The 57671-nt window shown below is 45.7% G+C and carries 53 protein-coding genes and 1 riboswitch (2 of these 54 cut by a window edge); of the genes, 33 read left to right on the top strand and 20 right to left on the bottom strand.

Translation table 11 applies throughout. The features are described 5' to 3' along the window. Positions 1 to 68 carry the 3' portion of a penicillin-binding protein 1B gene (mrcB, locus tag ACNKW2_RS04065; RefSeq protein ID WP_419147387.1) on the top strand. 2260 nt of this gene lie to the left of the window's left edge, so only the last 68 of its 2328 coding nucleotides appear in the window; its start codon lies beyond the left edge, outside the window; the stop codon is at positions 66 to 68. 82 nt (positions 69 to 150) lie between these two features. Here the strand turns inward: mrcB and hemL are convergent, their stop codons facing one another. The 4 genes from hemL to ACNKW2_RS04045 form a co-directional block, all read right to left on the bottom strand. Then, entirely contained in the window at positions 151 to 1431 is a 1281-nt protein-coding gene (gene hemL, locus ACNKW2_RS04060; protein WP_419147386.1) for a glutamate-1-semialdehyde 2,1-aminomutase, read from the bottom strand. 12 nt (positions 1432 to 1443) lie between these two features. Beyond that, entirely contained in the window at positions 1444 to 2460 is a 1017-nt protein-coding gene (locus ACNKW2_RS04055) for an aspartate carbamoyltransferase (RefSeq protein ID WP_336569051.1), read from the bottom strand. A gap of 104 nt (positions 2461 to 2564) precedes the next feature. Next, positions 2565 to 2999 (bottom strand): CopD family protein, encoded by a 435-nt coding sequence (locus tag ACNKW2_RS04050; RefSeq protein ID WP_419147385.1) that lies wholly within the window; start codon positions 2997 to 2999, stop codon positions 2565 to 2567. 61 nt (positions 3000 to 3060) lie between these two features. Continuing rightward, a complete protein-coding gene (locus tag ACNKW2_RS04045) occupies positions 3061 to 4743 on the bottom strand; it encodes a chloride channel protein (RefSeq protein WP_419147384.1) in 1683 nt (560 codons plus the stop codon). A 190-nt stretch (positions 4744 to 4933) separates the two neighbouring features. Here ACNKW2_RS04045 and erpA point away from each other — a divergent pair, with 190 nt between their 5' ends. Then, positions 4934 to 5272 carry an iron-sulfur cluster insertion protein ErpA gene (gene erpA / locus ACNKW2_RS04040; protein ID WP_336569056.1) on the top strand — a complete coding sequence of 113 codons (339 nt, stop codon included), beginning with the start codon at positions 4934 to 4936 and terminating at the stop codon, positions 5270 to 5272. Positions 5273 to 5332: 60 nt separating this feature from the next. Here erpA and ACNKW2_RS04035 read toward each other — a convergent pair whose 3' ends face one another. Next, positions 5333 to 5518, bottom strand: a complete 186-nt coding sequence (locus tag ACNKW2_RS04035) for a hypothetical protein (RefSeq protein ID WP_419147383.1) — start codon at positions 5516 to 5518, stop codon at positions 5333 to 5335. A gap of 396 nt (positions 5519 to 5914) precedes the next feature. Here ACNKW2_RS04035 and ACNKW2_RS04030 point away from each other — a divergent pair, with 396 nt between their 5' ends. Next, the gene (locus ACNKW2_RS04030; RefSeq protein ID WP_336569059.1) at positions 5915 to 6157 is read left to right on the top strand and encodes a helix-turn-helix domain-containing protein; all 243 of its coding nucleotides are present in this window, start codon (positions 5915 to 5917) and stop codon (positions 6155 to 6157) included. Positions 6158 to 6189: 32 nt separating this feature from the next. Here the strand turns inward: ACNKW2_RS04030 and ACNKW2_RS04025 are convergent, their stop codons facing one another. From ACNKW2_RS04025 to ACNKW2_RS04010, 4 genes are all read right to left on the bottom strand, one after another. Then, positions 6190 to 7572: an AmpG family muropeptide MFS transporter gene (locus ACNKW2_RS04025; protein ID WP_419147382.1), complete on the bottom strand. Its 1383-nt coding sequence runs from the start codon at positions 7570 to 7572 to the stop codon at positions 6190 to 6192. Positions 7573 to 7645: 73 nt separating this feature from the next. Continuing rightward, complete coding sequence (locus tag ACNKW2_RS04020; protein ID WP_419147381.1) at positions 7646 to 8266, bottom strand: peptidylprolyl isomerase; 621 nt, start codon at positions 8264 to 8266, stop codon at positions 7646 to 7648. Beyond that, positions 8266 to 8823 carry a YajG family lipoprotein gene (locus ACNKW2_RS04015; RefSeq protein WP_419147380.1) on the bottom strand — a complete coding sequence of 186 codons (558 nt, stop codon included), beginning with the start codon at positions 8821 to 8823 and terminating at the stop codon, positions 8266 to 8268. Before ACNKW2_RS04015 ends, ACNKW2_RS04020 begins: the two co-directional genes overlap by 1 nt. 3 nt (positions 8824 to 8826) lie before the next feature. Further along, positions 8827 to 9957: a methyltransferase gene (locus tag ACNKW2_RS04010; RefSeq protein WP_419147379.1), complete on the bottom strand. Its 1131-nt coding sequence runs from the start codon at positions 9955 to 9957 to the stop codon at positions 8827 to 8829. Positions 9958 to 9995: 38 nt separating this feature from the next. Here ACNKW2_RS04010 and ACNKW2_RS04005 point away from each other — a divergent pair, with 38 nt between their 5' ends. The 17 genes from ACNKW2_RS04005 (at position 9996) to ung (ending at position 25784) form a co-directional block, all read left to right on the top strand. Then, positions 9996 to 10592: an alpha-ketoglutarate-dependent dioxygenase AlkB family protein gene (locus ACNKW2_RS04005; RefSeq protein WP_419147378.1), complete on the top strand. Its 597-nt coding sequence runs from the start codon at positions 9996 to 9998 to the stop codon at positions 10590 to 10592. Positions 10593 to 10632: 40 nt separating this feature from the next. Then, a complete protein-coding gene (locus ACNKW2_RS04000) occupies positions 10633 to 10947 on the top strand; it encodes a BolA family protein (RefSeq protein WP_419147377.1) in 315 nt (104 codons plus the stop codon). Between the two features lie 152 nt (positions 10948 to 11099). Then, entirely contained in the window at positions 11100 to 12290 is a 1191-nt protein-coding gene (fabV, locus tag ACNKW2_RS03995) for an enoyl-ACP reductase FabV (protein ID WP_419147376.1), read from the top strand. Between the two features lie 422 nt (positions 12291 to 12712). Beyond that, positions 12713 to 14056: a Na(+)-translocating NADH-quinone reductase subunit A gene (locus tag ACNKW2_RS03990; protein WP_336569071.1), complete on the top strand. Its 1344-nt coding sequence runs from the start codon at positions 12713 to 12715 to the stop codon at positions 14054 to 14056. 2 nt (positions 14057 to 14058) lie between these two features. Next, on the top strand, positions 14059 to 15261 hold the full coding sequence (locus ACNKW2_RS03985) for an NADH:ubiquinone reductase (Na(+)-transporting) subunit B (RefSeq protein ID WP_336569072.1): 1203 nt from the start codon (positions 14059 to 14061) through the stop codon (positions 15259 to 15261). Next, entirely contained in the window at positions 15251 to 16000 is a 750-nt protein-coding gene (locus ACNKW2_RS03980; protein WP_419147375.1) for a Na(+)-translocating NADH-quinone reductase subunit C, read from the top strand. Before ACNKW2_RS03985 ends, ACNKW2_RS03980 begins: the two co-directional genes overlap by 11 nt. Further along, the gene (locus ACNKW2_RS03975) at positions 16000 to 16632 is read left to right on the top strand and encodes an NADH:ubiquinone reductase (Na(+)-transporting) subunit D (RefSeq protein WP_336569074.1); all 633 of its coding nucleotides are present in this window, start codon (positions 16000 to 16002) and stop codon (positions 16630 to 16632) included. Before ACNKW2_RS03980 ends, ACNKW2_RS03975 begins: the two co-directional genes overlap by 1 nt. A gap of 10 nt (positions 16633 to 16642) precedes the next feature. Then, positions 16643 to 17251, top strand: coding sequence for an NADH:ubiquinone reductase (Na(+)-transporting) subunit E (gene nqrE, locus ACNKW2_RS03970; RefSeq protein WP_336569075.1), 609 nt, complete (start codon positions 16643 to 16645; stop codon positions 17249 to 17251). A 20-nt stretch (positions 17252 to 17271) separates the two neighbouring features. Continuing rightward, positions 17272 to 18498, top strand: a complete 1227-nt coding sequence (gene nqrF, locus ACNKW2_RS03965) for an NADH:ubiquinone reductase (Na(+)-transporting) subunit F (protein WP_419147374.1) — start codon at positions 17272 to 17274, stop codon at positions 18496 to 18498. 90 nt (positions 18499 to 18588) lie between these two features. After that, the gene (locus ACNKW2_RS03960; RefSeq protein ID WP_419147373.1) at positions 18589 to 19620 is read left to right on the top strand and encodes an FAD:protein FMN transferase; all 1032 of its coding nucleotides are present in this window, start codon (positions 18589 to 18591) and stop codon (positions 19618 to 19620) included. A gap of 99 nt (positions 19621 to 19719) precedes the next feature. After that, positions 19720 to 19932, top strand: a complete 213-nt coding sequence (gene nqrM / locus ACNKW2_RS03955; protein WP_336569084.1) for a (Na+)-NQR maturation NqrM — start codon at positions 19720 to 19722, stop codon at positions 19930 to 19932. Between the two features lie 188 nt (positions 19933 to 20120). After that, a riboswitch (cobalamin riboswitch) is annotated at positions 20121 to 20247 on the top strand. Between the two features lie 73 nt (positions 20248 to 20320). Then, positions 20321 to 21118, top strand: a complete 798-nt coding sequence (locus ACNKW2_RS03950; protein ID WP_419147372.1) for an ABC transporter ATP-binding protein — start codon at positions 20321 to 20323, stop codon at positions 21116 to 21118. Further along, positions 21115 to 22110: a FecCD family ABC transporter permease gene (locus ACNKW2_RS03945; RefSeq protein WP_419147371.1), complete on the top strand. Its 996-nt coding sequence runs from the start codon at positions 21115 to 21117 to the stop codon at positions 22108 to 22110. The genes ACNKW2_RS03950 and ACNKW2_RS03945 overlap by 4 nt, the downstream gene beginning before the upstream one ends. A gap of 90 nt (positions 22111 to 22200) precedes the next feature. Further along, the gene (locus tag ACNKW2_RS03940; RefSeq protein ID WP_419147370.1) at positions 22201 to 23685 is read left to right on the top strand and encodes a cobyric acid synthase; all 1485 of its coding nucleotides are present in this window, start codon (positions 22201 to 22203) and stop codon (positions 23683 to 23685) included. Then, complete coding sequence (gene cobO, locus ACNKW2_RS03935; RefSeq protein ID WP_419147369.1) at positions 23675 to 24271, top strand: cob(I)yrinic acid a,c-diamide adenosyltransferase; 597 nt, start codon at positions 23675 to 23677, stop codon at positions 24269 to 24271. The genes ACNKW2_RS03940 and cobO overlap by 11 nt, the downstream gene beginning before the upstream one ends. Then, positions 24271 to 25119, top strand: coding sequence for a cobalamin-binding protein (locus tag ACNKW2_RS03930; protein ID WP_419147368.1), 849 nt, complete (start codon positions 24271 to 24273; stop codon positions 25117 to 25119). Before cobO ends, ACNKW2_RS03930 begins: the two co-directional genes overlap by 1 nt. After that, positions 25116 to 25784, top strand: a complete 669-nt coding sequence (gene ung, locus ACNKW2_RS03925; protein WP_336569091.1) for a uracil-DNA glycosylase — start codon at positions 25116 to 25118, stop codon at positions 25782 to 25784. The genes ACNKW2_RS03930 and ung overlap by 4 nt, the downstream gene beginning before the upstream one ends. Before the next feature lie 46 nt (positions 25785 to 25830). Here ung and ACNKW2_RS03920 read toward each other — a convergent pair whose 3' ends face one another. Next, on the bottom strand, positions 25831 to 26019 hold the full coding sequence (locus ACNKW2_RS03920) for a DUF3545 family protein (RefSeq protein WP_336569093.1): 189 nt from the start codon (positions 26017 to 26019) through the stop codon (positions 25831 to 25833). A gap of 458 nt (positions 26020 to 26477) precedes the next feature. On the opposite strand from ACNKW2_RS03920, the gene ACNKW2_RS03915 reads away from it, so the two are divergent. Next, on the top strand, positions 26478 to 27815 hold the full coding sequence (locus ACNKW2_RS03915) for a DUF4910 domain-containing protein (RefSeq protein ID WP_419147367.1): 1338 nt from the start codon (positions 26478 to 26480) through the stop codon (positions 27813 to 27815). Next, positions 27812 to 28609 (top strand): formyltransferase family protein, encoded by a 798-nt coding sequence (locus ACNKW2_RS03910; RefSeq protein WP_419147366.1) that lies wholly within the window; start codon positions 27812 to 27814, stop codon positions 28607 to 28609. Before ACNKW2_RS03915 ends, ACNKW2_RS03910 begins: the two co-directional genes overlap by 4 nt. 128 nt (positions 28610 to 28737) lie before the next feature. On the opposite strand, the gene tal is transcribed toward ACNKW2_RS03910, so the two are convergent. Then, entirely contained in the window at positions 28738 to 29688 is a 951-nt protein-coding gene (gene tal, locus ACNKW2_RS03905) for a transaldolase (RefSeq protein ID WP_419147365.1), read from the bottom strand. Positions 29689 to 29945: 257 nt separating this feature from the next. Here tal and yaaA point away from each other — a divergent pair, with 257 nt between their 5' ends. Continuing rightward, entirely contained in the window at positions 29946 to 30722 is a 777-nt protein-coding gene (gene yaaA / locus ACNKW2_RS03900) for a peroxide stress protein YaaA (protein WP_419147364.1), read from the top strand. Positions 30723 to 30978: 256 nt separating this feature from the next. Here yaaA and ACNKW2_RS03895 read toward each other — a convergent pair whose 3' ends face one another. The 3 genes from ACNKW2_RS03895 to gshB form a co-directional block, all read right to left on the bottom strand. Next, a complete protein-coding gene (locus ACNKW2_RS03895; protein WP_419147363.1) occupies positions 30979 to 31764 on the bottom strand; it encodes a hypothetical protein in 786 nt (261 codons plus the stop codon). Between the two features lie 89 nt (positions 31765 to 31853). Next, entirely contained in the window at positions 31854 to 33827 is a 1974-nt protein-coding gene (locus tag ACNKW2_RS03890) for a flavohemoglobin expression-modulating QEGLA motif protein (RefSeq protein ID WP_419147362.1), read from the bottom strand. Then, the gene (gshB, locus tag ACNKW2_RS03885) at positions 33817 to 34863 is read right to left on the bottom strand and encodes a glutathione synthase (RefSeq protein WP_419147408.1); all 1047 of its coding nucleotides are present in this window, start codon (positions 34861 to 34863) and stop codon (positions 33817 to 33819) included. Before gshB ends, ACNKW2_RS03890 begins: the two co-directional genes overlap by 11 nt. A 474-nt stretch (positions 34864 to 35337) precedes the next feature. Between gshB and ACNKW2_RS03880 the strand changes: the two genes are divergently transcribed. Beyond that, entirely contained in the window at positions 35338 to 35589 is a 252-nt protein-coding gene (locus ACNKW2_RS03880; protein WP_419147361.1) for a hypothetical protein, read from the top strand. A gap of 313 nt (positions 35590 to 35902) precedes the next feature. Here ACNKW2_RS03880 and ACNKW2_RS03875 read toward each other — a convergent pair whose 3' ends face one another. Together ACNKW2_RS03875 and ACNKW2_RS03870 are read right to left on the bottom strand one after the other, a co-directional pair. Further along, positions 35903 to 37543, bottom strand: coding sequence for a methyl-accepting chemotaxis protein (locus tag ACNKW2_RS03875; protein ID WP_419147360.1), 1641 nt, complete (start codon positions 37541 to 37543; stop codon positions 35903 to 35905). 203 nt (positions 37544 to 37746) lie between these two features. Further along, the gene (locus ACNKW2_RS03870) at positions 37747 to 39978 is read right to left on the bottom strand and encodes a S9 family peptidase (RefSeq protein ID WP_419147359.1); all 2232 of its coding nucleotides are present in this window, start codon (positions 39976 to 39978) and stop codon (positions 37747 to 37749) included. Between the two features lie 110 nt (positions 39979 to 40088). Between ACNKW2_RS03870 and ACNKW2_RS03865 the strand changes: the two genes are divergently transcribed. Next, positions 40089 to 40487: an HIT domain-containing protein gene (locus ACNKW2_RS03865; RefSeq protein ID WP_336569103.1), complete on the top strand. Its 399-nt coding sequence runs from the start codon at positions 40089 to 40091 to the stop codon at positions 40485 to 40487. A gap of 124 nt (positions 40488 to 40611) precedes the next feature. Further along, positions 40612 to 40893 carry a hypothetical protein gene (locus ACNKW2_RS03860; protein WP_419147358.1) on the top strand — a complete coding sequence of 94 codons (282 nt, stop codon included), beginning with the start codon at positions 40612 to 40614 and terminating at the stop codon, positions 40891 to 40893. 74 nt (positions 40894 to 40967) lie between these two features. On the opposite strand, the gene ACNKW2_RS03855 is transcribed toward ACNKW2_RS03860, so the two are convergent. Further along, entirely contained in the window at positions 40968 to 42662 is a 1695-nt protein-coding gene (locus ACNKW2_RS03855) for a dipeptidyl-peptidase 3 family protein (protein WP_419147357.1), read from the bottom strand. Positions 42663 to 43016: 354 nt separating this feature from the next. Between ACNKW2_RS03855 and ACNKW2_RS03850 the strand changes: the two genes are divergently transcribed. Beyond that, positions 43017 to 43856, top strand: coding sequence for an HDOD domain-containing protein (locus tag ACNKW2_RS03850; protein ID WP_336569106.1), 840 nt, complete (start codon positions 43017 to 43019; stop codon positions 43854 to 43856). 64 nt (positions 43857 to 43920) lie between these two features. Here the strand turns inward: ACNKW2_RS03850 and ACNKW2_RS03845 are convergent, their stop codons facing one another. Continuing rightward, entirely contained in the window at positions 43921 to 45762 is a 1842-nt protein-coding gene (locus tag ACNKW2_RS03845; protein WP_419147356.1) for a serine hydrolase domain-containing protein, read from the bottom strand. A 159-nt stretch (positions 45763 to 45921) separates the two neighbouring features. Between ACNKW2_RS03845 and ACNKW2_RS03840 the strand changes: the two genes are divergently transcribed. Continuing rightward, the gene (locus ACNKW2_RS03840; RefSeq protein WP_419147355.1) at positions 45922 to 47913 is read left to right on the top strand and encodes a winged helix-turn-helix domain-containing protein; all 1992 of its coding nucleotides are present in this window, start codon (positions 45922 to 45924) and stop codon (positions 47911 to 47913) included. 252 nt (positions 47914 to 48165) lie between these two features. Here the strand turns inward: ACNKW2_RS03840 and rdgC are convergent, their stop codons facing one another. Then, entirely contained in the window at positions 48166 to 49080 is a 915-nt protein-coding gene (rdgC, locus tag ACNKW2_RS03835; RefSeq protein ID WP_336569107.1) for a recombination-associated protein RdgC, read from the bottom strand. A gap of 164 nt (positions 49081 to 49244) precedes the next feature. After that, a complete protein-coding gene (locus tag ACNKW2_RS03830) occupies positions 49245 to 51005 on the bottom strand; it encodes an ATP-binding protein (RefSeq protein WP_419147354.1) in 1761 nt (586 codons plus the stop codon). Between the two features lie 199 nt (positions 51006 to 51204). On the opposite strand from ACNKW2_RS03830, the gene ACNKW2_RS03825 reads away from it, so the two are divergent. From ACNKW2_RS03825 to glyA, 5 genes are all read left to right on the top strand, one after another. Next, positions 51205 to 51570, top strand: a complete 366-nt coding sequence (locus tag ACNKW2_RS03825) for a response regulator (RefSeq protein WP_419147353.1) — start codon at positions 51205 to 51207, stop codon at positions 51568 to 51570. Positions 51571 to 51999: 429 nt separating this feature from the next. Beyond that, positions 52000 to 54414 (top strand): bifunctional aspartate kinase/homoserine dehydrogenase I, encoded by a 2415-nt coding sequence (gene thrA / locus ACNKW2_RS03820; RefSeq protein WP_419147352.1) that lies wholly within the window; start codon positions 52000 to 52002, stop codon positions 54412 to 54414. A gap of 8 nt (positions 54415 to 54422) precedes the next feature. Then, positions 54423 to 55361 (top strand): homoserine kinase, encoded by a 939-nt coding sequence (gene thrB, locus ACNKW2_RS03815; RefSeq protein ID WP_419147351.1) that lies wholly within the window; start codon positions 54423 to 54425, stop codon positions 55359 to 55361. Next, the gene (gene thrC, locus ACNKW2_RS03810; RefSeq protein ID WP_419147350.1) at positions 55361 to 56644 is read left to right on the top strand and encodes a threonine synthase; all 1284 of its coding nucleotides are present in this window, start codon (positions 55361 to 55363) and stop codon (positions 56642 to 56644) included. The genes thrB and thrC overlap by 1 nt, the downstream gene beginning before the upstream one ends. A gap of 253 nt (positions 56645 to 56897) precedes the next feature. Next, on the top strand, positions 56898 to 57671 hold the 5' portion of the coding sequence (glyA, locus tag ACNKW2_RS03805; protein WP_336569114.1) for a serine hydroxymethyltransferase. It continues 483 nt past the right edge of the window; 774 of the gene's 1257 nt are visible here — the first part of the coding sequence; it begins with the start codon at positions 56898 to 56900; the stop codon falls past the right edge of the window.

The following is a 57671-nucleotide window of genomic DNA, read 5'->3' as shown; positions in this document are numbered from 1 at the left end:
GTTGTGGCCCGGTGATCCAGCTGCCTATTCGAGCCAGCTTGTTTGAACCTAGGCCGCGTTGTAATTAATCTTTGTAGCAGTGGAGTATTCTTCACGGCAATAAAAAAGACCCATAACGGGTCTTTTTTAGCGTATAAGCGAGAAAAAAGCTTATAGTTTAGCGAAGGCGTTTTTAGCCGCTTCGATGGTCTTCGCTATTTCCTCATCACTGTGCATGGTGCTAATAAAGCCGGCTTCAAATGCTGAAGGTGCTAGATAAACGCCTTCATCTAGCATCAAGTGGAAGAACTTTTTAAAGCGCTCTAAATCACACTCCGTCGCTTGCTTGTAGCTGGTGACTTTTTCAGCATCGGTAAAGAAGAAACCAAACATGCCACCGGCGTAGTTGGTGGTTAAAGGAATGCCAGCGGCATCCGCTGCGGCTTGGAAGCCCTCACACAGCGCTTTACTCTTGGCTTCTAGCTCAGCATGAAGGCCTTCTTCAGATAATAACTCCAGTGCCGTCAGACCTGCTGCCATGGCAATGGGGTTACCCGATAGTGTACCGGCTTGATACACCGGGCCTGTAGGGGCAATGTGATCCATGATCTCGTTTTTACCACCAAAAGCGCCTACCGGCATGCCGCCGCCAATGACTTTACCTAAACAGGTAAGATCCGGAGTGATATTGTAGTATTGCTGTGCACCACCTAAGTCAACGCGGAAACCCGTCATCACCTCATCGAAGATCAGCACGCTTTGGTTGTCAGTACAGATCTCACGTAAGCCTTCTAAAAAGCCTGGAACGGGTGGAATACAGTTCATGTTGCCAGCAACCGGTTCGATGATGACACAGGCAATTTCATCTTTATATTGTTCGAAAATGGCTTTTACTTCATCCAGATCATTAAATGATACGGTTAAGGTGTGCTTAGCAAAGTCAGCCGGAATGCCCGGTGAGTTAGGAACCCCCATAGTGAGTGCCCCTGAGCCTGCTTTAACTAGCAGGGCGTCGGCATGGCCATGGTAACAGCCTTCGAATTTCAAGATTTTATCACGGCCAGTATAACCACGAGCCAGACGAATGGCGCTCATGGTGGCTTCTGTGCCGGAACTTACCATGCGGACTTTTTCAATGGATGGCACCAAGGCTTTGACTTTTTCGGCCATTAAAATTTCGGTCTCAGTGGGCGCACCATACGAAAGGCCATTTTCAACGGCCTCGAGAACGGCTTGCTTAATTTTAGGGTGGTTATGACCTAAGATCATCGGGCCCCACGAGCCAACATAGTCAATATAGGCTTTGCCGTCAGCGTCATAAGTGTGTACGCCCTCGGCTTTAGTGATAAACAGTGGCGTGCCACCAACACCATTAAAAGCGCGGACAGGTGAGTTAACACCACCAGGAATAGAGTCTTGAGCTCGTTTGAATAGGTCTTGACTGATAGTCATTGTTGGTCCTTTTTAGCTGTCACGTTTGCGGCTAAACCAAGGTACATCGACCTCGTATTTTTCCACTTGGTTTTCAACACCTAGCGTTAAGGCAAATAATGCCATACGGATCAGAACGCCATTTTGGACTTGGCGGAAAATCGCTAGGTTGTCATTGTTATTAAGATCGTTATCCAGTTCATTGGCATCACTACGGCTGTCGCGAGGTAGCGGGTGCATCAGCACTGAGCTGGGCTTACAGTGGGCGTCATAAATCGCTTGGCTGATACGAAAGCCACCACGGTAGCGGTTTGCTTCCTCTTGCGATGGAAAGCGCTCTTCTTGGATCCGAGTTTGATAGACAATGTCGGCAGCAAGATTGCCTTCCATTTTTGACACCACCTCGATTTGGTGCCCTGCGTTAGCCACCACATCAAGAATGGATTGTGGCATTTGTAGGCCGTCCGGCGCCACCATGGTAAAACGGATGTTGTTGTAGTGACTGAGTAACTTCGACAAAGAGTGCACAGTGCGGCCATACTTTAAGTCGCCGACTAGAGCAATGTGCATGCCGTCGATGCCAGAGCCATAGCGGCCAAGCTCTCTATCAATGGTAAGTAAATCGAGTAATGCTTGGGTCGGGTGTTCGTTGGGGCCGTCACCACCGTTGATAACCGGCACATCTGAACCGGTTGCAAACTCAGCGACGGAGCCGGCGTCTGGGTGGCGCATGGCAACGGCGTCAGCATAGGCTGAAATCACGCGAGCGGTATCATAAAGCGACTCGCCCTTTGCCAGTGCCGAACTTTGCATGCCGGTGGTTTCACGCACTAGGCCGCCTAGTAAATTAAAAGCGGTGCCAAAACTTACTCGTGTTCTGGTGCTTGGTTCAAAAAATAAATTGGCTAAAATCGCCCCCTCTAATACGCGAGTGCGCTTTTGCTTCTTGGCGTAGGGTTCCATTTTTTTAGCGATGGAGAAGATGTGTTCAATGGAATCTCTGTCGAGTTGGTTAACAGAGAGAATGTTTTCACCTTGGAAACTGAACATGTGGCGATTCCTAAAGACAAATTGATAACCGGGTTGCGCAGTCGCTCACCCAACCAGATAACACGCAGATAGTGAGCGGTTATTGGAGCGACATTATAGCACGGTTACAGCGCAGGTTTTAAGACTGCAAGAAAGACTATTGCTAAAAGAATCAGCACCGGGAATTCATTAAAAAAGCGGTAGAACTTATCACTACGACGGTTACGGTCATGTTTAAAGTCGGCCAGTAACTTGAAGCAATAGCCGTGGTAGAGGTAGAGCAAGATCACTAACACCAATTTATAGTGAAGCCACATGCTATGGCGAAACCATTCGCGACCATATTCGGTAATCATTAACACACCAAACACCGCTGTTAAAATGGCAAATGGTGTAACAAAGTAAAGTAAGCGCCGCTCCATGATTTTCAGCATGGAACTACACGACTTTTCTTCCGTCATGGCATGGTAAACAAATAATCGTGGTAGATAAAAAATGCCGGCAAACCAGGCAATCATAAAAAATAAATGTAAGGCTTTATAGGTCAGCAAAAGGCTCATGATGTTTTCCAATGGTTATTAGGGTGCACACACCGGGCACCTTGTTATATATGGTTCTTGGTTACAGTAAACTATTACGAATAGTGAGAATATGACGGATCTGATCCCACCGTAACAATCCTAAAATTTGTTGCTCATCTTTTTGGTTGTAAATATACACCGCCCCAGAGCGTTTATCTTTTAAGATATCAAACGCATCGGCTAAGGTGGCTTGAGTGCTCAAGCCTTGTAACTCAATATAAGAAACAGAAACACTGCCTTCGGAAACCAAGTTTAAGTCGTACTCTGCCAGTCGATAGCCTTGTTGTTCATCAAATACGATGAGTGGCGTTTGACTGTCGACGGCAGCCAGGGTTTCTTTGATTTGCTCTTTGTCATCGGAGTAGAGCAGTTTAAAGTGCTCATCCATTTCATCCATGATGCCGACTTTTTGTAACGCTTCTTTGGCTGGCGAAACTTGATAGGGGAGACCCTGAAAATCGAGCTGCTGCAAAAAGATAGAGCGATTACCAAAGACCTGCAAGGCGGTGACATAGGCACTGGTGATCACCAGCATGGCCGGAACAATAATGGTAGGATTAGAGGTTAATTCCATTACCGCGGTTAACGCCGCCAAGGGGGCGTGCAGGGTTGCTGCCAGTAAACCGGCCATACCTAGTACACCATAGGTCCCGGCAACGTCGGTGGCGGGAGTAATATAATGAGCAAAAAACGACATTAACGTGCCCATAATAACCCCGAGGCCGATAACCGGGCCAATTAGTCCACCTGGGATACCAAGCCCGATGGCAAAAATCGTCGCCAGTAATTTGGCAATTAAAATGGTAGTAAGCAGTTGAATGTCATCAGGAGATTCTACCGCTTGGGTAATGGCACTCATGCCCGAGCCCATGGCTTCTGGTGCGGCATAACCAATTAAACCGGCGATCAGTCCTGCTAACAGTAAGCGTGGAAACATGCTAATGGGCTTAAAGGTTTTGATGATCATCATCAAATTTTGATTAAAGGCATAGGCCACCGCCCCAAGCGCTGCGCCACACACAACCAGATAAGGATAATGCCAAAAGCTCAGTGGGGTAATATCTATCAGGGCAAGCTCAGAGCTGTTGCCAAACACATATTGGGTGCTGAGCGCTCCTATCACCGAGGCCAACATAATGGGCACAAAAATATGCACCTTATATTCACGTAACACCACCTCCATAACAAAAATGACGGCGGCCAGCGGGGTGTTGAAAGAGGCTGAGATACCGGCGGCAACACCGCAACCTGCAAGTGTTCTGGCGGCATTTAATGGTAAATGAAGGCGCTCCGAGAGTACGCTGGCTGCCGTCGCACCCATATGCACGGAAGGACCTTCCCGACCAACCGAAAAACCACTGATTAATGCCACGGCACCACCAAAAAACTGGTTGGCGGAGTTCCAAATCGGCATATGGCCATAATGGTGTTTTATACGGTTAATAACATATGGGATGCCAAGGCGATAATGCTTAAAGCCTGTTAAAGCGGCAAAGGTGGCAATTAATAACGCGGCTAATACTGGCAGAAATAAACGGTGTAACTGAGATAATTCAGTAAAGTCATCGCCATGGCTTAAAAAGCTGGCTTGCACCAGTTCAATGGTGAGACGAAAAGCGATAATTAATAGCGCGGCAAGCAAGCCTGCGACTGCACCTAGGAGGCACAGTTGCACTGAGGTTTTAGGTTTTGCGAGACTGCGTCTGAGCGCATCCAATGACATGAGCCGCCTTCCATAACTATCAACCACTTAAGAATAACAAATTTTTTTAATTAAATCCTTGTGCTAAACCAAGTTACTGTTATCAAAACACAGCAATACAGGAATAAAGCACAAACTCGCTTTGCTATACTTGATTAAAATACTCAGGTATTAGATAATTTAGCCATTACAGGATTAGGGGTTTAAATCTATGTCTGAACAGTTACCAATACAGTTTTCCGATGCCGCGGCAAGCCGCGTGAAAGAGCTTATCGAAGAAGAAGAGAACAACGATCTTAAGCTTCGAGTGTATGTCACCGGTGGTGGTTGCTCAGGCTTTCAATATGGTTTTACTTTTGATGAAAAAGTTAATCCAGGTGATTTAGAAATCGTAAAGAACGGTGTCACTATGGTGGTTGATCCAATGAGTATTCAGTATCTTATCGACGGTGTTGTGGATTACACTGAAGGACTTGAAGGCGCGCGTTTCTTTATTGATAACCCCAATGCCACCACCACCTGTGGTTGCGGTGCCAGCTTTAGCGTTTAACTCACGCTTTTAATGATTGAGCCACGATAACTATCGTGGCTTTTTTGTATCTACAACGTGTTACAGCGAGTCAAAGCTACCTGTTACGTACATCATCAACAAAAAGAAACCTAGCACCAAGGTTGAAAAAACCAGAATATAAATGAATCCTCGCTTTCCTTGCTTTAAGGGCACGCCGTTCGCCCGCAGGAAATAGAACCAGCCAAAACACAGCAAAACGGGTAGTAAGAACAGTAATCGCATCATTTCTAGGTCGCCTTATTTTTCACCAGTTAGTCAATGTTAGCCCTAAGTTTTTATTTTTTAAAGAAAAATAATTTATTTCAAATACTGGTACATTTTTTAAAAAATTTGTTAAAGTGTTACAGTGTAATACAGCAAAGTAAAGCGCTTACAGAGACCGAAAAAAAGCAAAAATAAATTAGGTAGTTTAATGGTTTTAGGCTATACCTTATTGGGTACATAGGTACAAGTTAACATTTTATTTTCTTGTAACTATCTCTGTCATCAGTATTGCTGGACAATGAGTACTATACGCTCAGGTTCACAATAGTGATTGCTGTAATGTCTAGAAACTAAATGAGACGGGCATATTTCATTTAGTATTTTTTAAGTTGTTCATCTAGTAGGAGATGTTTAATTATGATGGGTAAAACGGTTTCTTCGGAAGAAAACGGTAAACTAACTAAGTGGCTAAAATCGAAGCGCCATGAAAAAGGCCATACAATGCGTAGTCTGGCGCAAGTGTTAGGCACACCACATTCATTCATCGGTAAAATTGAAAACCAAGAGCGCCGTTTAGATGTGATTGAGTTCTTACGTTACTGCGAAGCTTTAGAAGTAGACCCATATGAAGGCCTACAACTGTTAAAAGAAGAGCAATAAGCGTAAGCTTACAGGTGCAAGGATAGGCACCTCTAGTTTTTATTAGCGTGATACGATTTTTCAATGGCATACAGTTTATGCCGGATCAGATACAAAAACACCAAAGACGGTAACACCATCACCGCAGTCAACGCGAAGAACAGCGCCCAATCTCCTTTTAGCAAGTCATCTATTACAAAGCCACTGTATCCCGATAGTACCGTCCGGCTTAAACTGCCCAGTGAGGCAAGTAGGGCATAGTGGGTTGCGCTAAAGGCGCGATCACAAAGCATAGAAATAAACGCCACCATAGCTACCAATGACCAAGCTTGAGTAAAGCCATCGACCACAATTGCTAACATGTATAGCTCTTCAACAGGGCCTGCAAGCGCAATCCATGAGAACATTAAATTTGAGCCCGCCATGGCCACACCGCTGATAAATAAGCCTTTAACAATACCGTATTTGTGGTTAAACATACTGCCCAAGAAGGCAAAAATAATGGTGATGATACCGGTACCGAGTTTCGAGTATTGGCCTATTTGGGTGTTACTAAAACCGATTTCTTTATAAAACACGATGGACATTCGGGCCAAGAATGCTTCACCAATTTTAAACAAAAAGATAAACGCCAACAGCGCACAAGCGGTTTTCACCCCATTGTTTGCAAAGAAACGCCGAAACGGCTCAACCAAAGTGACCGCCAACCAGGCAAGGGCTTTTTTTATTCTACTATTGGAACCAGATTGGCGTAGCTTTTCTTCGTAACTTGCCTGCAGCTGTGCTTGCACTTGTTCACGGTGTGAGCTGGGCTCTGTGGCCAGCAGAGTCACCAACAGTAGCACTAGCATCATGAGCGCTAAAAGTTGATAAATCAATGGCCAAGTAAAGTCAGGTAAATCCGCAATAAAAAATGGGAGCGCGCCTAATAAGGCGTAGCCAGACCACCACCCTGAAGTAGCCATGGCCGCGGCTGCGGTGGCTTTATCGCTTTCTGATTCAGGGATAATGTCGATGCGATAGGCATCTATAGCAATATCTTGAGTTGCTGAAAATAACGCAATGATGAAGCACAACAAGGCGGCATAGAAGAGGTTGTCTTTGATAGCCAAGCCGGAAAGAAAAAAGGTGGTTATGACAATGGCCAACTGGCAGGTTGCTATCCAGCTGCGGCGCTGACCTAAAAGCCGATACAGGGGTAATTTGACTCTATCTACTAAGGGAGACCAAAGAAAGTTGATGGTATACGCACCATAAACCAGGCCAAACAGCCCAATTGTACTGCGACTTAGGCCTTCGTCTTTGAGCCATGCTGACATCACCGAGCCAATTAATACCCAGGGAAAGCCACTACTCATGCCAAAAGCAAAAATAGTCAATAAGCGTTTGTCTTTGTAATAACTTAAATATTGTGAAAAGCTTGATGATATAAGCATTGAAAGCCAAGGTCCTTGACGGTGAGTAACAGCTTACTCACCATACTATTTTTTTATTGTTGTCACCGAGAGTTTAGTACTCTGGTTGTTTAAGTACATCCACAGAAAGAATAATAATGGGTTCTTTGGGGATAAAGGTATAACCTAGCTTTTCATTGTAACCGGTTTCTACGCGCATGATTTTGTCTAAGGTTTCATACCCTTCAATGACGTTACCAAATACCGCAAACCCCCAATCTTTGCCTGGGTTTAAATGCTCGTTATCGTCCATATTAAAGAAAAACTGACGTGTGGCGGAGTGCGGCTTGTTGTCTTGGTAGGCCATGGCGACGGAGTACATGTCATTTTCTAAGCCATTGCCGCTTTCGTTAAAGATGGCTTCACGCTCGAACATGCCATCGTATTCGCGGTCGTAACCGCCACCTTGAATAACAAAATCTTGGTCGTTGACTTCGTCACGCTCAACACGATGAAAAACCGAGCCATTGTAGTCTTTGTTTACCACATAGGTTAAGAAATTATTGACCGTAATGGGGGCTCGAGAGCGGTCTAGCTCCAGTACGATGGGGCCTTTACTGGTATTAATCTGTACTCGAGGAAATAAATTATTTTTTTGTACAAACTTGCCGCTCATTTCAGCAATGGCGCTACTACTCAGTAATAAGACTGTTAAGCAGAATATTATTTTTTTCATTAGCTTCCTCTTACAAATTTAATTAATTCAGGATCTTGGACAATTCTAGACACCACGTGCTGGGCCAACTGGTTGAGTTGCTGCTCAACGCCAGCCTGGCTGTGTTGCAGAGGCCCTGTCAGGTTGGCGTTACCTTGATACTGCTTTTCAAAGCGGCGTGTGCCCTGAGTAACTCGTACGGTAACTTCGGCGTTGGCCTGACTTTGATGCTGCGATAAAGACTCCGTAATGAGGGCTTTAAAGCGCGTGATATCAACCTCTAGTTGTGTTGCGGCATTGCCTGAAACTTCTGCGCCGTGCGCGACCAGTGCTTGCTGCATAACGTCTTGAAAGTTTAGCGGCAGGTTGGCATCCGGCATATAGAGTGCGGGCTCCTGATCTTCAACCCGAATGGTGTACTTGGTGGTACGCAAGTCATTGACTTGTAGCGCAATTGACAGCGGCAATTGGTTTGAACTATTACCCTGATATTGCGGATGCAAAATAACGTTTCTGGGTGAGCTCGCGCACCCCACAAGTAACATAACAACCACAGCGATTAGTTGCTTTGCAGGCATTGATCAGTTCCTCTTTATTGCACTTAATACGGTAAATTTTTTATTATTCCCCAGCACCTTACAGTTTCCGAACAGACGCTTGAGTTTGTCATCATAGTCTAAGTGACGGTTACCAATAATTCTCAGCTCGCCACCAGAGCGAAGCGCTGCTTTGGCTTGGAGAAACATTTGCCACGCTATATGGTCGGTAATGGCGTTCGCTTGGTGAAAAGGTGGGTTACATAATACTAAATCCACGCCACGGTGCTCAAAGCCAGTTAAACAGTCGTTTTGCACAAACTCACAGTGTTGCAGTCGCTCTGGCAAGTTAGTCATGATGTTTTGCTTGGTGCTGTGTACTGCCATGGCCGACTCATCAATAAAGGTGACCTTGGCATTGGGCATTTTTGCTAGTGTCATTAAACCTATCACGCCATTGCCACAACCCAAATCAATGACATTCAATGGTTTTTTGCCCATTGGCAAGTAATTTAAGAAAAACCGTGCGCCAATATCTAAGGAGTCGCGCGAAAATACATTGGCTTCATTGCTGATAGTGAAGTTGCTTTTCTCTAACGGCCAAGTCACCGGGAACTTACTATCTAACTGTTTGGCTGAAGTTCGACTGAATATAAGCCGCGACTTTTTTACCGCCAAGCTGGTTTTGGGTTCGCTTAAGAAGTGACTGAAACTTTTGAGCGTAGAAGTGTGAATTTCTTTTACTTTACCGCCGGCCAGTACCGGAATATCGGCTTTTAACTGACTCAGGCGTGCCAGTTGTGACTGCAATAGCCCCGCATTTTTAGGCACCTTGAGCAGCACCAAATCAACATCTTGAGGGTAGTCTTGTAAGCTGTCTAATATGTTAAGTTGGTCATCATCAAGACCATTACTGGCAAGGTTGTGACGATAGGCCAAGGTGCTAACATAAGAGTCGGTCACGGCGACGGCCACCTGTGGCGCCAGGGCGCAACAGAGGGCACCAAAACTGTCATTAATAATGAGTATCTTGGTTGCATCGCGATGATGTTCGAAGACATAATCCAACAAATACTCATCGGCAGAATCCCAAGCTTGTAAGCTTCGGTTTTTTTGATCAAGAGGGAAGCGCTCTAGCGTATAAGGTTTCCCTGCAAGAATAGCATCAGTGGTCATAGTCATTATCTATAATAAAAAGCAGCGAGTAGTCTAACATGAGAGCAGCTGGCAACGCACCAGTCTTACCGCCTGGATTTAGTTACCAACCGCAGGCGCTAAGTTTTGACAAAAGCATAGCGCTTTACCAGGCGTTATCGCAATCCCTAGCCTGGCAGCAAAATAGCATTCGTTTATTTGGTAAAAGCCATACTCTGCCGCGCTTAGAGCTGTTTATTGCCGACCCAGACGTGCGCTATAGCTATTCTGGTAAAGTGTTAAACAACGCACCTTGGCCACCGATGTTACTGGGAATTCGTAACACCTTAGAACAGCGCTTTGGGCAGTTATTTAATGCGGTACTGGCAAATTATTATCGCGATGGCCAAGACACCATGGGGTGGCACAGCGATGATGAGCCGGAGCTTGGGGCGCAACCGCTGATTGTGTCACTCTCTTTAGGCGCCAGTCGCAAGTTTAAAATTCGCGATAAACACAGCAAAGCGGTGACCGACCTGATGTTAGAAACAGGCAGTTTGCTGGTGATGCAGGGCAACAGCCAAAGAGATTATCAGCATGCCTTACCGAAACAAGCCAAAGTACATCAAGGTCGTATTAACCTAACATTCCGAAGTGTTGGAAATACATCAGCTTAGGCGTATAGTAACGCCAAGATTGACCAGAGGAGACCTGACAATGTCAATGCAGTCACAGATTTATGACAAGCTTGCAGCGGCGATTGAGTGCAAGCATCTTAACGTAATTAACGAAAGCCACATGCACAGTCGTGGTGAAGAGTCTCACTTTAAGGTCATTGTGGTCAGTGAGTCATTTTTAGGACAACGTTTGTTGCAACGTCACCGTGCCATTAATGAGGCGTTAAAAGAAGAGCTGAGCAATCACATTCATGCTTTAGCGATCCACGCCTATACCCCAGATGAATTTTCTGAAAACCAAGGCCAAGCACCACAGTCGCCGACTTGTATGGGCGGCTCCAAGTTTGACAGTTAAGCCCAGCTAGCTGATCAGATGTGTATTTTTGGCATCTCGCAGTAAACTAGGCGGCAAATTATCGTGACTCGCATAATAAAGCGAGTTGCTACTGTGAAAGGCGGCACGAGTACCACCTTTAACAATATCAAAATCAATGGATAGGATCTCATATGGTCATTAAGCCAAAAATTCGTGGATTTATCTGCACTAACGCGCACCCAGTTGGGTGTGCTGAGCACGTACAAGAGCAAATTAATTATGTAAAACAACAGGGCAAAATTGAAAATGGCCCAAAAAATGTTTTAGTTATTGGTGCTTCAACCGGCTATGGTCTTGCTTCTCGCATTACCGCTGCTTTTGGCGCAGGCGCCAAGACTCTAGGGGTGTTTTTTGAAAAAGAAGGCACAGAAAAGCGCACCGGGTCAGCTGGTTGGTACAACACAGCCGCATTCCAACAGGCGGCAGACGAAGCCGGCCTTTGGTCGAAAAACATCAATGGCGATGCCTTTTCTGACGAACTAAAGCAGCAAGCTATTGAGGTCATTAAGTCAGAGCTTGGTAAAGTGGACCTGGTGATCTATAGCCTAGCTTCACCGCGTCGTAAAGACCCAAAAAGCGAAGAAGTATTTTCATCAACGCTAAAACCGATTGGTTCGAGCATCACCACCAAAAACCTCAATACTTCTAAGCGAGTGATTGATGAAGTGACGGTCGAAGCCGCTAACCAAGAAGAAATCGACAACACCATTAAAGTCATGGGTGGCGAAGATTGGGAGCTGTGGATTGACGCGTTAAAACAAGCCGATGTGCTTGCTGAGGGTTTTAAAACCACGGCCTATACTTATATTGGTAAAGAGCTAACTTGGCCAATTTACGGCCACGCCACGATTGGTAAAGCCAAAGAAGATTTAGACCGCGCTACTCAGGCCATTCGTGCAACCACTGAAAATATTAACGGTGAAGCGTATGTGTCATCGCTTAATGCGGTGGTTACACAGGCAAGCTCTGCGATTCCAATTATGCCATTGTATATTTCTGCACTGTTCAAAGTCATGAAAGGCGATGGCACTTATGAGGGCACTATTGAGCAGATCCACGGTTTATTTACCGAGAATCTCTACGGTGAGTCTCCGCGTTTTGACGAGGGTGGCCACTTATTCCAAAACTACAAAGAGCTCGAAGACGGTGTTCAAGCCCGGGTGCAAACCATTTGGGATACAGTGGATACCGATACCATTGATGAGCTGACCGATTATATTGGCTATCACAATGAGTTTCTAAAACTGTTTGGTTTTGGCGTTGATGGTGTTGACTACGACGCTGACGTTAATCCAGAAGTAAAAATTAATCACTTACTTTAGGCCTAAGCTGTCGCTATGATGAGCGACTCATTAGCCTAAAAAATAGGATGCCGAGTGAACGTGCCGAGGTACTTTTCTCGGCATTTTTGCTTTATTTGGTAATTAATACTTTATCTATCCAACTTTGGTCTATACTGCCAGCAGTGGTTGATTTTTCAACTAATCTAAATCCACGTTAAAGTCGTATTAATTTCATAATTCCACTCGCATACTCAGTACGATTAATGTTAAAATCAGAGAAATATGTGAGGACTTTTATCACGACGCTACTTTTTGTACGCGTTAGGCGGTAATCCGAAGGGGAAAGTTTGGGACCCTAAGCAGGACTCATAACATTGCTCTTTAAACCTAGTACAAATGAGGTGGCGCGTGGTGACAAAAGATAATTTCAGTTTCTTTCCGTTAATGTAATGCAAGTGCGTATGATCAACATAAAAAAAGGTCTGGACTTACCAATCGAGGGCGCACCTCAGCAAGTTATTCATGATGGCCCTGCCGTCAAACGAGTAGCTGTGCTAGGTGAAGAATTCATCGGTATGCGTCCTACCATGCATGTTCGTGTGGATGACCAAGTCAAAAAAGGCCAAGTTCTTTTTGAAGACAAAAAGAACCCAGGCGTCAAGTTTACTGCGCCAGCTACTGGTGTAGTTAAAGAAATCAACCGTGGTGCTAAGCGTGTGCTGCAATCCGTAGTGATTGAGGTACAAGGCGACGAGCAGATCACTTTTGACAAATTCTCGGCTGCTGAATTAAGCAACCTAGATGCGGAAAAAGTGAAGGAAGTGCTAATCGAGTCTGGTCAATGGCCAGCGCTTCGTGCACGTCCATTCAGCCGTGTTGCCGAGCCTAGTGCAAAGCCAAACTCTATCTTTGTAACAGCAACAGATACCAACCCACTGGCAGCCGATCCTGCTGTGATTATCGCTGAAAACGTGGAAGCGTTTGAAGCGGGTCTTGCAGTGGTCTCGCGTCTGACTGAAGGCAAAGTATTTGTGTGTAAGAAAGCCGGTGCTAACGTACCTAGCTCTTCTTTGTCACAAGTAGAAGTACATGAGTTCTCTGGCGTGCACCCAGCAGGTAACGTTGGTACACACATTCACCATTTAGATGCCGTGGGCGCAAACAAACAAGTTTGGCACCTTGGTTACCAAGATGTCATCGCGTTTGGTCAATTGTTCCTAACCGGTGAAATCTATACAGACAGAGTGGTTGCGCTAGCAGGACCTCGTGTTAAGAATCCTCGCTTAGTAAAAACTCACATGGGTGCGTCGCTAACAGATTTAGTTGCAGGCGAGCTTGAAGAAGGTGATAACCGAGTCATTTCTGGCTCTGTGTTAGCTGGTAAAACAGCAACCGGACCTCACGCTTACCTTGGCCGCTACCACAATCAAGTATCTGTGCTACTTGAAGGTCGCGAAAAAGAGCTCTTTGGTTGGATTGCCCCAGGCAGCGATAAATTCTCTGTAACACGTACATTTATCTCACACTTAGCACCAAGTCGTTTGTTCAAAATGACCACATCTACTGGTGGCTCTAAGCGTGCGATGGTACCAATCGGAAACTATGAGCGTGTTATGCCACTCGATATCTTGCCAACACTATTACTACGTGACCTGATTGCAGGTGACTTAGATGGTGCGATTTCGTTAGGTGCATTAGAGCTAGATGAAGAAGATTTAGCACTATGTACTTACGTATGTCCGGGCAAATATGAATACGGTTCAATCCTACGTGATTGCCTGACTACTATCGAGAAGGAAGGTTAAAAATGGCCTTAAAGAAATTTTTAGAAGACATTGAACCTCACTTTGAACCTGGCGGTAAACACGAAAAGTGGTATGCGCTGTACGAAGCAGTAGCGACTATTTTCTATACTCCAGGTTACGTCAACAAAGGTGCAACGCACGTTCGTGACAACATCGACCTAAAACGTATTATGATTTTAGTGTGGATGGCAACGTTCCCAGCGATGTTCTTTGGTATGTTTAACATCGGTCACCAAGCGGCAATGGCGCTAGGTAACGGCTTTGAACTTGCCAACACTTGGCAGGTTGCTATTTTCCAAGGCCTAGGTGGTGAGCTAACTGCTGACTCGGGTTGGGGCGCCAAGATGTTCTATGGTGCGTGCTTCTTCCTGCCTATTTATGCCACTGTGTTTGCGGTAGGTGGTTTCTGGGAAGTGCTATTTGCCTCAGTTCGTAAACACGAAGTCAACGAAGGTTTCTTCGTAACCTCAGTGTTGTTTGCGCTTATCCTACCAGCAACGATTCCGCTGTGGCAGGTCGCTTTAGGTATTACTTTCGGTGTTGTTATTGCTAAAGAAATCTTTGGTGGTACGGGTCGTAACTTCCTAAACCCGGCACTGGCTGGTCGTGCATTCCTGTTCTTCGCTTATCCTGCGGATATTTCAGGTGACACTGTGTGGACAGCGGTTGACTCGTTCTCAGGCGCGACTTACCTAGGCCAAGCAGGCGCGGGTATGCTTGATTACAGCAACATGGACCTATGGTTCAACGCTTTCTATGGCTTCATCCAAGGTTCTATGGGTGAGACGTCAACATTGGCTATCTTACTAGGTGGTTTGTTCCTGATTTACGTGCGTATTGCGTCATGGCGCATCGTACTAGGAACGTTCGTTGGTATGGTAGTGATGTCATTCATTCTTAACGCAATTGGCTCTGAAACAAACGCCGCATTCGCAATGCCTTGGCACTGGCACTTAGTGCTAGGTGGATTTGCATTCGGTATGTTCTTTATGGCAACAGATCCGGTATCAGCGTCTTTCACAGACAAGGGTAAATTCGCCTACGGTGCATTGATCGGTATTATGGTTGTGCTAATCCGTGTGGTTAACCCGGCATACCCAGAAGGCATGATGTTAGCAATCCTTTTCGCTAACTTGTTCGCGCCACTGTTTGACCACTTTGTAATGCAGTCAAATGTGAAGAGGAGATTGGCACGTGTCAACTAATAATGAATCAATGGGCAAAACGCTCGGCGTAGTTGTTGGCTTATGTTTAGTGTGTGCAATCGTAGTATCTTTTGCTTCGGTTCAACTTCGCCCTATGCAACAAGCAAACAAAAACGAAGATATTCAGCGTAATATCTTAGCTGTTGCTGGCTTTGATAAGGTCAAAAACGTTTCTGAGGTGTTTGAGCAAAACATCGAGCCACGTGTTGTGAGCTTAGAAACCGGTGAATTTGTTGAAGGTGTTGAAGCAACATCATTCGACTTTGAAGCCACAAAGTACGATGCGAAACGCAGTAAAAAGCTGTCGAAAGAAGAAGATAAAGCCGGTATTCAGCGCATGACGCACAATTCTCCGGTTTATTTTGCCAAAGACGAGCAAGGTGCTGTAGAGACTATCATTCTTCCTATTCAAGGCTACGGTCTTTGGGGGGTTATGTATGGTTTCCTAGCGCTTGAAGCAGATGGTGAGACAATCAAGTCAATCAACTTCTACAAGCACAACGAAACACCTGGTCTAGGTGCAGAAATTCAGAACCCGAAGTGGACTGCTAAATGGGATGGCAAAGAGCTTCCTATCGACGTAGTAAAAGGCAGCGCAGGCGACAGCGAGCATAAAATCGACGGTCTATCTGGTGCAACGCTAACCTCAAACGGTGTTGACCATACAGTTGATTTTTGGACTAGCGACAAAGCGTTCGGTCCTTTCCTTGCGAACGTACGTAAAGGAGCATTGAACTAATGGCTAATGCAAAAGAAATGAAGGAAGTCTTGTTTGGTCCTGTTTTTGCGAACAACCCGATTGCACTGCAAGTATTGGGTATTTGTTCTGCTCTAGCAGTAACATCAAGCCTTAAAAACGCGCTTATCATGTCAATTGCATTGACATTAGTGTGTGCGTTTTCAAGTTTATTCATCTCGATGATCCGTAACCACATTCCTTCGAGTGTGCGTATCATTGTACAAATGACGATCATCGCCTCTTTGGTAATCGTAGTTGACCAAGTATTGCAAGCGGTTGTTTACTCAACAGCAAAAGAGCTATCAACTTTCATCGGTCTGATCATTACTAACTGTATCGTAATGGGTCGTGCTGAAGCATATGCGATGAAGTCACCACCGGCGATGTCATTCCTTGATGGTATCGGTAACGGTTTAGGTTACTCAATTGTACTACTTACTGTTGGCTTTATTCGTGAGCTATTCGGTGCTGGTACATTATTTGGCGTTGAAATCTTACCACTTATCTCTGAAGGTGGTTGGTATCAGCCTATGGGTCTACTAGTTATGCCATTCAGTTCATTCTTCATCGTAGGTGCATTCATTTGGGCACTACGTACTTGGAAGAAAGACCAAGTAGAAGCGAAGGCATAAGGGGAGAGAGATGGAACAGTATATTAATTTATTCGTTAAAGCCGTTTTCATTGAAAACTTAGCTTTATCTTTCTTCTTAGGTATGTGTACTTTCTTGGCAGTATCTAAGAAAGTAACCACCTCACTGGGCCTAGGTGTTGCGGTAATCGTAGTACTTGGTATTTCAGTACCAGTGAACAATTTGGTTTACCACGCCGTATTGGCTCCAGGGGCACTGGAGTGGCTTGGTTACCCAGATGTGGACTTAAGCTTCTTACGCTTCTTGACCTTTATCGGGGTAATTGCAGCACTAGTGCAAATTCTTGAGATGACACTGGATAAGTTCTTCCCAGCACTGTACAACGCGCTTGGTATCTTCCTACCGCTAATCACAGTAAACTGTGCGATTTTCGGTGCGGTATCATTCATGGTTGAACGTAACTTAAACTTTGGCGAGTCAATCGTTTACGGTTTAGGTTCTGGTGTAGGTTGGGCACTTGCTATCGTATTGTTAGCAGGTATCCGTGAGAAAATGAAATATGCAGATGTGCCAGATGGTTTACGTGGCTTAGGTATTACCTTTGTTACCGTAGGTCTAATGGGCTTCGGCTTCATGTCATTCTCTGGTATTTCACTGTAAGGTAGCGAGGAAACTATACGATGGAAACGATTGTATTAGGCGTAAGCATGTTCATCGCTATCGTTGTGATGTTAGTACTTATCATCATTGCAGCGAAGTCTAAGCTTGTCGCAAGCGGTGACGTGACAATTGATATTAATGGCGATCCAGACAAAGCCATCAAAACAGCGGCTGGCGGTAAACTGCTTGGTGCGCTTGCTGATGCAGGTATCTTTGTATCGTCTGCGTGTGGTGGCGGTGGCTCTTGTGGCCAGTGTCGCGTACACGTTAAAGAGGGTGGTGGTGACATTCTACCAACCGAACTTGACCACATCACTAAAGGTGAAGCACGTGAAGGCTGTCGTCTAGCGTGTCAGGTTAATGTTAAAAACGACATGGAAATCGAAGTTGAAGAGTCAATCTTCGGTGTTAAAAAGTGGGAATGTGAAGTTATCTCTAACGATAACAAAGCAACGTTCATCAAGGAGCTAAAACTAGCTATCCCTGAAGGTGAAGTCGTACCATTCCGCGCCGGTGGTTATATTCAGATTGAAGCACCAGCTCACCATGTTAAATACAAAGACTTTGATATTCCTGAAGAGTATCGCCCTGATTGGGAGCGTTTTGGCTTCTTTGACCTAGAGTCAAAAGTTGACGAAGAAACAATCCGTGCATACTCAATGGCGAACTACCCTGAAGAGTTCGGTATCATTATGCTTAACGTGCGTATTGCAACGCCGCCGCCAAATAACCTAAGCCTACCTTGTGGTAAGATGTCATCGTACATCTGGTCACTGAAAAAAGGTGATAAGGTAACGATTTCTGGTCCGTTTGGTGAGTTCTTCGCCAAAGACACTGACGCAGAAATGGTCTTCGTAGGTGGTGGTGCAGGTATGGCACCGATGCGTTCACATATCTTCGATCAGCTTAAGCGTCTGAATTCAGACCGTAAGATGTCGTTCTGGTATGGTGCACGTTCGAAACGTGAAATGTTCTACGTGGAAGATTTTGACGGCCTAGCAGAAGAAAACGACAACTTTGAATGGCACGTTGCGCTTTCAGATCCTCAACCAGAGGACAACTGGGAAGGCTACACAGGCTTTATTCACAACGTACTTTATGACAACTACCTAAAAGATCATGAAGCACCGGAAGATTGTGAATTCTACATGTGTGGTCCACCGATGATGAACGCCGCGGTGATCAACATGCTTAAAGACCTAGGTGTAGAAGAAGAAAACATCCTACTTGATGACTTCGGTGGTTAATTAGGTTGTAGTCTGACTACCATTTTAGGTTAGAATATGAGCCCTCAAGCATTGCGCTTGGGGGCTTTTTTATTTTAAACAGGATCTGCAATGAACATTGGAAACGCTTTTTTATCCCGCTTTGTTTTAATGGTCGCGGCGCTGTTATTTGTCAGCGCCTGCCAAGATGCCAACCACTCCCAAGAGCCCATGCTTCTGAGCGGCAAAACCATGGGAACGACCTATAACATCAAGCTGTTTGTGGGCGAGAGTCAGGTCAGCAAAGAAAGCTTACACCAAGAAATTGAAGCAGCCCTTGCGGCGGTCAATCAGTCTATGTCTACCTATATACCAGATTCTGAGATCAACCAATTTAATCGCTTAGCAGCGCAGCAAGTGATGCCTATCAGTGATGATTTTCGCACTGTGGTGGCGGAGTCCATTCGCTTAGGCAAGTCTACCGAGACCTTAGACGTTACTATGGGACCTTTGATCGACTTGTGGGGCTTTGGTCCGGATAAGCGGCCGACTAAAAAGCCGTCACAACAGCAACTTGATGATATGCGCTCGCGTATTGGGGTTGATAAACTGGTACTGAATGAGACCGGTCTGGCTAAGACTATTACTGGTTTAGAGTTGTCCTTTTCAGCCACAGCAAAAGGTTATGGCATCGATAAGGTCGCTGAACTGATTGAAGACCATGGTATTAACAATTATATGGTGGAAATCGGTGGGGAACTGCGCCTTGCTGGTCAGAAGCCTAGCGGGCCATGGGCCATTGCCATCGAAAAGCCAGATGCGCCACTGGGGCAGCGGCAAATTCATCGTGTGATTGAACCCGGCACTAACGGCATTGCCACCTCGGGGGATTACCGTATTTTTTACCAAATGGATGGTGAGACGTACACTCACTTAATCGATCCGACAACAGGCCACCCAGTAAAGCATGAGTTGGTGTCTGTCACGGTATTACACCCTTCCGCCATGACCGCCGATGGTTTGGCTACGGCGTTAACGGTAATGGGGCTAGAGCGTGCAAAAGCCTATGCACAGCAACAGCAATTGCCAGTGTATTTAATGTATAAAACCGCTGACGGTATCAGCAGTTATGCCAGCGAAGCATTTCAGCCTTACTTGAATTAAGCTAGGCTTCCCCCAATAATTTAATTGTGGGCGGCGCTGCGAAAGAGTATAATTTCGGCGTCGTCACATACTCTATGTAGCAAAAAAAGGGGCTAGATAATGTCTTTATTCTTACTGACTTTCGGTTTAATTATGCTTATCGCAGTTGCGATGGCCGTAGGCGTTATCGTGCAAAAGAAGTCAATGTCTAGCAGTTGTGGTGGTCTTGGCTCTATGGGTATTGATAAAGTATGTGATTGTGATGACCCATGCGATAAGCGCATCAAACGCATGCGTAAAGAGCAAATGTGGAAAGATAATCAAATTCTTTAATACCACCCAAAACGCAAGCTAAGCTTGCGTTTTTGCTTTTAGCCCAGCCTTACCTTGGTGTTCTTGCAAGCCTCAACGTCAATGTCTTAGCACTATCATTCTGCCATGTTTTTATATTGTTCTGCAGCGCAATTGCTGCACGGTTAATAATGACAACAGTTGTGTTTTAGACGTCTAGACTTCATAATGACCCTAATTTATCGATTGGCAGATATTGGGAATGAGGTGCAAGTCCTCAACTGTCCCCGCAACTGTAAGTGATTTGCAAAGCGCAAATAACAAGTCAGATACCAAGGCCAACCGTATTACTTAAGCGGGCAGACTTAAGTCAAAGTCGGGTGTTGAATACCATACAGCATCGCTTTGCCATGCCCATGTTAGAGGTATTATGGCTCAAAGCGAACAATTTCATGTAGACCAGCTCGGTGTTACCTTTGGCAGCAAGCCGGTACTGTCAGACATTAGTTTTAGCGTAAAACGCGGAGAGTTTATTGGTGTCGTCGGGCCCAATGGTGCGGGTAAATCAACCTTGTTGCGCGTTCTCTACCAGTTTCTTGTCGCCTCCACTGGCGCGGTGTATTTCAACGGCAAAGCCCTATCACAATGGTCGAAAAAAGCCTACGCCAAACAGATTGCCGTGGTATTGCAAGATATCCCAAGCGAATTTAATTTGCCGGTGTTCGATATGGTCAGCATGGGGCTGACTCCCAATAAGTCCTTACTAGCCAGTGTCACGACAGAAGAAAAGCACGCTGTCATGGAGGCATTGCAGCAGGTAGGTTTAGCTCATAAGGCGCAGCAATGCTTTAGCCTGTTATCGGGCGGTGAGAAGCAACGGGCAATGATTGCCAGAGCCATGGTGCAGCAGCCGCAGGTACTGATCATGGATGAGCCTACTAGTCATCTAGACATTAAGTATCAAATTCAAATTATGGAACTGGCCAAGCAATTGGGGGTCACTATTATTGCCTCTTTTCATGACCTTAACCTGGCCAGTGCACTATGTCACCGCTTGCTAGTGTTGCAGCAAGGAAAACTCGTCGCCCAAGGCACACCAATGGCGGTAATAAGTGAAGAGTTACTGAGCTCTGTTTTTGGTGTTTGCGCCGAGGTAAGTGCAGTCAGTCATCCGCACTGTGACGATAAAGTCCCGCATATTCGCTTTCATTACGGTTATGTGCAATGAGCAGACACCTAATCACATTCATACTTTTACTGATCACCCTAGTTAGCGTTTGTTGTGCCTTGAAACTGGGGGCCGTGGAATTGCCTTGGCACGTCGTGGTTCAAGCGCTAATGGATTACAACGACCAGCAGCTACAGCAAAAAATAGTGGTGGAGCTGCGTTTGCCACGAACTCTATTGGCGTTAGCGGCCGGGGCGGGTTTAGCCATTGCTGGATTAATTTTACAAACGGTGATGCGCAATCCACTGGCGGATCCCTATTTATTTGGTATTTCTTCCGGCGCCTCTTTTGCTGTTGTGGTGTTAATTACGTGGTTTGGCGTGCAATCAAGCCTTGCCATGTCAGCGGCTGCTTTTGTCGGTAGCATGTTGGCGATGGTGTTATTGCTAATGATAGCCAGGCGTAATCACTTGCAACAAGTTGAAACCATGGTACTGGCCGGAGTGGCACTGTCATTTTTGTTTAGCGCGTTAACCAGCTTATTGCTGTATTGGAGTGATCCTCAAGCCATCAGCGCGATTATGTTTTGGAATTTAGGCTCTTTTGCTCGCGCTAGCTGGCAATGGCTGTGGCTGCCTTTGTCTGTGGTGTTAACTGGATTGGTGCTGCTCCTGATTATGCGTAGGCCCTTATCTGCCTTACTGTTAGGGGATGAAAGTGCCACCACGCTTGGGGTCAATGTCGCTCGGGTACGCATTGGTATGCTGGTTATTAGCTCCTTGATCACGGCGGTGTTGGTCGCGGCGTGTGGAGGGGTTGGTTTTGTCGGCTTGATGATCCCCCATATTGTGCGGTTGTTTATTTCACAAGCCCGCGTCAGTGGCTTAATGGCAACGGCCCTAAGTGGGGCGCTATTAATGCTTTGGGTCGATGTTATATCACGCACCCTGATAGACAACCAAGAGCTGCCAGTTGGGATCATTACCGCAGCCATGGGGAGTCTGTTCTTTTTAGCTATATTACTGATTAAAAAGCGTCATGCTGCGCTCTAGGGGTTAAAGTATGAAGCAGAGTGAAGCAGCCAACGGCAATGCTAATGTGCTTATGATGGTAGTGTTAAGCTTCAGTGTGGAGGCCCGTTTATGCAGACGTTGATGATCCAAGGAACCACCTCCGATGCCGGGAAAACCACGCTGGTTGCGGGCCTTTGTCGAGTACTACGACGCAAAGGAATTAACGTTGCCCCATTTAAACCTCAGAATATGGCGCTCAACAGCGCAGTGACCGCCGATGGTGGTGAAATAGGTCGAGCACAAGCGCTGCAAGCACAAGCTGCCGGCATTGTGCCAAGCGTTGACCTTAACCCCATTTTGTTAAAGCCCAACAGCGACACTGGAGCTCAGGTAATTGTTCATGGCCGGGCACTGGATAACATGGCGGCTGCGACTTATCACGACTATAAAGCCACTGCCATGTCGGCGGTACTGAGCTCACATCAAAGGTTAAGTGAATGCTTTCAAGTGTGTGTGGCTGAGGGCGCAGGCAGTCCGGCAGAAATAAACCTACGAGCTCGTGATATTGCCAATATGGGCTTTGCCTGTGAAGTGAAATGCCCTGTGATCATTATTGCGGATATCGACAAAGGAGGGATCTTCGCTCACTTGGTGGGGACTTTGGCACTGCTAAGTGAATACGAGCAGAGTCTGGTAAAAGGTTTTGTGATTAACCGCTTTCGTGGCGATATTGCCTTATTGCAATCTGGGTTAGAGTGGCTTGAGCAAAGAACAGCAAAGCCAGTACTGGGCGTCTTGCCCTATTTACATGGCTTAAGTTTAGACGCTGAAGATGCAGTGAATACCGAAAGCCACAGCGAGCAGCCGCTAATAAAGGTCTGTGTGTTACTGCTGCCGCATCTCAGTAATCATACTGACTTTGATGCTTTGCGCTTAAATCCGCGAGTTGAATTAAGCTATGTACGTTACCAACAAGCCATTGACAGCTGTGATCTGGTGATCATTCCCGGCAGTAAGAATGTCCTTGGTGATTTGGCGTTTCTTAGGGAGCAGGGTTGGGCTGAGCAGCTAAAGCGCCATTTACGCTATGGCGGCAAGGTGCTCGGTGTCTGTGGTGGAATGCAAATGTTAGGAAAACAAATTTACGACCCGTTACAGCTTGAGTCTAACCTTGGCGCCGTGGCAGGTCTGGGGCTTGCGGACTTTACCACCAGCTTGCGTGCACAAAAGACCCTTCAGCAAGTGCAAGCAGAGTGTTTATTAACCACACCACCATGTGCTATCCAAGGTTATGAGATCCATGCCGGCGTAAGTGAAGGTAAAGCACTCACCATGCCTTTTTCTCACCATCAAGGTGAGCACGGGAAGAGTATAAGTGATGGCTTTATTGCCGCTGATGACCAAGTTGCTGGCACCTATTTACATGGCTTGTTTGATACCCCATCAGCCTGCGATGCTATTTTGGCTTGGGCAAGTAGCGACAGCCAAACGTTTAATGCAATTGACATGGCACAACATACCGAGCAGCAACTAGAGCGGCTTGCCGATTGTTGTGAAGCGCACTTGGATTGGCAAAAGTTAATGCAAATAATTGAGGAACATAATGACGGATAAATCGGATAAGCACCAACAAAGACAACAAAAGGTGAAACAAAAAGTTGATGCCAGAGTCGCTGCTGCGCAGCAAGAGCAGGGGATTTTGCAAGTGATCACCGGTAATGGTAAAGGTAAGTCGACGTCAGGATTCGGCACTGTCGCTCGTTGCGTGGGCCACGGCATGAACGCCGCTGTAGTACAGTTTATTAAAGGCATGTGGGAGTGTGGGGAGCGCAACTTATTAGAGCAAGCTGGCGTGCCATTTGCGGTGATGAAAACCGGCTTTACATGGGAAACGCAAAACCGTGAGAGCGACACCGCAGCGGCGCAGCAAACCTGGCAACAAGCAAAACAATGGCTTAAAGACGATAGCATCAACTTAGTGTTGTTGGATGAGCTCACTTACATGGTTAGTTACGATTACCTCGATTTAGATGAGGTAATTACAGCGCTCGAGCAGCGGCCAGCAATGCAGTCGGTGATCATCACTGGCCGTGGCGCTCACCGCCGTTTACTGGGAATGGCCGATACGGTGAGTGAAGTACGAAACGTCAAACACGCTTTTGACGCCGGTATAAAAGCGCAAAAAGGCTTTGATTACTGATGCTACGATACGCTTGTTATTTACTGGTTTTATGTAGTTTTGTGGTAGCGGCGAAACCGGCCGAGCGCATTGTTGCCTTAGCACCACACATTGTTGAAAACTTGTATGCCATTGGTGCCGGTGAGCGCATTGTGGCCACGGTTGAACACGCCGATTACCCACAAGCGGCGCAACACATTACTCGGGTAGGTGGTCATCATGGTATTCAGATAGAAAAAATATTGGCACTGCAGCCCGACTTGGTCATTGCTTGGCAGTCGGGCAATAAACAGACCGATCTCGACAAGCTAATACAGCTTGGTCTACCTGTGGTTTACAGTGAGGCAAAAGAAATTGACCAACTAGCTGAAGAGTTGCGTTATTTCGGTCAGTTAACCGCGCGTGAAGCGGCGGCAGAAAAAGTGGCGCAAGCCTTTACTGAGCGGCTGTTGGCATTGCGCAAACAGTATCAAAACAGCCGCGCCATTGCTGCCTTTTATCAGTTATGGCCAGATCCGCTGATGACGGTGGGCCCCAATAGCTGGCTGCAACAAGTGTTAGATGTCTGCCAAGCAGACAACGTGTTTGCAACCGCGCAAAGTGATTATCCGCAGATCAGTATTGAAAACGTCATAGCGGCTCAGCCAGAGGTCATTATTATCCCGCAGCAGCAATCGGGGCAGGCTAACCCGAGTGTAGCATGGCAGCACTGGCCCAGTATTCCAGCCGTTAAGCAACAACAGCTGATCACCGTTGATGCTGATTTGTTGCACCGCTACAGTGTCCGCATGCTTAATGGCGTCGCCGATTTGTGTGTTAAACTGCAGCACTCTCGAGCGCAATTGACAGTAAATAAAGGTGAGAAATGACAAGTTGGAGCGATGTGTTAGGGGCTGAAAAGCAGCAGCCTTATTTTCAAGAAACCATGGAGTACGTGGCTGCGCGCCGAGCACAAGGGGTGCAAGTTTACCCTCCTCACGAGCAAGTGTTTGAGGCATTTAAAGTCACGCCATTTGAGCAAGTGAAAGTGGTGATTTTAGGGCAAGATCCATATCACGGACCGAACCAAGCCCATGGCCTGTGCTTTTCTGTGTTACCTGGGGTTAAGCCACCCCCCTCGCTGAAAAACATGTACAAAGAGCTGGCCCAAGACATCGAAGGCTTTACTATCCCTGAGCATGGCTATTTACTCGACTGGGCAAAACAAGGCGTGCTGTTGTTGAATACCGTGCTTACGGTGGAGCAGGGGCAAGCCCATTCCCATAAAAAACTGGGTTGGGAGCGTTTTACCGATGTGGTGATACAACAGCTCAACGACCACAGCGAAGGTGTTATCTTTTTACTGTGGGGGTCGCACGCGCAAAAGAAAGGCAAAACGATTGATAGCAATCGTCACCATGTGCTGCACGCACCGCATCCTTCTCCGCTGTCCGCACACCGAGGCTTCTTTGGCTGCGGCCACTTTAGCCAAGCCAATCAGTTACTAAGTGGCATGGGCAAACAACCAATAGACTGGCAGTTGCCTCTTTCTTAGCGGTGAATAGAGAACGAAAAAGAGCGCCACAAGGGCGCTCTTTTTGTTAAAACTCTAGTTCGTCTATATCAACACTTTCTGCAAAAATATCAAGTTCCTGTAGTTCTTTGCGTAAACGCTGTTTATCTTTTAGCGCTTCAATTTCGCGCCACTTTCTTTTTTTGCCCTTAGATGAAGTTTTTTTTCTAGCCTCTGGACTTTCTAATACTTGCATTAACTCGTCTAGGGTATCCATGAAAATCTCCTATTGATAAAACCAACCCAAAGTGGTATTTGCTTTGACGATTAGCTCAACAACTGCAATGACACCGTTGATTCTTCATACTGTTTGGCAAACCTCAAAAGAGGAACCGTGCAAAGTGTGATGGTTTTGTATACTAGCGTATTACTTATTATTGCTTGCTTTATATACAAAAACCGAGAACAGCGGCATCAATTTTCACTTCGAGTATTATTGATATACCACAGCCGCAACAAAAATAAAACACAATTGTGTCTTTGGGGTTAAAAGAAAGTGACAGTTTGATGAAGGTCAAAGGGGGACATGAGTTTGACTGAAAAGGTCTTTTACTTTTACGTAAGTTGCTTCAGCTTAGTACATTTCTCAATCTTAGCAGAGTCGTGGAAGGTGATGTTTTATTAGTGTTATTTTATGTATAGTCAATAAGTTATTGCATCATTTTAAGGAATACAATGAGTCGGGAAAACGAATACAAGCTTTTAGATGGTTTATTTGATGAATTATTTCCACTTTGTCGCTCCATAACAGGCTATGGGATTGAAGCATCAATGGAGATAATCAGTAAGTACATGCCATTGCATTTTGATAGAGTAAAAAGTGGAACTCAAGTGTTTGATTGGCAAGTACCACCGCAGTGGAACTTTCGCCGAGCTCGGCTTTGGGATCCTAATGGAAACATCATTTGCGACACCGATCTAAATAACTTACACGTCGTGAGCTACTCTGAGCCAGTAGATAAATTTTTAACCTTAGATGAGTTACAGCCACATTTGCATAGTTTGCCAGATATGCCAGAGGCAATACCCTATGTTACTAGCTACTACCAAAAAACCTGGGGCTTTTGTCTTAAGCACTGCGATAGAAAAACGTTACAGCCTGGACGTTATCGGGTACTCATCGAGTCTGAATTTGATCCAGAAGGTGGGGTTCCGTTTGCTCAAACGACTCTCGAAGGGGAGAGCAAAAGAGAGATTTTACTAAGCAGTTATCTTTGTCACCCATCATTAGCGAATAATGAGTTGAGCGGTCCTTTAGTATTGTTAGGCTTATATAACCGATTAAAGAAATGGCCTATCAGGCGTTATAGTTATCGCTTTTTACTTAACCCTGAAACCATTGGATCGTTGTGCTTTTTGTATAAGAATTATCAATCATTAGTTGAAAACTTAGAAGCAGGGTTAATTTTAACTTGTATGGGAGGGAATGTTGATACTTTACGCTATAAGGCTAGTCGAAAAGGTGACAGTACGTATGATCAGCTAGCTCATCATCTGGCATCAAACAAGCTTCTTCGTTATATTGATTTTACTCCCCTACATGGCTCTGATGAGCGTCAATATTGTGCTCCAGGCTTTAATTTACCTGTTGCCCAAGTGAGTCGGTCACTTAATGTTACAGAAGTGCCTTATCACACATCTTTGGACACTAAAGAGTCAATGGATATAGCACGTATTGTTCAGTCAATTGACGAACTTGAAAAGCTCTTAAAGTTAGGTGAGGTTGCTGGAGTTGCGGTAAACCAAAGCCCGTTTGGTGAGCCTCAGTTAGGAAAGCGCGGTCTTTACCCGAATATGAATACCCTCGAGCACACCGATAAATCAAGTGATAGCTTAGTCGATGGCAGGACGAAATTAAATGCCATATTGACCATATTAAGCGAGTCAGATGGAACTAAGTCAATGGTTCAAATTGCAGAGTCGCTCAATCTTACTTTAGCTACCATGGCTCCCATAATCAAAGAGCTAGAACAACATGAGCTAATCAAGTTTAATACAGGAGAAGTGTTGTGAGTGTCGTTTTTATCACTGGTAATCACCCTCGTCATTCATATATTGCCCGTTGTTTGGCTGAAACTGGAAAATTAAAAAAGCTGATTATTGAGCAACGAGAGGAGCATATACCTGAACCACCAGCTGAGCTCGAGCCAGAGTTAGAGGCTCTTTTTCGGCAGCACTTTGCGCAGCGTAGTGAGGTTGAGCAAGAAATTTTTGGGCCTGTTCATTGGCCTGACATAGAAATGGAAACTGTTGGTGTTGAAGAGTTAAATGGTGAAAAGGTGCAGCAACATATTCGTGCATCTGCTCCAGATTTACTACTTACCTATGGCTGCCACATGTTACATAACAGCACGCTAGCCTGTGCTAGCGGAGAAAAGTGGAATATTCATGGTGGGTTATCGCCTTGGTATCGTGGAGCGATCACGCATTTTTGGCCAAGCTATATGTTAGAACCCCAGAAAACAGGCATGACAGTTCATGAGTTAACACAGCAATTAGATGCAGGTGATGTTGTACATCAGTGTGTAGCGCCAATGGTAAGAGGGGATGGTATTCATCATGTGGCAGCAAGAGCTGTGCATAAGCTTGGCAATGAATTGCCGACTTTGCTGCAGCTATTACATCAAAAAGGGCCTCAAAATATAGCAAAGGTTGCCCATAAGACCACCGGTAAGTTATGGCTTGGCAATCAATGGCGGCCAGAACACCTTAGGGTTATCTATCAGTTTTATGGTAATCGCATAGTGGATTATTATTTAGATGGCAAGCTTGGAAAAAGTGAACCCAAACTACATCGTCAATTTTAATTCATGCCTTACTAATCAAGTGACTCTTTGACAACAAGTGCCGCTAGAAAATTAACTAAGGTTGCTTTTATAACCTTTATTTAAGACAAAAAACGCCGCATAAGCGGCGTTTTAAAATGGCAGTGCACTTACAGGGCTTTAAAGCGAGCCACTAAGGTTTCTTGGGCATCAGCAAATGAGCGAATGCCTTCCGCTAGCTTTTCAGTGGCCATGGCATCTTGGTTGTGCAACCAACGGAACTGACTTTCAGTGAGTGGTGCAGGCTTGGCCACTGGGGTGAAGTCGCTTTCAAGAAGGTAGTCATCGTTGGCCGGCATAGCCGCTAACTCTTCAAGTAAAGCTGGGCTAATGGTGAGCTTGTCACAGCCGGTAAGCGCTAGGATTTCACCGGTGTTTCTGAAGCTAGCACCCATTACCACGGTATTATAACCGTGTTGCTTATAAAATTCGTAGATGCTGCGAACCGATTGTACACCAGGGTCTTGCAGTGGATCGGTTGGCTTTTCAAGGCCGTTTGCCACATGCCAATCTAGAATACGGCCAACAAAAGGTGAGATCAGAAAGACATTGGCATCGGCACAAGCACGCGCTTGTGCATCGCTGAATAGTAGCGTTAGGTTACACTTAATGCCTTCTTTTTCAAGTGCTTCAGCGGCTTTAATGCCTTCCCATGTTGAGGCAATCTTGATTAAGATTTTGTCTTTGCTCACCCCTTGTGCTTGGTATAAATCCAGCAGCGTTTTGGCTTTGGCAATGGTCGCTTCGGTGTCAAATGATAAACGCGCATCAACCTCAGTGGAAATGTAACCTGGTACTGAGTTTGCGATTTCTTTACCGATAACCACGGCAAAATAGTCACAGGCAAGCTCTAATTGCTTGTCAGCATCACTTTCGTTGGCTTTGGCATAATCCCAAGCTTCGTTTAGATAAGGCTGATAAGCAGGCATATCGGCTGCTTTAAGCAGTAAAGACGGATTGGTCGTCGCATCCTCAGGTTGTAACTTACGGATTGCTTCTATGTCACCGGTGTCAGCGACAATCGATGAATGTTGTTTTAGCCTATCTAGTGCTGAAGTCATGTGTTCCTCATTCCAAAGTTGATAACAGCGAAGTGATATTAGACGCCTTATGTTGCAACACCATGAAAGTGCTTGATAGGTCATATGTCCGTTGTCTGACATATCAGCGCATGTTGGTGATGAAAATAGTAAGGCGAAGCCACTGTATGTGGCGGATTGTATCGCCTTGGGTTGCCAGTCTATAAAGACTTGAAGTTACCAAGGGATAGTGTTGAAATTGACATTAATTACCAGCTAAGTCAATAGGCAACCTATCTATGATCACAGTTATCTCTCCGGCGAAAAATCTGGACTACGAAACGCCAGCACCCACTGACCGTTACACGCAACCTGAGCTACTCAACCACAGCGAAGAGTTGATCTCGGTATGCCGTGAGTTGTCGCCACAGGACATCGGCTCGCTGATGAAGATCAGCGATAAATTAGCTGGCCTAAACGCGGCGCGTTTTGCCGAGTGGTCTCAGCCTTTTACTGCCGACAATGCCAAACCAGCGGTGTTCGCTTTTAACGGTGATGTTTATGTTGGCCTTGAGGCGGAAAGCTTATCAGACAGCAGCCTGGAGTATGGGCAAAACCATCTGCGTATTCTCTCAGGGTTATATGGGGTGTTAAAACCGCTTGATCTGATGCAGGCGTACCGCTTAGAAATGGGCACCAAGCTTGAAAACCCGCGGGGTAAAAACCTCTATGAATTTTGGGGTACCACCATCGCCGAAAAACTAAATGAAGCCATGGCTGCGGCAAAGACCAAACAGTTGGTGAACTTAGCATCAAACGAATACTTTAAAGCGGTAGATAAAAAAGCCCTAGAGGGTGAGATAATCACCCCGGTGTTTAAAGATTGTAAAAACGGCCAATACAAGGTCATTAGCTTTTACGCGAAAAAGGCCCGAGGCATGATGGCGCGCTACATCATAGAAAATCAAGTATCTGATTTAGAAAGCTTAAAAGCCTTTGACGTGGCAGGCTATTATTACAGTGAAGAAGCCACTAAAAAGCCTCAAGAACCGGTGTTTTTACGGGCTGAGCAGTGAGATCTTGGTCGCTTGCAGCGGTCGTGCTGATGGTTGGCTGTGGGGTTAGCAGTAACACTGCAGTGGGACCTTTGCAAGCCAATTGCCATGACCAAAGCAACGCTTGTAGCAGCCGTTGTCGTGACAATTATTCCGAGCCCATGCAGCTTCAACACTGCCAAGATAAGTGTTTTTATTCACAAAACCAATGTCATGTGGAGCAGCTAAGCAAACCTCTTGCGCTGCCTCCTAAGCAAGAAAATTAGAGCTAACCTAGTCACACCCCTTTAGGTAAGCTCATAAACGCGCGTACTACGCGATCACGAAAAGCCTGATCGTTGGCTTTATTGGAAGCGCGATAAAGCTGACAAAAGCTCTGTGTTTGACCTTGTTGCAATAACAGTTCATCGGGGAACTGCAGCTTGGTTAGCGCAGCGTGCCAGCGCTGCACAAGGTTGCCATCGGGCTCTGGTAGCTTCGCCAATATTTGCTCTGATAAATTAAAGTCACTGTCGCAAGCCAGTTTAATCATGTCATCGTTAGCGGCGGCAAGCCAGCTGGCGCCGCTTTGGCTAACACAAATCAGTGGCAGGTAGGGCGCCAATGCTGGAAACGCAGTATTTTTATACACAGTCACTTGCCAATACGGTTTGGCTATTTGGATGAACTGCTCAAAGCTAGTAATGGCGGCAAAGCCAGAGGCGGCCAGTGGCTTTATCTCAACTCGAGGTTTGTTGGCATTCACGGTGTCATTGGCGGTGTCGATATACCAATGGCCAACGATAAGCGCGTTTTGAAAGTACTCATCGCGCAATGAGCCCCACACTTTCTTTAATTCAGCATTTTCCTGTTGCATGTATTCACGCAGTGGCGCCAGTTGTGCATTGTTTTGCTTTAGCACGGCCACGATCCGTTTAAACATCTCATCGCGCACTTCCAAGCAGCGCCCGAGCGGATAGGGTTTGCCTGCAAAGCTGGGTATTTTCACTGCAAGCTTAAGGTCCGCTTGCAGGCGGATGTTGGCCAGTTCATGGGCCAATAGATCGATTTCTGTTTGCTGCAAGGGTTTGCCACTGGGTTACTAAGATTGTCATCCAGTATAGCCACAGTGACAAAATTATCTATTAAAATATAGAGTTATAATAATTATTATTACCTTACCGAAGAGATCAGATAACTTAAGATGGCATCGGGCTCCGGGTCGCGGCTGGTGTCTGGTAAGTACTTCGCCGCTTGCAATACCCCTTGCTCAACCAAAATATCGAGGGCATCAAGTTGAGCTAAGCCGGTTTTTCCTAAATAGAGGTTATCGAGCTTACGCTGTTGGGCCAGTTGCACCACATCGGTAAAACCTTTGAGGTAAAGGTGATCTTTGGTAAAGCCACCGCCACGAAATACCCGGGTGGCCAGCGAAAATGCTTCATTAAGGCTCAGAATGCCCGAGTCCATCAAGTACTCATAGACTTGGTAAAATCGCTCACCTTTGAGCATCATATTTACTGCAATCACGCGCAGTGCCAGCACTTTGAGTCGAGTTAGGTTAATATGACCAGATTGGTACTCTCGAAAAATGGCCAATCCTTCTTGGGTGTAGGTATTGCCTGGTAAGCCTAGATGTAACACTTTCAGTGCGTGTTGCTCGGCATTCAGCGTGGTTAATAAGTGCACCCCAATTTCATGCTCTATCAGGGCATTAATATCAAGCTTGGATAGCATGGCGGAGCTGTTTAACAACAATAAACGTTTACTGTTATCGACCATGGCCTTGGCCACCAACTTAGTGGAGAGTGCGACACTGCAAGGCAAGCCCATCGTGGCAATCGCTTGCTCAAAATAAGGGATTGCTTGCTCAGCACTGATGTCTTTTTTCGCAGCGGGTTCAGTCTCGCGAGCGTGCAGCAAAAAAGTGGCATTTTTAATGTCGTTGTGGTCGGGCTCTCCATAATAGCGCAATGAGTTATACAAAAAGGCATCACGACCAATTTGCGTGATCAGCTCTATTTTGGTGGCGTAACTGTCAATCACTTTACGGTAGAGATCTTTAACTATGGGGTCTTGGATCTTACCCACCGGCAAACGATATAGCTGCTCTTTAAACTCGTAAGGGTCGAGCTTTAACGGCCGGTATTTAAATTGCGGCTGATAGTGACGCTTAGCCAAAAAGCGGCGCTTTTCTTGGCTAATATTGCTGGGGTTAACGTAGTTTAAGGTTTCAAGGTTTTTGGCTAGCCGATACAAGGCCGCATCGACGTGCAACAGTGTTGGGTCGAGCAGCGAAGTGGCTTTATGATGACGCAGTGGGCGATAACAATGCTGTTTGGCAAACAGCTTAGCGGCTTTGCTAAAGGCGTTATGAATGTTGCGCTGTAGTTTTTCGAATACCACAGGAAATAGGGTGCCGGTGTATTCGTCCATAAACACTTTTTTGATCTCAAGTGGCATTACCAAGGTGTTGGAAAAGTGCTCAGAAACATACTGCGCTTGATAGCCATAGCCTTGAAAGACGATATTCTCTGCGCAGTCTACTGCTTGTCCTGCCAGCTTTTTGGCGCTTAATTGCTTTTTTAACTCATTTAATACATTGCGGTACCTGAGCGTATCGACACGAGCCGTACCAATATTAAACGTCGGCGCATAGCCATAACTGCGAATTTGATGATTATAGCTATGAACATCAAATAGCAAGCAGCCGCCGAACTTGGTCTCCAGTGTGTTGATCAGCGCATGCAAGACACGGTAATAGGCTTGATGTTTTGATAAGCTAATATCAACCTCACTGTTGGGGAGCGGCTGTTGCCACAGTTCCTTTCCCCATGCCTCGGTGTAGATGGCTCGCTTTGCCGGACGATTAAGATCGTACTCATAGCGAGAGTCATTTGCCACTAAGGTAATTGGCATGGCGGTGATTAAGTGGTCGGTGTAGGGATCTTCTTCTTGTAAGCGCTCACTTTCACTGATGGCAAAATAGGGCGACAAGCTTGCTCTAAACTGGTGGCCAGCGTGAATGGCAGTTGCAATAAAAGGCACATACTCTGTGACGACAATCGTAAATGCTCCTTGAGCAAACTGCCCGCTAATGGGTTTGCCGGCATTGAGTGCGGTAATGATGTCCGATTCAGATAGCATGAGCGTCTTCTATTACTTGGCGGAATTGGTTTTTACGATGGTTTACCAGCTCTTTGGCATGCACCACGCTTTCGACAAAATCAATCACTTGAGCTTGCAGTTTACAGCGGTTTAAGCGGTTAATTCGGGTGATCCCACCCGGTGAAAGTACATTCACTTCAATGAGTTTTCCGCCAATCACGTCAATACCAACAAAATACAAGCCATCGCGCACCAGCTTAGGGCCAATATGGCGGCATAGCGCTTTTTCTTGTGCGCTGAGCTTGTGTTTAATCACACTGCCGCCAGCGTGCACATTCGCCCTTACCTCATTGGCTGCCGGAATGCGCTTCATGGCACCAATAGGCTCACCATTGAGCATTAGAATACGCACATCGCCCTCATCGGCGCCTTCCACATATTCTTGTAAAATAACGTAGTTACTGCCTTTGCCTGACTCATCGCCGCCAATATAGAACTCTAACAGCGAGCTAAAACTCTGCTTGGCGCGCTTTTCAACCACAATCACGCCACGACCTCCAAAGCCATCGAGTGGTTTAAGGATCATTTTTTGTTGTTCAGATTCAGCAAAAATACGTTCCAGGTACTCTTTATTTTTCGACACATGGGTGTTGGGAATAAACTCACTGGCAATGCCTTGGAACGAAGCAGTATAGAGCTTATTGTTGGCAATTCTTAAACCGTCAATGTCGTTGACGATAAAGGTATCGCCGCGCACTGAGTCCAAAAAGTTCATCGCTAGCGTATCGAGCGGTGGGTTGGCGCGCATAAAAATGGCATCAAAGCCAGCCAGTGGCAGTTGCACGCGCTTAAATTGCGCTTTTTTGTAAAAGCTGACAATGTTTTCAGGAGCACTTTGGCCGGCAATAAAGACATCGCAAAACGCGCTGGCAACACTTTCACGAATGGTCAAGTTGTTAACCGTGGTAATAGCCACCACATGGCCGCGGGATACGGCTTCATGGATAAGCCTTAGTGTGCTATCCGTTTCAGGCTCAACTCGCTCCCACGGATACATAATAAAACAGATTTTCACGGGCAATTTTTGCTCTGGTAAATAAAGCGGAAATATAGCGCTAAAGTGCTTTTGAAGCTCACGGATTATTTTTATCGCCAAGATAAGGGATTGTTATTGATGGAGGAGTAAAAACGGTGTTTTATAAGGACAGCCACCTTCACTTTGGTGAACTGGTTTCGTTGTCCTCGTGACGGGTTTCTACGCCCATCCATGGGCGCCGACTGACTTGAGGGTGTGATGAGGGATGAAGTGTTGCTGTTGAGTTTGTGCTGATAGTTAGCAATCACAATGGCTGTCTGAACAAGTGCCTGTATATTTCCGTTTGAAGCTTTTCTTTTATATTCGTAAACTCGCCTGGCGCTCTACCTATAACTTGAGTACTGCTGTTACATTAATTGCCGAAAGTCACGACTATAGTACTTTGTAGCGCAATACGCTTATAATCAGAAACTTCAGCGTTAGCTGGCGCGAAGTAACAATGGAACACATACAATGCAGTTAATTATTTTATTGATAATCGGGGTAGTTCTGGTTTTACAGTATTTTGCAATCAAAAAAGGGTTGCTTGTCCCTACTGTTTACTCCAAAAATCAAAGGGTAAAAGCGGCTGTAATTGTCGCTGTACCTATTATGATTTTTGGCATCATAGAGAGCCAGTCGGCTATGGTCATTCTCGGTATGTCTCTGGGCTATGTATGCTTTAGAAGGCAAACTTGGTATAAGCGAAAAGAGAAGGGCAGCTAACAAGTATATTCAAAGGGTGTTTTATAAGGACAGCCACCTTTTACTTTAGTGAACTGGTTTCGTTGTTCTCGTGACGGGTTTCTTCGCCCATCCATGGGCGTTGACTGACTTATCGATGTCGCCTAAAGAAAAATAAGTAAAGGAAGGGTGTTGCTGCAAGTTCGCGGTTTTTAGCTAACAACTCGGCGGCGGGTATGATAGCAGTACGGGGGGAGGTTAAAGTATGATAAGCACAGTAAAAACAAGCTGAAGGTGTGAGCAAGTCTTTGCTCACACTTAGGTTCATTCTCCTACATCATAACGACCCCTACAATCACACCTTAAAGCGACTCACTATTTCATTAAGTTGGTGGCTGGCTTGGGTTAGTTGTTCGCTGGTGTCGTTGAGTGCTTGAGTGGTGTCGAGTGAGTGGTGGGTGGCGTCAGATAGGGCGGCGATACGCTCGTTGACTTCTTGGGCAGCGAGACTTTGTTCATCGGTTGCTTTGGCGATATGGCTGTTGATATCCGAAATGGCGTCGATGAGACGTTCAATTTCTAACAGCGCGCTGTTGGCTTGCTCAACTTGGCTAACGGTTTGTGCCGATATTTGTTGGCTGGTTTGTACTGCGCTCACGGCTTGCTGCGATTCTCGCTGTAAGCGCTCTATGGTGGTTTGGATCTCGTCTGTGCTTTGTCCAGTGCGGCTGGCTAGGGTTCTTACTTCGTCGGCAACCACGGCAAAGCCGCGGCCTTGCTCTCCGGCGCGGGCAGCTTCGATGGCGGCATTTAATGCCAATAAGTTGGTTTGCTCAGCAATGCCGCGGATGACATCAAGTACCGAGCCGATGTGCTCGCTTTCTTGTGCTAAGCTGCTGGTGGTGCTGCTCACCGATTGAATTTGATCCGATAAACGCTGAATGGCAGTGATGGTTTCAGCGATGGTTTGTTTGCCTTGGGCGCTATTGTTTCGGGCATCAGCCGCGGATTGTTCGGCGGTGTTGGCGTTGCTGCTGATCTCTTTTACCTGCATGGTCATCTGTTCAGCCGCAGCGGCCACTTGGCGGCTGTTGTCGTTTTGCGACTCGATAAAGGCAAGGTTTTCTTCACCCGCCGCGCGAACTTGTTCGGCAAGCGCTTCAACGTGCTTGGCATTGTCTGCAACCGTGGCAATCGAATGGCGCATTTTATTGGTGTAGAGGTTAAAGCTTTTCGCCAGCTCAGTAATTTCGTCTTTGCCGCTTTCATCTAATTGCCGAGTTAAGTCGCCTTCACCTTCGGCGATATCTCGCATCATTGCTTTGGCGTGTGCAATCGGGGTTATGATGCTTTTGCTGATCATGGCACTAAAAGGAAACAAGAGTACAATTAACACGGCCATGGTCATAAGTAGCAGGTTACGGATAGTGGCAAACTCGGCTTCAATGGTGTCGAGGTACACCCCCGAGCCGACAATCCAGCCCCAAGGTTTGAAGCCCTTCACATAGGAAATTTTTGCCACTGGCTCATCGGCACCCGGCTTGGGCCACAGGTAGGGTACAAATCCTGCGCCAGCTTTATTGACCACTGCCACCATAGCAACAAACAAGCGTTTGCCAGAGGGGTCTTTTGACTGACTGAGATCTTTGCCGTTGAGCTCGGGCTTAAACGGGTGCATCACCATGGCTGGCTGGTAATCGTTGATCCAAAAGTAGTTGTTGCCTTCGTAGCGCAGTGCCGAAACGGCATCTAGGGCGGCTGCTTTGGCCTCTGATTGCGACAGTTCACCACTTGTAAAGCGTTGATGATGATAAGCAATTAAGCTATGGGCATTTTCCACTAGGCTCTGAGTTTTATTGTATTGCTGCTGTTCCAGCGCATTGTACTGTTGTGACAAGCTGACAATGCTTTGCAATAGCACGCCGATAATGACCACACCGATGAGCAAGGCAAGGCGCTGGAAGATAGTTAGTTGGCGAAAAAACTGCTGAGGCATAATGCTGTCCTTAAGTCTGATAAATGCAAAAGCGCTTAATGCTTATTGTTTTAGCCTAGCGGCTATTGGATTAGTATAGATTGAGCTAGAACAATAAGCTGAGTTTTTCTTATGCACTCAGTAAAAACAATTAGACCTAAGGCGTAGTAGAGCTGAGCAGGAAAGTCACCCAGCTCACTTCAAGCTGGGTGACAAAGGGGGAGTTAATCGGCTTTTACGTTAAAGTGACGATTAAAGAAGTCAGTAATGGTTTGGTGTAGGTGCATTTGCACCTTCTTACCGCGTAAACTGTGCTTAGAGCCTGGGTAAGTCATCATTTCAAATGGCTTAACTTGGTCTTGCAGTTGTTTAAATAGCTTAGTGGCATGAGTGAATAACACGTTGTCATCGGCCATGCCATGGTAAATAAGCAGTGGGCCTTTTAAGCCGTCAGCATAAGGGAATACCGCGCTTTGCTCATAGCCTTTGGCGTTGGTGTTAGGGTGACCTAGGTAGCGTTCAGTGTAATGGGTGTCATAAAGTGCCCAGTCGGTCACCGGTGCACCCGACACCCCAGCACTAAAGTAGTCGCCTGCTTTAAACATGGTCATCAGTGCCATGTAGCCACCATAACTATGACCGTAAATACCTATGCGTTCAGGGTCGACGTAATCCAATGTGCGTAAGAATTCTACGCCTTTGATCTGATCCGCCACTTCCACTTCACCTAAGTGCTTATAAATCGGGTCTTCAAACTTTTTACCCCGATTGTAAGAGCCGCGGTTATCAAGTTGGAAAATCACATAGCCTTGCTGGGCAAGATATTGGAAGTAAAGGTTTTTACTGCGCCAGCTATTGGTGACGCGTTGGGCATGAGGGCCACCATAGACGTTCACAATCACTGGGTACTTTTTATCTTGCTCAAGATTTGCAGGTTTGAACAAGCGATAATACATGGTTTGACCGTCTTCGGCTTTTAGCGTGCCATATTCTGGAGTCACTAAATCAGGTAAGTAAGGCGTAAGTGGGTGGTTACTGTCTAGTTGGTTTTGCTCCAGCCAAGTAACGAATTCTCCATTTACTTTGCGCAGGGCAACGCTTGGTGGCCGGTTTACCGAAGAACTCTTGTCGATAAAGGTGCGGTTGTCCTCAGCCATAACCACTTTGTGGTAGCTGCCTTTTGCGGTAATACGTTCGATTTTGCCTGCTTTAAACAGTGGCGCGCTGTATAAGTGGCTCTCCAGTGGCGTGTCTTTACGGCCAGAGAAGTACACTAGGCCTTTCTTTTCATCCACGCCTTCAAGGCTTTCAACAATCCAGTCGCCTTGTGTAATTTGGCGTACCAGCTGGCCGTTAGTCCTGTATAGGTAAAGGTGTTTAAAGCCGTCGCGCTCTGACGCCCAGACAAAGTGTTTTTTATCTTTTAGGAACTTCAAGTCAAAATGCAGATTAATCCAGGTGTCGCTGGTTTCTGTCAGTGCCACTTGCTGGCTCTTATCTACGGTGTTGTAAAAGCGCAGTTCCAGTTTTTGTTGTGAGCGGTTTTGCCATTGGTATGACAAGGTTTTGTTATCTTTTAACCAGTTGGCACGAGCAATATAAATGTCTTTGTCTGCGCCTAAATCAATCCAATCAACTTGTTGGTTGTTGAGCTTAACCACACCCAGTTCAATTTCAACATTATCGGTGCCGGTATAAGGGTAGCGCTGGTTAAACAGCTTAACCTCTTCGGCGTAAATTTCATTACGAATGGCTTCTTCCACTGGGCTTTCGTCAATGCGGGTAAAGGCGATTTGCTGCTCATCCCCAGACCACCAGTAGCCAGTCATACGGCTCATTTCTTCTTGCGCCACAAATTCCGCCATGCCATTTTTGATGGTGCCACCGCCATCTTTGGTCAGCTGAACTTCTTTGCCGGAGCTGAGCTCAATGGCATAAAGGTTTTGCTCGCGGATAAACGACACAAAGTTGCCTTTGGGCGAAAAGCGCGCGTCGGTTTCGAAGGCCTCGGTGTCGGTCAGCTTTTTGCTGTTACCCGAAGCCACTTGGTAATAGTACAAATCGCCATTCAAAGGAAAGAGCAGGGCTTTACCGTCTTTTGACCATTTATACTCTAAAATACCACGGCCAAAAATACGCTGGCGTTCACGGCGGGCTTTTTCTTCGTCGGAAAGGTTTTCTGGCCCCGAAAATAGCTCGGCAGAATCCACCAACAAGCGGTTGCTGTTGTCTTTTAAATTGTATTCCCACAGGTCGTAGCGGTTGTAGTCTTCTTTCTTACCTTGTAAGTAAGTGACTCGAGAGCCATCTGGAGAAAACTTCAGGTTAGTGGGGGCTTTGCCTGAAAGGGCTGGGTCGTCAAAAAGTCGCTCTAACGTTAGCGGCTCTGCACTGACTGTGACAGCAGCGAGGGCTAACGGAAGGGCAAGCGTGTAATGTTTAATACGAGAGTGCACGGTGCCACCTTGTTCTTTTTTTAAGTTATTTGGAATGGTAATGAAGCCGCTTTGCAATAGCAACAAATTGGGATAGAGTGCCCCGAAGACAAGACTTAAGGAGTGGTACTATGGCCTATCAATTAGCCCCACAACTACAGCAAGACTGCATTATCATCGCAAACTGGTCGTTGTGTGATGTTTTACTGATGAACGACGCACAATATCCTTGGTTTATTTTAGTGCCAAGGGTCGCTCAGGCAAAAGAAATCATCGACCTCAGTGACGAGCAGCAACAGCAGTTTTGGCAAGAATCAGCTAAGTTAAGCAAACTGTTACAAGACACCTTTAACCCCGACAAGCTTAATGTCGCTGCATTAGGGAACATGGTTCCGCAATTACATGTGCATCATATTGCCCGCTTTAAAAGCGATCCGGCCTGGCCTAAACCGGTATGGGGGCTATTACCAGCACAGCCGTACACCAGCGAGCAAATAGCGCAACTTAAATTGAGTTTTGAACAGCAGTAATCACCATAGCTGTTGCGCTTATTTCAGTTGCTTTTGCGGGCAGTTCTGTAAATTAGCGCAAAACCACAGTCACAAGTGAAACATCCCAACAGTGGATGATACAAAAATAAAGGAGTGTATTAAGATGAAAAAAGTCATTATTCCCGTATTGGCTACTTTATTCTTCGTTGGATGTGAAGCAACCACAGCGGAGCCTTATCAAGAGGACCGTAAGCCAGAAGAGAGAACCGAGTACAGCGGTATAGAAGGGTTAACACAGCAGCAAAAAGATCAAAACTACCTTATGCGAAAGGAGCTACAAGATAAATGCGACAATGCCAAAGTAAATTTAGCGATTGCGAAATCAGAAGGCAAAACGCAAGCCATTGAGCAGCATCAAGAAGAAGTAAAAGACTACTGTATTTAGTGCTCGCTGTTAGCAAGCTAAAAAGAAATGTCACAGTGTTGCAACAAGCAACACTGTGACATGGTGGTTTGCGGTTATTTAAGTCCTAGTACCTGCTTACCTTGTTTAAAGGTAACATCGACCGGAATATTGGCTTTAGAAAGCTTATCTAAGTCTTTTTGCAGCTCTTCTTTAATATCACCATGGGTAGCAATAAGCTGGTCAACTTTTTGATAGTCGCCATCTCCTTGCAGGGTGAGAATTAAGTTCGATAACTTCTCCATGGCAACGGCCATTTTGTCCATATTCACTTGATACAAGCCTTCGGCGTTTTTCGAGAACGCGCCTTCGTCTTTAAAGAAGTTAAAGCGGATCATATTGGCTTTACCGTGAGCGCTTGAGGCACCAAAGCGAACAGAGCGGAAAATACCAGCCATAAAGGTAACGTAGTAGTCTTCTAATGTGCCTTCAGTGATCTCACCTTTTTTCAGCAGTTGCTCAACCATGTAAAGGCCAAGAATATCGGCTTTGCCTTCCTCGATGGCACTGGCATGCTCTTGCAGAGATTGGCGCACAGTGCCTTTGCCAGTGATGGTGTTTTTAATCCCCAAACCGTGTGCCACTTCGTGGAACATGGTGTTAGCAAAGAAAGCATCAAAGGTAATGTGCTTACGCTGCTCTGGCACTATAAGCTGCTCAGAAATAGGCACTAAGATTTTATCGAATTTAGCGCGCATGGCGTTTTTCAGTTGTAAGCGACGGGTGCCTTTTTCCAACTGCACTTGCTCATCGTTAGGCAGGTTAATGGCAATGGTTTTGCTGCCGGCATTGGAGTGACCAGCGTAATAGATAACATCGTATGCGTTTAAGTCGGCATCAGAGCCCGGCACTTCTTGCTTATATTCGTCGGCCACTGGCAAGCCCTGTTGTAGCTCAGGCAAAAAAGCAGCGAATTTAGCTAAGCGTTCGCTCCACGCCATGTCTTTAACCAAGACATAAGACTCAAACGCAGCACGATAGCCAAATAACTGATCTTCATACGTTTCAATTGGACCAATCACTACATCGATGGGGTTATTTTTCATGTCCATCCAAGCAAAATCAGACGTTTGATAGCTGTTATTCACTAGGGCGTCGGCGCGTAAGTTCAAGTAGTTGGCAAACTCTTTGTCTTTGGCCAGCTGACTTGCTTCACGTAATAGCTTGGCCGCTTGCTCAAGCTCTGTTTTATAGGCGGTCGAGTAAGGAATGCTGTATAACTTGCCTTGCTCATCGCGGCGAATAAGAGAATATAAGCCTTGCTTATCTTTTACGTCGGCTTGGTTCAGCTCTTCTTTGCTGATGTCTGCAGGATAAAACTGTGCGCCCATGGGCTTTTCAGAAAACTCAGATAAGAACACTTGGTCGCCATTGAGACGATCCCATGGGCCATAATTAATATCGGCGAATTGACGAACTTTGTCATCGTTTATGTTATTCAAAAACGCGGCTTTGTTGTCGCCAAATGCTTGCTGCCAAAACAGGTCATCCATTATGACTGAAGCATCGATCAGCAGGCTCAGCATTTTTTTCTGATTGTCGCTTAAATGGCTTAAGTCGGTTTTTAGCGTCACCGGAGTATAAATATCTAATCTGTCGCGGTCTGCGTTAACTAGCTGATAGCCAGTGTCAGCTGCGGCCGATTGCTCTGCGGCGGTTTGTGTGGTGTTTTGCTTTTGTGGCTCTGAGCAGCCAAATAATGTCAAACTTGTTGCCAATGCAACGGCAGCTGAAATCTTAGAGTGTTTCATTGTGCTCCCTTATTTTTCTTCATATTGTTCGTAGTGGCCTCAACTTTACACCAATTTCTCGATTTAATCGCCCCCTTGCTATGGATGCAGAGTATTTCACTCTTTGCAATGCAATGTGCACTCGGATCATGCTATTTCATGGCGATAACTCAAGCTAGTAGTGAAAAGGGTTTGGTTTTTTATCTGCAGGTTTATTTTGATTATTTCAGGTCAAGAAATAGTGGATTATTTTCTGTGTTTTTCTTAACTTTATCTGAAAGTTAGACAATACTTAGGGCGTCTAGGTAAAAATTCGTAACAGCTATCCAAAGTAACGCGTTGCTGATCGAATAGATTGAAAAGGGACCGTGATTCATGTCTACAGAAAATGCACTACTGACAATTTTAACCGACAGGATAAATAACGATACGTTAGTGTTACCAACGCTACCCGAAATCGCGGTAAAAGTAAGGCAAGCAGCCGACGACCCAGATATAAACTTGATGCAAATGGCGGACGTTATCTCACACGATCCGGCACTGGCTGCACGTATGATTAAAGTGGCCAATAGTGCGTTTTTAGGTCGCTCGGTCAAAGTGAATACCTTAAACCAGGCAGTCACCCGCATTGGCTTGCGACAAATTAAAAACATTGCCACAGCCATGGCAATGGAACAGCTGTTTGTTTCAAATAATAAATTAATTAAAACGTATATGGATAAAGCGTGGCAAAAGACCTTAAAAGTGGCTTGTCAGGCTATCACTACCATGGAGTTTTATTTACGCGAAAACAAACACACCTCGTTAAACCGCGACACCATTACCTTGGCTTCTTTGGTGTTTAATATTGGTGTGCTCCCGATTCTGACCGAAGCCGAGCGTCACCCAGAAGTTTTTGCTAACCCCAGCTTTTTAGCTCATGCCATCCAAAAGCTCGGAGGCAAAATAGGCGGCACCATCATGCGCGAATGGGAATTCACTGACGAATTTATCGAAGTAGCAGAGTGCTGGGCTAACCCGAACTTCAAGCCTGAACAAGTGTGCTATGTCGACTTTATTCGCGTGGGCGCCATTGTCGAGGGCATACTGCAAGTGTCCGATAAAACGGCAGCATTAAAGTTGTATCAAGATAAGGGCGTGATCAGAGAAGTGAGCGTATTTGCCGACGATGATTATTTGGCGGTATTAGAAGACGTTAAATCTATGTTTGCTTGATATTTATATCATGCGTAAGCCCTCTTGAGGAGGGCTTTGTTGAACCTTTTTAACCAACCTTAGGTTATGCCCACAACCTCACTCCAATCAACCCGTTGAGCAATAAGTAAGCAGCAACAACCGCATTAAGCGAAATAAAGGCGGTGAGTAAAGTGTAACTTACGAGCTGGACTTCGCCGCGCTTGGTGCACCACCACCGCCACAAGGCCCACATTGACACGGTAAAATACCCTACGCTGGCTAGGCACAATGTGATTGATAACCAGCTGGGCTTGGCTATTAGTGCCAATAGGTTTGTGCTATTTTTTGCTATTAACAGCAGTGCTATTACGCTGGTAAGCGACAACATGATTTGTAATGAATGACGTGTTAGGCGCTTACTTGGTAGCGATGGAGCTGCTTGTTTAGCAACTACACGCACTCCTCTAAGAGCGAATAACATCATCACTGCAAAGCCTGTGATAAGCCATAATGTCAAGATAACAATTGGCAGTAAGGCACTGAGCTTACTGATAGGCTGTAACGTGTGAGGCCCATATTGCACTACCTTGCCGACAAGCGGATCTTGCGTGACAGCCAACACTTTTTCACCCGTAGACCAGTGACCAAACTGTGCATTTGGCAGCGAACGCAACTGTCTTGGTTTGCCGCCAAGCATCGGGCCGATTATGGCTCTGTCATGGTTCACCGTAAACCGCCACGGCAATAGCTTTGTAAAAGGTGCGATTAAGTTAGCTTGCGGGTTAATACTCCTGTAGTAGCCACTTAACTTTTGCTGTTGCTCTGTGAAGCTAGAGGTATTGAACTCCTTAGGGGCTACATCTTGGGTGATATAATCTGCGAGTAACCGGTGAACTTTTGGTATTGCTGGGCCCCCTCCTGTGACAGCAATAACATACCCCCTGTTTATATTGGGTTGATATAACAGCATGGCGGAACCACCGCGGACACTGCCTTCATGGCCATACAGTACAGCACCACCATGATGGTAACGGTTAAGTCCTTGTGCATAAGTCAAGGTGATCCCTGCGTTGGCGGCTAAAGAGTCTGAGGGCGTTTGCATTTGTTGTAAGCTACTGCTTGATAACCCCAGTGAGGTGTATTGCTGAGGTTGCATTAAAAAGTGCAATAGCTTAGTCATATCAGTTAGGTTACTGTTTAACCCTCCTGCAGCTCGGTTATTCAAATGTTGGTAGGGAAGAGGCTGATCACCTAGATATAAGGTCGCGGCATTTTGGCGGTAATTATCGGTAAAAAAGTAGTCGCTGTTGTGCATTTCAAGTGGCGCAAAGAGGTGTTGCTTTACAAACGACTCAAAGCTCATGCCACTGAGCTGCTCTACTAGGTAAGCAGCAACTAAAGGACCTGTATTGTTATACGCCATACGTGTACCTGGAGGCCATCTAGACTCACGATTATCGGGGTGCAACGCAAGTGCTTTTGCTATCTCTATTGGTTGACCTTTGACTGGCTGGTTTTCAGCAAAATGCATGGCATCCCAGCCGCTGGTATGATTAAGTAGGTGGATAACCCTAACAGGGTGTTGGTTGGACCATGGATTAGTAAACTGTAGGTTCGGAGCGAGTTGCTGCAGTGGCGTCTCAAGGGTCAGTTTACCTTGCTCCACTAGCTTCATCACCGCTAATGCCACGACTATTTTAGAGATAGAGCCAAAACGAAATTGTGTTTTTGCACTCAGTGGAGTTCGTTGACTGGTGTCGGCATAACCTGTTGTTAAATAAATCGGTGGCTGCATGGGGGTAACAATGCTTACTGCAATGGCATGAACACCCGATTGTTGTCTTATTTTATTGAGCTGTTGTTGTATTGTTGTTATGTCTTTAGCTACACCTGCGATAGGTAAAAAACCACAGATTAGCAGTAAGAGTATTGGGTAAAGTTTCATTGTATTTCCTGTCATATATTGCTGTTTTTTCAGAGTGCGATAGCCAAGAAAATACCGCAAAGGACTAAGTGTGATATCCTGAAAATAAGCAAAGGTCACAGTTGGTCACTTTTTCAAGCTGCTGATTTTAAATATAATAATAAAGAGAAGCTCTTCTTCATGTACAAAGTTGGAAAGTTTATTTTTGACACCCGCCGTGCGGTTCTTATCACTGACGGTGAAAAGAAAAGTATCGAGCCACAAGTTAACGAACTATTAGCACTACTGGTAGCGCACGCTGGTGAGGTGGTAAGCAAGCAGCAGATTATTGAAAAGCTCTGGCCTGAACGGGTGATAACGGATGATGCCTTTCGAGCTGTGATTAAAAAATTACGCAAATGTCTGCAAGACAGTGCGACAAGTCCAGAGTACATAAGAACGGTTACTCGCAAAGGGTATGTATTAATAGCAGACGTGCAACCGGTTCAAAGTGCTGCTGTGAAACCGTTATGGCTTAATACTCGTGCGCTGGTGGTCGCCATTGCTATCGTTGCAGTTTTACTTTACTACTTAGTTACTCACACAAGGCCACCTACAGTGACCAAGTTGACCGACATGGCAGGCTCTGAGGTAAGCCCTTCTTATAACTTGATATTAAATCAACTACTTTACTCGCACCGCAGCAGTAAAGATGACTTCTTACAGTTATACGCGAAAAACTTAAGTAATGGCGCTATAACCCAGTTAACCAATGACCAGGCTAATTTCGCAAACGCTCAGTTTTCCACCCAAGGTGATAAAATTGCGTTTACCCGCAGTACTGAGAAGAAACAACAAATTTTTGTTGCAGACTATGAGGCCAGTTCAGGTATAGCCAATGTTACCATGCTGCCAGAGGCAATCACTCAAGACAAATACCTGTTAGCTTGGAGTGAAAATAGTGAAGGTCTGTATTTAAGTGATAATCAACGGCCGTTGTCTGCCCAAGGGGTGTGGTTTTATAACCTAAACACCTTAACTCTCAACAGCATTACCTCCCCAGGCGGAAAAGCTGGTGGTGACTACTTTGCCAGAGAGTCTTATGATGGTAAATGGTTGGCGGTGTTACGACATAAAGCCGATGATAGTTATGAGCTATTAATTCAACACTTAGGCAGTGGCGAGCTCAGCCACATGGTGAAGTTGCCTAAACCCTATACACAACTAATCTGGGACCAAGATGGTAAGCAAATACTGTTGTCGAGCTTCAACGCAGAATTTGCTCGTTATGATTTAAGCCTGCAAGTGTTAACTCCTCTCAACCTTGGGTTAGCTAACACCAACCATGCTTTTTTTAGCTGTGGCAAGCGTTGCTTTTACGCTCGTCAGCACAATGGCAACTATACTGACGTAGAGCTTCAAGCTAACCCTTTTAATTCCCGTTTAGCTCTGAACCAAAGTTATATTAATCATTACGGTGCTGAAAATTTACCGGTCAGCAGCCCGGATGGTAAAGATATTTTTTATATCGCTAGGGTAAATAATAAGACCCAATTGCACTACCTTAAGCAAAATAAAGTAACCGTGTTGCATTCTTTTAAAGGGGATGCGCAGACAACAGCGTTGCAACTAAGCCCTAGTGGCAACTTGCTGGCGGGTACTTATGGCGGTAGGTTGTTTATTTTCGATTTGCATCTTGGTCATTTTAACTTTGTTACTACTGCGTTAGAGCAGGTATTTGCTCCGGTTTGGCTGAGTCGCGACCAACTTAGTTATGCCAGGCTAGAAAGCGATATTCCGGTTATCTACCACTATGAAGTTCATCATGAAGTAACCGTAAGAGACCAGTCGAACTACTATGTAAAAATACAACAAGGTAACAAGAGTCTATTTATTGATAGTTCTCTGACATTATGGCTGCAACACAATGACACAGAACGGGTGTCTCTGGCACAGTTACAAAGTGCGAGTCCAAACCGTTGGCATATTCAAGGTGACTGGTTTTATTTCACTACTCGGAAGGAAAACGCTGCCTATTTAAACCGTATTAACCTTAAAACCAAACAGTTAGAGCAACGATTTTTAGCTAGTAACCGTTACCGACTTAGTTTCGATTTTTTCGAAGAGGGCAGAACCATGCTATCTGTGCGCTCCTTACTTGCAGAAAGTGATTTGGTAAAGATAACTTTCTGACTTTCAGTCGGGGCTGTTGTTTGAGTGATCGAAAAGGGTGTCATGAAAGGGCACTGCATTTAACCGTCATTGGTCTACTATGCTGTTTTAGATAGTCGCGCTGCGGATAATTGCAGGTCTTATTTGTGTTTCAGGGGGCGCTTGGTTTAGAAAAAGAGTCGAGCGTGATTATATCGTGCTTTAATAACATAAACTCACGGCGGTTTTAAATACAAAAACCGCTGTGAGTTGTCAGCATCACTGCAAATGCTGTTAGGCGTCGATGCCTTCGTCGTCACCTAAGCCTTGGGTTAGCTCTTCCAGTAGCTCTTTAATTTCTTCAGAGACCAGAATAAAGTCGGCGTCGAGTTTCACCGCTAAGTCCTCCTTGGGAATGTCGGCATTTTGCTCTTTAAGAGCATCGGCATAACTTACACGCTTTAAAGTACCATCGTTTTGCAGCATAAACTTAACGCGCTCTCGCCAATCCAGCGCCAGTTTGGTTACGCGTTTGCCATTTTCAAGGTGGGCTTTAATTTCATCGCAAGCGAGGTCATGTTGTTTTAATTTAACCTGAGCACCGTTATCGTCAGCCTCTTGCAGCTCGGCGTCATTACCAATGGCAAAGCCCTCTGGTGCGTTAAACTCAGTCAACCAGTGTGTGAGTTGTAAATCTAAGTCGTAGTTTGCAAAAGCAGGTACCACAGGAAGGGTTCCTAACGATTTACGTAACAGCGCAAGCAGCTCTTCCGCTTTATTAAAGCTGGCACTATTCACCACTACCCAACCAGACTTTTGGTCGATAAAGGCAAACTGTAAGCTCGATTTTTTAAACGCTTGAGGCAGTAAGGTGGCTAGAATGTTTTCTTTGATGTCATCTTTTTCTTTTTTCTTAACCGGGCGGTTCTCTTGTTGCTCGATTTGCTCGATTTTGTCCGCCACCATTTCATTGACAACAGCAGCTGGGAGGACTTTTTCTTCACGCTTGGCGCACACTAAAATACTGTCTTGGGAGAAGTGCGATAGCATTTGACCGTGTTTACCAAACGCCTTAGTCCAGCCAAAAGTAGTCATATCTTGGCTGCCACAAGGGCGAAATACGTCTTGTTCTAGTGCTTTTTCGAAATCTTCTTGTGTGTAAGATACGTCTTGTTTGAATTTGTAGCAGATTAAGTTACTGAACCACATAGAAATATGCCCATCTGGAATTAAATTGCCGACATCATAGCAAAAAGCAGTAAACTTGTATTGCCATGCAAGCAGGGAAATAGGGTAATTTTACCACGGCGCCTAATATAAACGATAGCCGCAGGCTCAAACCCTAACGCCGTGAGCTTGCGCCCAGTGGTCGCTTAATTAAACATCGACATGGGCTTTTGTAAGTCTTTGGGGAAGCTAATTTGGTAAGTCAGCCCTTGTCCCTCATCACTGCTTACTTCAATGTCGCCATTAAGAGTTTGTTTAACTAAATTGAGGGTAATATGAGTCCCTAAGCCACTGCCACCTTGGTCGCGCTTAGTGGTAAAGAAGGGGTCAAATAGCTTATCTAGCTGCGCTTTACTGACGCCTTTACCATTGTCTTTATAGGTAATGTTTACGTTGCCGTTTTCTTCTGTCACAAGAATATCAATTTGCCCTTGATTTTGGCCTTCAAAACCATGGATCAAGGAGTTCATGATTAAGTTGGTGAAGATCTGGCTGATGGCCCCGGCTGGTAAATTTAACGTCAGCTCTTCTGGGCATTGAATATTAATTTTGTGCTGGGTCTTTTTCAGTTTGGGGTGAAGCGAGCGGATAACCTCACCAAGATATTGTTTGAAATTGATGTTTCTTACGGCTTCACTGGCCTGATCCACAGCAATTTGCTTAAAGCTGGCAACCAGCTCCGACGCTCGGTCTAGGTTGGTGGTCAGCAGGCTCGCGCTTTGCTTTGCTTCACTAATAAACTCTTCCAATGCTTTTGGCGACAGTGTTTTACCATTATAAGCTTGTTCTAATTGGTCCAAGCGCTCTTGCAAGAAAGAGGTTGCCGTGACACCAATGCCAACCGGCGTATTTATATCGTGGGTAATACCAGCCACTAAGCCACCCAGTGCTGCCATCTTTTCTGAGCCCACTAAGCGCTCTTGCGCCATATTCAGTTCGTCTACATACTTCTCGAGCTCTTTTTGTTTGGTTAACAGTTCTTCCTCGGTTTGCTTACGCAAGTCGATTTCTTCGGTTAGGGTTAACTTTTGTTTTTCCAGCTCGTACTTTTGTTGTTGCAAATCCATCATGGCTTGGCTTAGGTTTGAAGTTTTCCGAGCCACCTCTTGCTCTAGTTGAATGTTGTGTTGATCGAGCTTTTCGTTACTGATCATCAACTCTTTTTGCGTTTGATCGAGTTTTTTGCGGTACTCCGAAATCTTGTCGATTAACTTGTTAAACGCTTCTTCCATGATTTTAAGTTCATTGCGTTCATTGGTGCCAATATCTATCTTGTGACCATCGACATTATCGATCTCAAATTCTTCAATCTGTTCAGTTAAATCGCCTAACGGTTCGGTGAGCAATTTGCGAAATGCAATTAAGAACAAGATGATTAAAAACGTGGTTTTTATCATGGCATTACCGATCAAAAAATAGATCGATATCATGATCCGGCTAAACACCACTTCGCGACTCGAGAACAAGGTGACATCACCGACTTGGGTCGCGCGGCCAGAAAATTCAAATATCAGTGGGAAAGTATAGCCAAATAAGCCAGAAGGAGTGTCTTCAATGATTGCTTCTTCTTGCACAAGTTGCTGGCTATAAAGCTCATGAATATCCAGTGAGCGGCCTAATTGTGAAATGATTTCACCGCTGTCATCACGAACAATAATGCCTTCGATCATTGGAATGGCTAATAACCCCTCCGCGGTGGTGACGGTTTGTTTGGTATTGAGTTCCCAAATTGCACGGGTTAAGCTGCGGCTGAACGTCTTTTGCAGCATAGTAAGCTCGTTACGAATGTAGTCTTTGGTATTGACGTACTCAGCTACTACTTGACCGCACGTGACGACAAAGGTTAGTAGGAAATAAACCGACAGCACATTAGTGAGCAATTTTTTTGAGAGGCTTTTTTGCAGCATGAATTAAGCTGAGCTCCTACGGTAAAGTTTATTGCCTTGGGATGATCTGTTGTTAAAGTTAGCCAATAAACGGTTAAAAATAAATAAATATCTTCATTAAATATGTTTTTTAACGACTTACTAAGGTGGGGTTTATGTGTTATAAGGTATTTATGTCTCATGACTGTTTTATTAACAACAACACAAGACTGACCACTTTATGAGTTATTCTGTCCTAGTTTGCGACGACTCCACAGTTGCTCGAAAACAAGTCGTTAAGCACCTTCAGAGTGCCCTCGAATTGACTGTTTTTCAAGCAGAAAATGGTCAGCAAGCGCTACAATTGCTGCAGCAGCAACAGATTGACTTATTGTGTCTTGATTTAACCATGCCGGTTTTAGATGGCATCGGGGTATTAGAAGCAATAAAAGCTCAGCAAATTGAATGTTATGTGGTGGTTATTTCTGCAGATATTCAAGCGCAAATGAAAGCCAAAGTTGAGAGCTTAGGGGCGTTAGGTTTTCTTGAAAAACCGGTAAACGCCGAACAGCTGCTGTCATTGTTGCATCAATACGGTATTCGTTAACGCCGAATAGGCTCTTATCATCCTCAATAAACTTGCAGCTCATCCCCTTGCTTTTCATTCAATAACAAAGCGATATCGATAGCTCTTTGTATTTACGCGGCACTTATCACTCTACAGACTTAAACTTCTTGTCATCAACAAACGGCCCTATTCGCAATATTAAATAGAGTAGCAATTATTCAGTTCGGTCTTATCTATGTTGGGCTCTATTTTCACCATGAAATTTTTGCATAATTTATTTTGATTTTCTGTATTGACAGCTAGCCTAATCATCAGGCACTCTAGAATTATGAAAACGAATATTATCACTACGACCATTATTACAACCACCATCCTAACGGGATAGTGGCATAGGTCGGTGCAAGTTTAAAAAAGGCCTGTGTTCACTTCGAACACAGGCCTTTTTTGTTTTTAGGAATGAGGAAAATAATGCGAGTACTAAAATTTGGAGGGTCGTCCCTCAAAGATTATGCCTGTTTACAAAGTGTCGGTGCTTTAGTCAAAGACTACGGGGGGCAGCAAGGGCTCATTGTGTTATCGGCACCAGGTGGCATGACCGATCAATTAGTGGAGTTAGTAGCCCTTGCCGCCAGCGGCACTGACTTTGAGCCACAATGGCAAGCGTTAACCAGCCGTTGTCAGCAGTTTTACCAGCAAGTTGAGCAAGACTATGGTAGCGTTTCACAGTGGCCCGATTTTGCGGCTTTGAAACAACAACTTGATGGAGTCAAGCTATTACGTTATTGCCCTGAGCAAGTTGAGGCCTTTGTTATTAGTTTTGGCGAGCGGGTGAGCGTGGCCTTGATAACAACGATGTTGCAAGCCGAAGCCATTGCACTGGATGCCGTTGCTTGTGTTAAAACACAAGGGGGCTATGTCGATGCCGAAGTAGATCTTAAGCTTAGCCGATTGTGCTTTAGTGAAATGGTACGCTCGCAAGCCTCTCGCTTTTATGTCATGGCTGGGTTTACTGGCAGTAATGAAGCCGGTGAGCTCACAACTCTGGGTCGAAATGGCTCAGACTATTCGGCTGCCGTCGCTGCCGCCTGTTTAGATGCCGAAGTATGCCAAATCTGGACAGACGTAGATGGGGTATACAGTGCCGACCCTAGACTGATAAAAAAAGCCATGAAAGTAGACGTACTGTCTTATAAAGAAGCCATGGAGCTGTCTTATTTTGGTGCTAAGGTGTTACACCCAAAAACCATTCTGCCTTGCGCTAAAGCCGATGTACCTTGTGAAATAAAAAATACGCATGCGCCAGACGTTCCAGGCTCTGTGATTTGCGCTCAAGGGGGAGGAGAAGCCCCGGTCAAAGCGTTATCAAGCCTCGATAATTTAGCTATGCTAACGGTGGCGGGTCCTGGCATGAAAGGCAAAGTGGGCATGGCCGCACGGGTGTTCTCAGCCTTAGCTGCCGATAACGTTTCTATCGTCCTCATTACCCAATCCTCATGTGAGTTCAGTATTAGCTTTTGTGTTCATGAACAAGATTTAGATCTGGCATTACAGGCACTAGAGCACGCCTTTGAATTGGAAACGCAAGCGGGGCTGATTGACCCCATTGAAGTGCAAAGGAACCTGGCGATTGTCACGCTAGTAGGTGATAACATGCGAGCACACAAAGGTTTGGCCGCAAAGTTTTTCGCCTCGTTAGCACAAGCTCAAGTGAACATTGTCGCCATCGCCCAAGACTCTACTGAAAGCGCCATCTCTGCGGTGGTCGACGGTGAGCTGTGCCAAGACGCCGTAAAAGTGTGTCATGAAAACTTTTTCACCCACATGCCATCCATCGATGTTTTCTTAATCGGTTGTGGCTTGGTGGGACAAGAGCTAATGCAGCAGTTTCATAAGCAGCAAGCTTGGCTTGAACAGCGCAACATTCGTTTAAATCTGTACGGCATTGCCAACTCATCCAAGTGCTATTTAGACAGTGAAGGTGTGCCTTTTGATAATTGGTCATTGGCATTACAGCAAGCCCAGCAGGGCTTTGAGCTTGCCACCCTGAGCCAGTTCGTCAAGGAGAATCATTTAATTAATCCGGTGATCGTGGATTGCAGTGCCTCACAACAGGTTGCAGACAACTACCTCGATTTTCTTAATGCCGGCTTTCATGTGGTGGCGGCAAACAAAAAGGCTAACACCGGCTCCTATGCCTATTACCAAGCATTGCAACAGGCTGCGTTAAACAAACGTCGGCACTTTTTATATGAAACCAATGTCGGAGCTGGGCTACCAGTATTAGATAACCTCAAGTTACTATTTGGCGCCGGGGACGAGCTATTATCATTCAATGGTATTTTATCTGGCTCATTGTCTTATATTTTTGGCGTCTTGTCTGACGGCTTAACCTTGTCACAAGCCACGGAAAAAGCGAAACAAAATGGCTTTACTGAGCCAGATCCCCGCGACGACCTATCGGGCACAGATGTGGCGCGTAAACTGCTTATTATCGCCAGAGAGTCAGGATTGCCACTGGAGCTTGAGGATATCGAGGTCGAATCGGTGTTGCCGGATGGCTTTGCTGAAGGGGCCAGTGTCGATGAGTTTATGCAGCAGTTACCGCAATTAGACGCCGTCTTTGCAGAGCGCATTGCCGCAGCTAGCCGAGAGGGCAAAGTGCTGCGCTACGTTGGCACCATTGAGCAAGGTAAGTGCCGAGTCGGAATTGAAGCAGTAGATGCTTGCCATGCATTATATGATATTCGCGATGGTGAAAATGCCTTGGCTATTCTCAGTCAGTACTATCAGCCCAAACCTGTGGTGATCCGCGGTTATGGTGCCGGAGCTGAAGTGACTTCAGCAGGTGTATTCGCTGATATTCTAAAAACATTGTCGCGCTAGAGGTAAAGATGAAAACATTTTATGCTCCTGCCTCGATGGGAAATTTCTGTGTCGGCTTTGATGCTTTGGGCGCTGCGATACAGCCGATTGATGGTTCCTTACTGGGCGATCAGGTGAGTATTGAAGCGGCCGCGACAGACAGCTTTAGCTGTATTGGTCCATACGCTGACAAGCTTTCTCCACAGCCTGAAGACAACCTTGCTTATCAGTGCTGGCAGCACTTTAAACAGCAGGTAGCGCCCACCATGCCAGCCGCGGCAATGACCTTACATAAAGGGTTGCCAGTGGGCTCGGGGTTAGGGTCGAGTGCGTGCTCTGTGGTGGCTGCGTTTGCGGCGCTTAATGACTTTGCCAACACTCAGCTTTCCCGCGAGGCGATGATAGAACTCATGGCTGATTTTGAAGCGAAAGTCAGTGGTGGTCGTCATTACGACAACATCACACCCTGTTACTTAGGCGGCTTACAGCTGACCGCTGATTGCATTGCCGGCAAAGCCTTACAACTTGACTGCAATGCCAGCTGGTATTTTGTTATTGCTTACCCAGGTTTTGCCTTGAATACGGCCAAGGCACGTGCTGCATTGGCCTCGCAGGTCTCGCTAGGCGATACTATCGAGTTTGCCCAACGCCTGTCTGGGTTTTGTGTACTTATGCAAAGCGGACGCTTTGATGAAGCACTGAGCATGATGCAAGACACCATTGCCGAAGCGGCACGAGCGCCATTAATTTCTGGCTTTTATGAAGCAAAACAAGCGCTTGAAAACCATGTTGCTGAGCTTGTAAGTATTTCTGGTGCCGGCCCAACGCTGTTTGCGCTATGCACCTCATTGGATAGCGCCAAGCAAGCACAAACGTGGTTACAGCAGCACTACATTAATGAAGCTGGGTTTAGTCATATTTGCCAACTTGATAATAAAGGCACAAGAGAATTGGGGGAGCAGGGATAATGAAATTAGAGAATTTAAAAGATAGAAAACAAGTGGTGTCATTTGTTGAGGCAGTAAAAGTGGGCTTGGGCCGTGATCAGGGAGTGTTTTTTCCAAAGCAGTTAACGCCATTAGCAGACATTGAGAGTTTGCTTGAGCAACCTTTTGTAGAGCGTAGCAGCAAAATTTTACAACACCTCATTGGTGATGAGCTACCGGCCGATAGCATTACCAGTTTGGTGGCAAATGCATTTAACTTTCCTGCGAAACTCGTTCCAGTTGCAGCACAGCAATACTGTTTGGAGCTGTTCCACGGTCCCACGCTAGCGTTTAAAGACTTTGGCGGGCGCTTGATGGCAGAGTGCATTGGCATGTTTAGCCAAGGAGAGCGGGTCACCATTCTAACGGCCACCAGTGGCGACACGGGAGCAGCCGTTGCCCACGCTTTTTATAACAAAGAAAACGTGGATGTGGTGATCCTCTATCCACACGGTAAAATCTCTTTGGCTCAGCAAAAGCTGTTTACTACCCTTGGTGGCAATATCCATTGTTATGCGGTAGATGGCAGCTTTGATGACTGCCAAGCTATGGTTAAATCGGCATTTTTAGATGATGAGGTAAAGCAAAAGCTGGGGCTCAATTCGGCCAACTCGATCAATATTAGTCGCCTGCTAGCACAGGTGTGTTATTACTTTGAAGCACTCGCGCAATTGCCTAAAGCTGAGCGTAACAAGGTACACATTTCTGTGCCCAGTGGTAACTTTGGCAATGTCTGTGCGGCGATGATTGCAGCAGCCATTGGCTTGCCAATTGCCAAGCTCAGTGCCACAACCAACCAAAATGACACAGTGCCGCGTTATATTGACTCTGGTGAGTGGGCACCGAACGCCACATTAGAGTCACTGTCCAATGCGATGGACGTGAGCAAACCTAATAACTGGCCTCGGGTAGAAACCATGTTAGAGAGAGGGGATTTTAGCAAACATGACTTTTATTCACGTTCGGTGTCAGAGCAGCGAACTCGGGAAGTCATGCTGGAGCTACTGGCTCAGGGCTACTTGGCTGAACCACACACGGCCATTGCTTACGAAGGGTTGCAACGAGACAGTGAGCCACAAGCAACCGGTATTTTTCTCGCCACGGCTCATCCGGCAAAATTTAAAGAGTCGGTTGAAAATGTTATAAATCAAGAGATTGAGATGCCTGAAGCGCTTGCTGAAGCCTTACAAAAGCCATGCTTAGCAGAGCCTCTCAGCGCTGACTACTCGGCGTTAAAAGATGCCATGATGGCGAAGTTACTGTGACAGCCACGAGCTAATTACGGGGTGCTTGCCCCCCGTTTTCGCCTAACCCATTCACTGCTATATTACCATTTTTAATGCAACTTCTGTTTTTGTATAAAAATTTTAAATGTTTAAATAAAAAAATATCATCGCCGTAGGGGTGTGAAATAAATTCAATCCCTGCTTAAATATGGCCATGCTAATTTTACAGATGAATGAGTGTGGCTATCACCTCAGCATCTTTTAAAACCTTTACGTTTACCTAGGAGAAACCATGTTAGAACGTAACATGAACATCGCAGATTTTGATCCTGAACTACATGCAGCGATTGCGGCGGAAACTTCGCGCCAAGAAGAGCACATCGAGCTTATCGCCTCAGAAAACTACTGTAGTCCACGTGTTCTTGAAGCACAGGGATCGCAGTTAACCAATAAATATGCTGAGGGTTATCCAGGTAAGCGTTATTACGGTGGTTGTGAGCACGTCGATGTGGTTGAGCAATTAGCCATAGACCGCGCTAACGAACTATTTGGTTCAACTTACGCAAACGTGCAACCACACGCAGGTTCGCAAGCCAATGCAGCGGTTTTCCAAGCGCTTCTTCAGCCACACGATACCGTACTAGGTATGAGCCTGGCACACGGTGGCCACTTAACTCATGGTTCGCACGTAAACTTCTCTGGTAAAACCTATAACGCCATTCAATACGGCCTAAACGAAGAAACCGGTGAAATTGATTACGCCCAGGTTGAAGCATTAGCTCTTGAGCACAAGCCAAAAATGATCATTGGCGGTTTCTCTGCTTATTCAGGTATTGTTGATTGGGCTAAGTTCCGCGAGATTGCTGATAAAGTAGGTGCTTACTTACTGGTTGATATGGCACACGTAGCAGGCCTTGTTGCCGCGGGTGTTTACCCAAGTCCAGTGCCTCACGCCCACGTAGTTACCACCACAACGCACAAAACGCTAGCAGGCCCACGTGGTGGTCTGATCATTTCAGCTTGTGGTGACGAAGATATCTACAAAAAGCTAAACAGTGCGGTTTTC

This window comes from Pseudoalteromonas 'SMAR', from assembly GCF_048515945.1.
Classification (GTDB): Bacteria; Pseudomonadota; Gammaproteobacteria; order Enterobacterales; family Alteromonadaceae; genus Pseudoalteromonas.
Note: the sequence above shows the minus strand (reverse complement) of the source record. Positions and strands in the feature narration are given on the sequence as shown.

Coding starts and splice junctions, on each gene's coding strand:
- erpA (WP_336569056.1), top strand. CDS start 4,934: ATGTCTGAACAGTTACCAATACAGTTTTCCGATGCCGCGGCAAGCCGC.
- yaaA (WP_419147364.1), top strand. CDS start 29,946: ATGATCACAGTTATCTCTCCGGCGAAAAATCTGGACTACGAAACGCCA.
- ACNKW2_RS04030 (WP_336569059.1), top strand. CDS start 5,915: ATGATGGGTAAAACGGTTTCTTCGGAAGAAAACGGTAAACTAACTAAG.
- nqrM (WP_336569084.1), top strand. CDS start 19,720: ATGTCTTTATTCTTACTGACTTTCGGTTTAATTATGCTTATCGCAGTT.
- tal (WP_419147365.1), bottom strand. CDS start 29,688: ATGACTTCAGCACTAGATAGGCTAAAACAACATTCATCGATTGTCGCT.
- ACNKW2_RS03830 (WP_419147354.1), bottom strand. CDS start 51,005: ATGCTGCAAAAAAGCCTCTCAAAAAAATTGCTCACTAATGTGCTGTCG.
- nqrF (WP_419147374.1), top strand. CDS start 17,272: ATGGAAACGATTGTATTAGGCGTAAGCATGTTCATCGCTATCGTTGTG.
- ACNKW2_RS03930 (WP_419147368.1), top strand. CDS start 24,271: ATGCTACGATACGCTTGTTATTTACTGGTTTTATGTAGTTTTGTGGTA.
- ACNKW2_RS04010 (WP_419147379.1), bottom strand. CDS start 9,957: ATGACCACTGATGCTATTCTTGCAGGGAAACCTTATACGCTAGAGCGC.
- cobO (WP_419147369.1), top strand. CDS start 23,675: ATGACGGATAAATCGGATAAGCACCAACAAAGACAACAAAAGGTGAAA.
- thrC (WP_419147350.1), top strand. CDS start 55,361: ATGAAATTAGAGAATTTAAAAGATAGAAAACAAGTGGTGTCATTTGTT.
- ung (WP_336569091.1), top strand. CDS start 25,116: ATGACAAGTTGGAGCGATGTGTTAGGGGCTGAAAAGCAGCAGCCTTAT.
- ACNKW2_RS03975 (WP_336569074.1), top strand. CDS start 16,000: ATGGCTAATGCAAAAGAAATGAAGGAAGTCTTGTTTGGTCCTGTTTTT.
- thrA (WP_419147352.1), top strand. CDS start 52,000: ATGCGAGTACTAAAATTTGGAGGGTCGTCCCTCAAAGATTATGCCTGT.
- ACNKW2_RS03880 (WP_419147361.1), top strand. CDS start 35,338: ATGCAGTTAATTATTTTATTGATAATCGGGGTAGTTCTGGTTTTACAG.
- ACNKW2_RS03840 (WP_419147355.1), top strand. CDS start 45,922: ATGTACAAAGTTGGAAAGTTTATTTTTGACACCCGCCGTGCGGTTCTT.
- ACNKW2_RS03865 (WP_336569103.1), top strand. CDS start 40,089: ATGGCCTATCAATTAGCCCCACAACTACAGCAAGACTGCATTATCATC.
- ACNKW2_RS03985 (WP_336569072.1), top strand. CDS start 14,059: ATGGCCTTAAAGAAATTTTTAGAAGACATTGAACCTCACTTTGAACCT.
- ACNKW2_RS03850 (WP_336569106.1), top strand. CDS start 43,017: ATGTCTACAGAAAATGCACTACTGACAATTTTAACCGACAGGATAAAT.
- ACNKW2_RS03950 (WP_419147372.1), top strand. CDS start 20,321: ATGGCTCAAAGCGAACAATTTCATGTAGACCAGCTCGGTGTTACCTTT.
- ACNKW2_RS03845 (WP_419147356.1), bottom strand. CDS start 45,762: ATGAAACTTTACCCAATACTCTTACTGCTAATCTGTGGTTTTTTACCT.
- ACNKW2_RS03875 (WP_419147360.1), bottom strand. CDS start 37,543: ATGCCTCAGCAGTTTTTTCGCCAACTAACTATCTTCCAGCGCCTTGCC.
- ACNKW2_RS03915 (WP_419147367.1), top strand. CDS start 26,478: ATGAGTCGGGAAAACGAATACAAGCTTTTAGATGGTTTATTTGATGAA.
- ACNKW2_RS04045 (WP_419147384.1), bottom strand. CDS start 4,743: ATGTCATTGGATGCGCTCAGACGCAGTCTCGCAAAACCTAAAACCTCA.
- ACNKW2_RS04015 (WP_419147380.1), bottom strand. CDS start 8,823: ATGCCTGCAAAGCAACTAATCGCTGTGGTTGTTATGTTACTTGTGGGG.
- ACNKW2_RS04005 (WP_419147378.1), top strand. CDS start 9,996: ATGAGAGCAGCTGGCAACGCACCAGTCTTACCGCCTGGATTTAGTTAC.
- ACNKW2_RS04025 (WP_419147382.1), bottom strand. CDS start 7,572: ATGCTTATATCATCAAGCTTTTCACAATATTTAAGTTATTACAAAGAC.
- ACNKW2_RS04055 (WP_336569051.1), bottom strand. CDS start 2,460: ATGTTCAGTTTCCAAGGTGAAAACATTCTCTCTGTTAACCAACTCGAC.
- rdgC (WP_336569107.1), bottom strand. CDS start 49,080: ATGTGGTTCAGTAACTTAATCTGCTACAAATTCAAACAAGACGTATCT.
- ACNKW2_RS03855 (WP_419147357.1), bottom strand. CDS start 42,662: ATGAAACACTCTAAGATTTCAGCTGCCGTTGCATTGGCAACAAGTTTG.
- ACNKW2_RS03945 (WP_419147371.1), top strand. CDS start 21,115: ATGAGCAGACACCTAATCACATTCATACTTTTACTGATCACCCTAGTT.
- ACNKW2_RS03890 (WP_419147362.1), bottom strand. CDS start 33,827: ATGCTATCTGAATCGGACATCATTACCGCACTCAATGCCGGCAAACCC.
- ACNKW2_RS03960 (WP_419147373.1), top strand. CDS start 18,589: ATGAACATTGGAAACGCTTTTTTATCCCGCTTTGTTTTAATGGTCGCG.
- fabV (WP_419147376.1), top strand. CDS start 11,100: ATGGTCATTAAGCCAAAAATTCGTGGATTTATCTGCACTAACGCGCAC.
- nqrE (WP_336569075.1), top strand. CDS start 16,643: ATGGAACAGTATATTAATTTATTCGTTAAAGCCGTTTTCATTGAAAAC.
- ACNKW2_RS03990 (WP_336569071.1), top strand. CDS start 12,713: ATGATCAACATAAAAAAAGGTCTGGACTTACCAATCGAGGGCGCACCT.
- hemL (WP_419147386.1), bottom strand. CDS start 1,431: ATGACTATCAGTCAAGACCTATTCAAACGAGCTCAAGACTCTATTCCT.
- thrB (WP_419147351.1), top strand. CDS start 54,423: ATGAAAACATTTTATGCTCCTGCCTCGATGGGAAATTTCTGTGTCGGC.
- ACNKW2_RS04000 (WP_419147377.1), top strand. CDS start 10,633: ATGTCAATGCAGTCACAGATTTATGACAAGCTTGCAGCGGCGATTGAG.
- ACNKW2_RS04050 (WP_419147385.1), bottom strand. CDS start 2,999: ATGAGCCTTTTGCTGACCTATAAAGCCTTACATTTATTTTTTATGATT.
- ACNKW2_RS04020 (WP_419147381.1), bottom strand. CDS start 8,266: ATGAAAAAAATAATATTCTGCTTAACAGTCTTATTACTGAGTAGTAGC.
- ACNKW2_RS03940 (WP_419147370.1), top strand. CDS start 22,201: ATGCAGACGTTGATGATCCAAGGAACCACCTCCGATGCCGGGAAAACC.
- ACNKW2_RS03825 (WP_419147353.1), top strand. CDS start 51,205: ATGAGTTATTCTGTCCTAGTTTGCGACGACTCCACAGTTGCTCGAAAA.
- ACNKW2_RS03860 (WP_419147358.1), top strand. CDS start 40,612: ATGAAAAAAGTCATTATTCCCGTATTGGCTACTTTATTCTTCGTTGGA.
- ACNKW2_RS04035 (WP_419147383.1), bottom strand. CDS start 5,518: ATGATGCGATTACTGTTCTTACTACCCGTTTTGCTGTGTTTTGGCTGG.
- ACNKW2_RS03920 (WP_336569093.1), bottom strand. CDS start 26,019: ATGGATACCCTAGACGAGTTAATGCAAGTATTAGAAAGTCCAGAGGCT.